Raw genomic sequence first — 57,671 nt, forward strand, 5'->3', positions numbered from 1 at the left:
AAGCATTTAAAAACATGTCGGAATTTATGATGCGACGGAAACAGCAAAAAATTAACGATATCAACGAAAAAGGATCGAATTTACAGGCTTTCAGACTGCCTTTATGGAAAAGATTATTTGATATAGCTTTCTCGTCGACAGCCATACTCTGCTTATCTCCGATACTGTTAATCACAGCGTTAGCCATCCGGATGGAGAGTAAGGGTGCCGTAGTGTATAAATCCAAACGGGTAGGAAGCAACTACAAAATATTCGATTTCCTGAAATTCCGTTCCATGTATACCGATGCGGACAAACATCTGAGAGACTTCAACCAGCTTAACCAATATCAGGCCGAGGAGGAGGAACAGAACCCGGTGGAAGAAGAACTGCTGATCAGCGATGATATGGAGCTGAATGAGGAAGAAATCATGCTTATTTCAGATGATTTCGTCATATCCGAACAAAGCTATACAAATAAAAAGTCCGTAGAAAAGAAAAATGCGTTCGTTAAACTGGAGAATGATCCCCGCATCACCAAAGTGGGACGCATCATCCGTAAGTACAGCATCGACGAACTGCCGCAACTTATCAATATCCTGAAAGGAGATATGTCCATCGTGGGCAACCGCCCTCTCCCGCTTTACGAAGCCGAACTGCTGACAAGCGATGAATATATCGACCGCTTCATGGGACCAGCCGGACTAACGGGACTTTGGCAGGTAGAAAAACGCGGAAGCAGTGGGAAGATGTCCGCTGATGAACGTAAGCAACTGGATATAAAATATGCCAAAACGTTCTCCTTCCAACTGGATATGAAAATTATCCTGAGAACTTTCACGGCGTTTATACAAAAAGAGAACGTATAACCGTACATATGAAACTATGGATACTTTTATTCAAATAACAGATTTTATTCTGTTTCTGTGCTTCAGCCTGTTTACCATCTATTTGGGAATACCGGCAGTAGCAGCTTCTTTAAAGAATGCCATGCGATACCCGAAGACAGGAAAGAAACATAGATTTGCCATTCTGTTCCCTACGGATACTCCTTTCTCTTTTTCGCCCGACTATCCGGAAGAGCTGTATAAAGTATTCACTTACGAAGACCTGACAAAAACCGTAGGTACGCTGGATGAAAAGGACTTTGATGCCGTAATCATCCTCGGGAAAACAACCCGGATTGAACCTGCGTTTCTGAATGAAATAAATAAAGCATTCGATGGAGGAGCCAGAGCTATCCAACTTCATCCTATCACAGAAAACCGTTCTACCCGGAAGCAATACTTTCAGGCATTGAACGAAGAAATCAATCACTCTTTCTTCCGGAAAGGAGCCATCCGCCTGGGAGTATCATCGGCCTTATGTGGTACGGATATGGTGTTAGATCTGGCATGGCTGAAGAAGAACCAAAAGAGCTGTAAGAGCAATCTGGAAAGAAGATTAGTCCGGCAGGGCATCTTCGTCGAATATCTGGAAACGGTAAAAGTCTACAGCAATGACATACGTATCCCACAATATAAAGTAAGATTCTCCAAGGCTCTCTCAGCACTTCCGGAAGCAATGCTCACGGCACACTGGGATTATTGCAACAAGATTTTCAGATGGGTTCTGCCTTCCTGGAGAACAGGCTTAACCGCCATTTTTTTCATCGCAATACTGTTGCTTTGCTACAACTGGACTCTGTCTTTAAAGTGGTGGGCCTTACTTTACGTCCTGATATTCATCGTATGTCTGGCTATCCCGGATTATCTGGTAGGACAGAAAACCAAGAAATAACCAACTCTCCCCGACTATGGCACTGAAAGAGACAATCAAACAGAACCCTGCACTTAAACAAGCCGTACACCGATTCATCATGCATCCGGTGAAAACACGTCCCAACTGGTGGATACGCATATTCTCTTTTCTCTACCTGAAGCGGGGAAAAGGTTCCGTGATATACCGAAGCGTACGCCTCGACCTCCCTCCGTTCAACCTTTTCTCTCTTGGAAAATACTCGGTAGTAGAAGATTTTTCGTGTCTGAACAATGCGGTGGGTGACCTGATTATCGGTGATTATACCCGGATCGGACTGGGAAACACAATTATCGGCCCTGCAACCATCGGTCACCATGTAAATCTGGCACAGAACGTAACGGTGACCGGTCTTAACCATAACTATCAGGATGCAGACAAACGTATAGATGAACAAGGAGTGAGCACTCGGCCCGTCACGATTGAAGATGACGTGTGGGTAGGCGCCAATGCAGTCATCTTGCCCGGCGTGACACTGGGAAAGCACTCGGTGGTAGCCGCAGGAAGTGTTGTCAGCCGTTCTGTTCCCCCCTACTCCGTATGTGCAGGCAGTCCGGCCAAAGTGATCAAGCAGTTCAATCCGCAAAGCAAAATCTGGGAAAAAATAAGCCCGAATGGGCGAAAGTAACTACATATAGTGAGATATCTTACGTAATATACCCTAAAAAGGGGATTGTGGCAACTGCGAAAACACGCTATCTTTGCAGTATCAGAATTTAATTAATTAGTCATAATTTTATTACGTAGCCACATTTGAGTAAAAGGAACAATCCCGCCGAAGTGATTTCGTCGGGATTTTGTTATTTATATGGTTACCGGACAGATCAACCGGATATGAAACAGTGAAGAGAAAACAGTAAAATCCGGGCATAAAAAAACGAGTAAATTCTTCAGTAGAATTACCCGCCCCACATCAGAAAAGCCATAAAGGCTTTTCTTTAATACCTCAAAATTCCTAAAAACACAATCTTCTTTTTACCTAAAAAACTCTCAATACCTATTATTCTTTTACCTTTAAAAATCTTTACCTAATTGAAAATCACTTGAAACTTTTAATACCTTAAATCTTTATCTAATACCTAATATTCTATTTTACCTTAAAAAGCAATTTCCCAACTGCACTGCAAAGATACGGCTTTTTTCTAACCCGACAAGCGGTTTTATGTTTTATAACATTCTTTTAGAGCTATAAATCCTTTACGTCACTTAACTCAACCAGCTTATTTACAATAGCATAGATGGTCAGACCGGCCGCACTGTGTATTTGCAGCTTCTTGCTGATATTTCTGCGATGTGTGATCACCGTATGGATAGAAAGAAAGAGTTTTTCGGCAATTTCCTTATTGGTCATTCCCTTCACCACACAAATCACGATCTCTTTCTCACGTTGACTCAGAGCCTCCTGGCTATCCTCCTCTTCTTCGGGTTCTATATTCTGCAAGAGATTGATTTTATTGGCCAACGCCTCCAAGTCATCGAAAATAGAAATGGACGCATCATACTTACTGAGCAGCGAAGCATCGATAAACGAACTGACCAATGCCACTACCCTGATTCCCTTGCCGGCAGTCTCTTCACGGAAACGCGCCACATCGAAAAAGTCGCCAAATGTAGGGTTGACCACCAATATATCGGGGAACTGTGTACGCAGGCAATCGTTGAGTGCCTCTACCGACAGCAGTTCTACCGGTTGAATTTTCAAATTGGGTAAACGCTTCAAAGCCAGCGTCAGACCACTGCGAATAATCACCGACGTCTCGGCTACAGCTATACGGATCGATTCGTTATTTTTCATTTTCTCGCATCCTCCTTTCCAGTTTCAGAATGGCAGGAACAAACAAATAGTCTTCTACTTTACAGTGCGATTCAAGTCCTTCCTCACAAGCATAAATATCAAACAAGGCTGCATTCAGCACATTGGTATTTGCCTTGGCCGGACAATATTTAATAATAATGTTTTTCAGCTCCGTAAGCCGCTCTCCTACCTGATCGTGATGTTTTGAGAAAGTGCTGATCTGATAATTCTTAGGCGCATTGCCATGAATCAGCGTATCCACATACTTAAACACTGTTTTTTCTTCATACTCCATATGTTTGCGTACCTCCCGCATATATCCGTCGAAGAACTTCAGAATAAGGAATGAAACATCGTCCTGCGAACAGTCAATGGCTTCAATCAACTTCCTCCGAATAGCCGGCAGACAGTAATCGAGAAAATAGATATGCGCTTGTCTCAGATAATCGACCAAAGCCGGTATGGAAATATCATCGGCACTGCCGTCCATACGTGAGAACCCTTCAGCCATGAAATTCACAACAACCAAAAATGTATGGCAATCTACATTGTTCATCTCACAGACCTCTTTCACTGTCTTGTCACCAAACCCTAATGAAAGCCCAAAGCGGCTCATAACTTGTAAAAGAGAATAATTATCACCGATAAGGTCGATCATTTTATCGGTTGGTTTATATTTTTGTAGTTTATCCATCAACACCTTAATTATATTACGGGTGCAAAGAAACACAATATTTAGATGGTACGCAATCACTATAAATAGGTATTTTCACGATAAATAAACTAAAAAAACACAAGAAATGACGAAACAGGACGGCATGTAAACAACAAAATCATGGATTATCCTTCATCGTTCACCACTATTTTTTACCTTTGCATCAATCAACTAAAACATAACAATATGACAAACGAACTGGAGCTGAAATATGGTTGTAACCCCAACCAAAAACCCGCGCGTATCTTTATTAAGGAAGGCGAACTGCCCATCGAGGTTCTGAACGGCAGACCCGGATATATCAATTTGCTGGACGCCTTGAACAGTTGGCAGTTAGTGAAAGAACTGAAAGAAGCAACCGGACTTCCGGCTGCCGCTTCATTTAAGCACGTAAGTCCGGCAGGTGCTGCAGTAGCAGTGGAAATGAGCGAAACATTGAAGAAGATTTATTTCGTAGACGACATGGAACTTTCTCCGATGGCAACTGCGTACGCCCGTGCCCGGGGTGCCGACCGGATGTCATCTTACGGAGATTTCATCGCCCTTTCTGATGTTTGCGACGAACCGACAGCCCGCATCATCAACCGTGAAGTGTCGGATGGAGTCATTGCTCCCGGCTACACTCCGGAGGCACTCGAGATTCTGAGAAACAAACGGAAAGGTACTTATAATGTAATCAGGATAGATCCGGCATACCGTCCGGCCCCCATCGAACATAAAGACGTATTCGGCATTACATTTGAGCAGGGACGCAATGAACTGAAGATTGACGAAAGCCTGCTAAAAGAAATGCCTACCCGGAACCGGAACATTCCGGCTGATGCCAAACGTGACTTGATTATCGCCCTGATCACTTTGAAGTATACACAGTCCAACTCCGTATGCTATGCCAAAGACGGGCAAGCCATCGGCATTGGTGCAGGACAGCAATCACGCATCCATTGTACCCGCCTGGCCGGAAACAAAGCCGACATCTGGTATTTGCGCCAACATCCGAAAGTGATGAATCTGCCCTGGAAAGAAAAGATACGCCGTGCCGACCGTGACAACACGATCGACGTATATATCTCGGACGACTATATGGATGTGCTGGCCGACGGTGTATGGGAACAGTTCTTCACCCGGAAACCGGAAGTGCTGACCCGTGAAGAAAAGCGTGCATGGCTCGATACGCAATCGGGCGTAGCTTTAGGCTCGGATGCCTTCTTTCCTTTTGGAGACAACATTGAACGTGCGCACAAAAGCGGCGTGAGCTACATTGCCCAGCCCGGTGGCTCGGTTCGTGACGACCATGTGATAGATACCTGTGACAAATACGACATAGCAATGGCCTTTACAGGCATCCGGCTATTCCATCATTAATAATAATCGCCCCCCTCACTCCCCATTTATAGTGATAACTACCCTGTTATTTCCACTATAAATGGGGATTTTCTGTTTCTTCCGAACCTCTTATCTTTGCCACATCATTTAAAAACAAGATCAGAAAATGAATAAAATTGGAGTATTTTACGGTTCCACAACGGGGACTACCGAAGATGTAGCCCGCCGGATTGCAGAAAAACTGAACGTTCCTAAAGGTGACATCCACGATGCCTCAAAACTGAACGACGAGTTAGTGAAAGAGTATGATGTATTAGTGCTGGGCACCTCTACATGGGGAGCAGGCGAACTTCAGGATGATTGGTATGATGGCATTAAAGTGCTGAAGAAGGCCGACCTGTCTCACAAATTTGTAGCGCTCTTCGGTTGCGGCGACTCAGATTCATACGGCGATACCTTCTGCGACGGCATCGGCATCCTGTACGAAGAGCTGAAAGACACCCATTGCACCTTCTGCGGAGCAACCGACCCGTCCGGCTACACATTCGACTCTTCTGTCGCAGTAGTCAACGGTAAATTCGTGGGACTTCCTTTGGATGAAGTTAACGAAGACAACAAGACCGACGAGCGTATTGCCCAATGGACTGAATCTTTAAAAAAAGAATGTATCAACTAATTTAAAATTCCAACGAACGTTATGGCTATCGAACGAAAGGTTCCGGGTGAAATACGAATTTTCCTGAACCATGTATACGAATTCAAGAAAGGGATACGCAACATGGTGCTCTACACCATGAATAAGGAGCACGAAGCGTTTGCCATACAACGTCTGGAAAAACAGAATATCAGTTACCTGATACAAGAAGTAAACACCAATAAGATAAATCTGTTCTTTGGTAAGGCCGAATGTATGGAAGCCATACGGCATATCATTATTCGGCCTTTGAACCATCTCACTCCGGAAGAAGATTTCATATTAGGCGCCATGCTCGGATACGATATCTGCCAACAATGTAAACGATATTGCAGTAAAAAAGAAAATATAAAGATTGCCGGCTAAGTTTCAGATTGTTTTCAGTACAAGGACACGGTTCATCCGGCAGAAGGATACAGCCACGCCGGAATGAACCAACAGGATGACACAGAGTTTCGCAGAGGGAAAATAACAGCCAGCCCTGCGGAACTCTGTGTCACATTGTAGCGAGCCCACTTGCCCCCCCATACAACCACACAGTCGCCTGATAAACCGCACCGGTTTCGCCTACCTCTATTTCATAAAGAATGTTATCCCCGTAGTACTTTCCGCAGGAAATTTGTTTTATAAGAAAACAATTAATTAAAAATACCCGAAAACAAGATGATTAAAGCATTCTTCAAAAAGAACCTGCTCACATTTGTCGGACTGGCAATAGGAGCTGTAGGAGGATTCCTGTATTGGAAATACGTAGGCTGCACCGGCGGCACTTGTCCCATTACCTCCTCGCCGGTCAACAGCACCCTTTGGGGAGCTGTGATGGGCGGATTACTACTGAACCTGTTTAAGACAGGCAGTACCCCGAAAAGAACCGACTAATCCCCACATCTTATGGCAACCGCAAACGAACAAGAACAATCAAGAGCCTACTTACTTGCAGGCATGTTTACGCTTTCACTGCGCCTCGTAGTGGGATGGACTTACTTTTCAGCCTTCTGGCGACGCCTTGTACTCGAAAATAAACTGATACCGGACAGTGCCGGATACATCGGAGAAAAGTTCAACCATTTCCTTCCGAACTCGATAGGTATCCGTCCAGTAATCGAATATCTGGTATCCACCCCCGATATGTTGTGGTGGGCAATGGTGATCTTCACCCTTGTCGAAGGGGTAGTCGGGTTACTCTATATGTTAGGGTTCTTCACCCGCCTGATGAGTATCGGTGTATTCAGTCTGGCCGCCGGTATCCTCTTAGGGTCCGGATGGTTAGGAACAACCTGCCTGGACGAATGGCAGATCGGTATTCTGGGAGTAGCTGCCGGATTCACTATCTTCCTTTCCGGTGGTGGAAGATACTCGGTCGATTATCTGACAGAGCGAAAATTCGCCTTACGGAAGAAAGCAGGCTGGCTGGTATGGCTGACCTCTGGAGAATTACCTTTAAAGACCAAACGCTTTGCCAATATCAGTGTGGCAGGTGCCATCGTCATCTTCGTACTGACCCTGTACACCAACCAAGAGTTTCACAACGGTGTCTGGGGACCACTGCACAATAAGTCCGTCAAACCGAAGATTGAAATATCCGACGCACAAATAGAGAACAACTCTTTGTCATTCAGTGTTTATCGTGTTGAAGGTGCCGATGTATACGGCTCTTTCCTGATCGGTATCAGCCTGAAAGACGCCAACGGACACGTTGTGTTAGAAAAGAAAGGAGAAGAACTGGCTGACTTCCCAATCGGAAATATCGATAACAAATACATTGCCCGGGTAGCTCCGGGTAAGCATAGCCTGGTGATTCCGCTCGGAAGCAAAGCAACCCTTACAGTCAATGATCCGGCTATGGGAACTTTGCCCAAAGGAAAATACGAATTGGTACTGACCGATATCAGTGGCATCACCTGGAAAAAAGAGATCGTCCATTAATAACCATTAAAAAGCAGAAAAATGAAAAAGAGCATTCTTATCCCCTTCCTATTTATAGGATTGCTGGCCTTTGCATCTTGCAAAGGGACATCCGAGAACAAGACAACTGCCGGCGCAGATACGGTACAAACGGAAAAACCGCAACCGGGAACCATCCACCTGACTCGTGCAGAGTTTCTAAAGAAGGTAGCCGACTATGAAAACCATTCGAAGGAATGGAAATACCTGGGTGACAAACCGGCTATCGTAGACTTTTATGCCGACTGGTGCGGTCCCTGCAAAATGGTTGCTCCGATCCTTGAAGAATTATCCAAAGAGTATGCCGGAAAGATTTATATCTATAAAGTAGATGTAGACAAAGAACCGGAACTGGCAAAGGCTTTCGGCATACAGAGTATTCCCACCCTCTGGTTTGTACCGATGAAGGGAGAGCCCCAAGTAAGCATGGGGGCTCTATCCAAAGAGCAACTAAAAGGGTATATCGATAAAGTTCTGTTGAAACCATAAACGATGATGCGGCCTCACCCGGCAAACCGGTACTGAGGCCGTTTTTGGGGATTTATCGTTTTTCTGATCTATGAACTTTCATGTAGCCATCGGTCAGCGTTTTCATAAAGGCCACGATGTCAGCTTCTTCTTCCTGTGTCAGTCCGAGATTTCCCAATTCATCCTTGTTCACGGTAGCAGGATACTCGGCAGGTGGAAATTCATCACTCACGTCCCGCACATTATAGAAATGCACAATCTCCTCAAGTGTCTTAAAATAACCGTTATGTCCATATGGAGCCGTGAGTTCCACATTGCGCAACGTAGGCACACGATACTTGCCATTCTCACTTTCAGCATTGACAATAGCCCCCAACCCCAAATCCACCGAATCGGCAGTTAGCAGGAAATATTCTGCCGGCACCTTATAATGCGGATGATCCGGCAACTTCGGTATACCCAGATTATCATAAGTATGATCGGTAAACAACGTGCGGTGTGCCCGCTTGTCACGATCCAGGACATGGCATTCGGCACATTGCCCTTTCTCCTTGAAAAGCTCCTTTCCACGCGCTTCCTGTGCGGTCAGCTGATAATTTCCTTTTTTATAGGCATCGTATTTGGATGTAAAAGGATTGATTTCTTTGGATGACTGATAAGCCGCCAATGCGTCCGTAACGTAAGCAAACAGCGAATCGGCATTACCCGTTTCGCCATATATCCGTATCAAACGGTCATAATACGGAGTACGTCTCACCTTTTCGGCCACCATTTGTTTGTCCTTATTCCCCATTTCCACCGGATTCAGCAAAGGAACACCCGCCTGATCCCGCAAAGAAGGAGAACGGCCGTCCCAAAACAGACCTCCCACATAGCTTTCATCTTCATCATCATAATGTAACTCAGGCACAAAAGCGGCATAACATACCGACATGGAATTGCGCTGAGAAAAGAGTCCCTGCACTGCGCCTTCGGATATGGCACGCGACTGTTCATCGGCAAATCCCCGAGAGACGGCATGGCAAGTGGCACACGACTGTCCAGATGGTTCAGAGAGCGAAGTATCATGGAAGAGGAGTTTACCCAACGCTTCTTTTTCGCTTCCGCCTTTGTGAGGCGGATGTCCGCACGAGATGCAGACAGAACCCATCAGTGCGGCTAATAGTAGTTTATGTGTCATCATAGTTGTAAAAACAGGGATATAGTTGTTTCAGGGTTCAAAGATACATCATTTTCTGAAAAAGGTATAAAAAAGCCCGGTCGAAATCACATCGCCCGGGCCCCTCTAAACAGGCTCTTACGAATCTGTTCCACGAAAATATACTATAGTTATAAAGAAGTTCTATTCCTCTTCGGGCCAAAGTTCTCCCGCAACCATTTCAGCCATTTTCAGCGTATGCCATTGCTTCTCCTCAGCCTCTTCATAAGATTCCGAAGGTAGTACCTCAGCATTGGGAATGCAGAGTGAGAAGCGGTGCGAGGGAATATAACGTACAATCTGGTCGATCTTAGCCCTTAGTTCTTCCAACTCTTCCTCTACGGGATAATGGGAAAGGACGAAACCAAAAACCGATTGCCTTTCCCGTATGAACCACAGCAAACGGTTTTTGCCACAACATTCCGAATCATAGTCGAGGAAAAAAGCATTGATGCCCTGTAGTGAGAAAAGCATTTCGGTAGGCGAGTGAAAAGCGATGTAAAGGTCGGCAGGCAGATTTTCCAAAGCCATGTTGTTGACACGAATAGCATTATCTGTCACCGTGCGCGTTGCGTCATCGAGTTGCAGATAACGGCAACCCGATTTATACAATTCCATAATCAGCTTCTGATACACCTGTGCAATATCCACCAGCAATGTCTCGAGTTCGGGATAAATCAGATCCAGCTGCGTCCGGTTTGCATCCTTCATCAATTCGGCCAGCAGGCGCGAAGGCGCCGGAAGCACCTGCTTAGCTATTACATCTCCGCCGGTTACCCCGGTAAGAAAAACAAAATCATCGAGCACCGGATGACGATGCACATCGATCCTGCCGGTCAGTTCGACAGAAGTCTTTCTGTCATCCCGGAATCGGATGCCATCCAATCCGCACATAAAGTCGAGCGGCCACGCATCACTGCGGAAACGGCCGTCGGTGACCACCTTCAGCCCTTCTGCCTTCAGTCTGTCTACCAGATTCCGTATTTCGGCATCTTCGACAGCACGCAAAGTAAGCAGGCTGATTTGTTCGTTTCGATATTGCTCACGAGCTTCTCTCAATGCAGGAGGCAGAAGAAAAGTACCGGCAACGTCTACTTTGAACGGAGGAACTACTTTTTCCATACGCTCTACGTTTTTAATATTGATTGTTACTATTGTGCTTTGCTCCTAACCCACGAGGAACCAAGACTTATCAGCGAGAGTGGCAGGTCTTCTGACTTAGCTTCCATTCCGAACGCCTTCCCGGCTTACACGAGCCAGTGGCAAAAGAGTATCCGATCGGAATGTTTGTATTAAAGCCTCACAGCAGCGGGACTGTCCGGGAGTCACACCCGGTTCCCTTTTAATCGCCAGAAGCAGGAAAGCTTTGGCGAACCAATCTGCCGACAAATATAAAAACAATAAATCAGATATTTGTGTTCAGAGAGATACTTTTTTCAATCGGAGCCTCTGCCGAAGTAAAACAGAGGCTCTGTCCGGACAGAACAAAGGCTCCGTCCGACCGGGACAGAGCCTTCGTTTCAACCAAGCAGAGGCTCGGTTTCCAGACTAATTGCAACGGGCTTAATAGCTGATCTTTACTCCGGCAAAATAGCTTCGCGGAGCAGCCGGCCCATAGATATATCCGGAGTCACGTTCCACTCCCTGATCAAAGTCATTCTGATAAGCGTTGAACACATTTTGTACACCGGCGCTCAACTGGAGGTCTATCGTCTTATAAAGTTTGAAATCATAGGCCAACTTAACTCCCATATCGAAGAAATCGCGCGTATTGACCGCTATGTCATTCTTAATATAACCTGCCATATGCTGCACCAGCATCGAACCGGTATAGGTTCCCGACAAGGAAACGGAGAGCGGTTTGACAGGGGTATAGGTTGCCGTGAAATATCCATAGGTATTCGGAGTACGGAAAATCTTCTTCTGAGCCGGTGCCGTTTCACTCCATTTTTCGGGTTCGTCATAACGGCTTTGCTGCAAGGTGACTCCCGCCTGCAACTGGAACAAAGAGAGGTAAGCCATTTTTCCTTCCATCGACAGTCCCAGCACTTTCGCTCCCGAACCATTGCGACGTTCTTTAATCAGAATCCCGTCCCGCTCTCCGATGTTCTCGAGAACAAACACATCCGACAACTTAGTATAGAAACCTTCTACCAGGAAGTTCACCTGAAAAGCACCGAAGCGGTGATACATATCCGCCGAAGCACTGAAACTCTGCGACTTCTCTTCTTTGAGATTCTTGGCGCGCTCAATCATAGACACCGTTCCGCCCACATTCTCAATATGCAGGTCTTCATCAAAAGCCTGGGGGGCACGGAATCCGGAAGAATAGCTCAGACGGAGGTTGACGTCTTGTGTAGGATTGAAACGCAAATTGGCACGGGGACTGAAGATGACATGGTTGATCAGATTATGCTTGTCCAGACGTCCGCCCAGCAAGATACTCCACTTTTCATTTTTCCATTCGTTCTGGAAGAAAGCGCTACCAATATTCACCGTCTGCCTGGTATAGCGATTGTATCCCCACATATCATCCTTCAGATTGTCCCGGTTATATTCCAGCCCGGCAGTCAGATCGGCAGGCATAAAGAGGCATTTATCGAAACTGTACACATACTGGGAACCGCCGATAAAGGTCAGGTCCGTCGTCTTTCCATAGGCATTCAGGTCCTTTTTACTACCGTAATAGCTGTCGCGGTCCGTATGCTGTGCCGATGTATACAGTGTCAGGCGGTGCTTTTCGTTCGGAGCAAAATAGTCGAACTTCAATCCCCCACCATTGATGGAATGCTGAATCTGCTCGGCAATATCGGCTTCGTGAGGCGGACGGTTCAGCATGTTGCCGCCACGGCGGAACTCCTGCAAGTGATGATACTCAAACGTTAGTTTGGAGTATGTACTTGTTTTCAGGAACGAACGGAAACCTACTGTCTGGTTTTTGAGTTTAGGCATTTCGGAATAACCGTCCCCGTCGTGATCATACGCATCGCGATGCCGGTTCTGACCGAACACATAGAGTCCTGCCCGGTGATCGTCGGTCACCAGCGAAGCATTCAGCGAGGTATTATTGTCGAAAGACGAGCTGCCGCCAATAGAAGTAATGGTGTGTGCCAACTGCCCCGAATTGCGTAACGGCTCTTTAGTGATGATATTGATGGTTCCGGCAATGGCAGACGAACCAAACAGCGCAGAACCTCCACCACGCATCACCTCTACCCGCTCAATCATGTTGGCAGGAATCTGCTCCAAACCATAAACACCGGAAAGGGCACTGAAGATGGGACGCGAATCGATAAGAATCTGCGTATAGGGGCCGTCCAGACCATTGATGCGCACCTGCTGGAACCCGCAGTTCTGGCAATTCGTCTCCACACGCACACCGGGCTGAAAGTTCAGTCCTTGCGAGAGTGTAGGCGAGTTCGTATTCTCGAACATCTTCATATCCACCACATTGACCAGCGTAGGTGCCAGCCTCCGTTTGGTCACACTTCGATTGGCAGACACCACCACTCCGTCGAGGGCTACGGCATCCTCTTCCAGCTCGAAGTTTTCTTCAAGCGTCTTCCCCTTTTTAAGCGTGACGTTGCGGCTGATGGTTTTATAACCAACCGAACTGGCTTCGAGGACGAAATCCCCTTCGGGAAGGTTTTTAAGGAAATAGTGTCCGGTAGCATCCGTCACGGTGCCAATCGTGGTTCCTTTCAGAGCAATCGTTATATAAGAGAGGTGTTCACCCGTTTTTTTATCGAGTACATGTCCGATGATATTCGCATCGGAAGCTTTCAGTTCCGGGTGTTCCGGTTGGTCGGCCATAGCCGGCAACAAGGCACAGCACAGGCTAACGAGGAAAAATATATATTTCTTCATTTTCGTTTCTGGATAGTAAAATTACTAAATAAGTTTCTCTAAATAAAGCAGTAAGAGTGAGAGAGATGCTTTATACGGCTGAAGGCGGCGCTCTCAACGATACCACGCCTGTAACAGACGAATGGTATCCTGCCCTCTCCGGACGCCACGAAAGCGTATAGAGCAGACAAGCAATAAACTGAAGGGATAGAAAGAAGAGACCGGCTCCGGTAGTCACCACATGGTTCAGCAAATGAATCAATTGAAATTCGACTGTGGTGTGACTATGGGGAGAATCTTTCTTAAACGGGTGCGAATGGACAATGGTCACCCCGTTCACTACATGTGAGTGGGTGAAGAGCGTGATACCTGCCATGTACGATATAAAGAGTACAGGCAAAAACCATCGCATTATGTTCTGACAGCATTGTTTCATCCGTTTAGTTTTGTGGCAAAGATAAGAAGTATTCCCTTACGGAACAATCCCTATTTATGGGGATAATAAGTGTAACACCGCTTCAAGGTAGATTGTTCACACATTTTCATCATTATTAGGTATTTCAGATTCAGAAAATGGTCACCACCTTTGTGAAACACATTTAACGTCATCTCTAAATTTAATTGATATAGGACATGAAAAAGAAAAAAGGACTGCCCCGCCTGTTTGAGATAGCGGGTGAGAAGAAAGGCCTGCTGATACTGGCAGGTGTATTATCGGCACTCAGTGCCTGTTGCATGCTGATTCCTTACCTGGCAGTCTACCAGGTACTGAATAATTTACTGGAAAATGCGGGCGAGATAAACAACGTCAACAAAGAGTATCTGACCGATTGGGGCTGGATAGCTTTTGCCGGACTCATCGGCGGATTGCTGCTTCTGTACGGCGCACTGATGTCCTCACACATGGCCGCTTTCCGTATCCTCTATGGACTGCGGGTCAGGCTGTCCGAACATATCGGAAGACTGCCTCTCGGCTATCTGAACAACAGTTCTACCGGAGCGATCAAAAAAGCGCTTGAACAGAATGTAGAGAAGATCGAATTGTTTATTGCGCACACCATCCCCGACCTGGTGAATGCGGCCGCCACGGTAGCAGTGATGTTCGTCCTCTTTTTCAGCCTCAACGGATGGATGGCAGCAGCCTGCCTGCTGGCCATTGTCATCAGCATACTCGTTCAATTCTCACTGATGTTCGGCCGGAAGTCAAAAGATTTTTTCCGCCAATACTTTGACACATCGGAACAGATGAGTGCCTCTGCCGTGCAATACGTACGATGCATGCCGGTCGTAAAGATATTCGGGCAAACAGTCGCGTCTTTCCGTCAGTTCAGCCAATCTATTTATGCATTCAAAAAATACGCACTGCACGTATGCGACACCTACCAACCGGGTATGGTGTGGTTCACCGTACTGCTCAACTCCATCGTGACGTTCATCCTCCCGGTGGGCTTACTGCTGCTGAGCCGCGAACCGGGCAATGTGGTACTGGCCGGAGTATATCTGTTCTTCATTATATTAGGGCCGGGTGTAGCCGCCCCGTTTCACAAGCTCACTTTTCTCGCATCGAACACTCGGGAGATTGATGAAGGAGTCAGCCGCCTGGATGCCATCTTTGAAGAAAAACCAGTGCCGGAACCCGTCATACCGCAATCACCCCATAAGCACAATATCCGCTTTGAGCATGTCAGTTTCTCGTACGAAAACACCAAGGAAACCACACGTACAGAAGCATTGAAAGACATCAGTTTCACCGCACATGCCGGCGAAATAACCGCACTTGTAGGTCCTTCCGGTTCCGGTAAATCGACCATCGCCAACCTGATCCCCCGCTTCTGGGATGTCACACAAGGAGCCATTAAAATAGGCGGAATCAATATCCGGGAGATTGCGACCGAGCAACTGATGGACCGGGTCTCGTTCGTATTCCAGGATTCATTTCTCTTCTTCGACACTCTCTACGAAAACATACGCGTGGGCAAGCCCGACGCTACGGAAGAGGAAGTGCATGCGGCAGCTCGTGCGGCACAATGTGACGAATTTATCGGACGGCTGCCCCAAGGTTACCAAACGCTGATAGGAGAAGGCGGTGTATATCTTTCCGGAGGAGAAGAACAGAGAGTGTCTGTCGCCCGTGCCATCCTGAAGAACTCTCCCATCCTGGTACTGGATGAAGCCACCGCCTTTGCCGACCCCGAAAACGAATACAAAATGCAACTGGCTCTGCAGGAACTGATCAAAGATAAAACGGTGATTATCATCGCCCACCGCCTGTCGTCCATCATCTCTGCCAATCAAATCATCGTCCTGAAAGAAGGAGAGATCGTACAGAAAGGCGTACACGCCGAACTGAGCCGGAAGGAAGGAGTATATAAAAAGATGTGGGATGCCTACACCGACGCCTTCCAATGGACTCTGAAAACCGAATGCCCATCCTGACTGATGTATCTTCCAAAATATAAATAAATCAATGAATGCAATTAAAAATATCACCATCGGCCACACGGAACGCCTGCGTAAACCTGTCGGCTACACTGTACTCGCTAATTTAGTGAACATTATTCCGTTTATGCTGTCTATCGAAGTGGTCAATATTCTTTTTCGCACTTTTGACGGCAGCGGGCAGGGACCGGACATGCAACGGTTGTGGATCATCTTCGGTATCCTTGTCGCCTATATGTTCGTCATGGCTATGGCCGAAAGACAGGCATACAGATATAACTTCCGCGGAGCCTACGAAATGAGTGCCCAAGGAAGGATCGAACTCGCAGAGCATTTGCGTAAACTTCCCCTTGGCAGCCTGTTCCGTCATGATCCGGGCGACCTGGCAAGCATGATGATCAGCGACTTTACCCTTGCCGAGACAGGCATATCCCACCATCTGCCTCAATTGATGGGGGCTCTTGTGATGCCTCTCCTCGCCTTCTTCTCTCTACTATGGATTGACTGGCGCATGTCTGTAGCCATGTTCATTGCCCTCCCTCTGGCCGTACTGGTTTTGCTGGGCAGCAACCGGTTGCAGATGCGTCTCGGTAAAAAGCATATCCGGGCAAAAATCAATGCCGGCAGCCGCCTTGAAGAATACTTGCAGGGAATACGCATCATCAAAGCCTACAACCTGTTAGGAGGAAAATTCGAACGTCTGCGCCATGCCTTCGCAGAATTACGTCGTGCCAGCATGCGTCAGGAAGCGTTAATGGGTCCCTTTGTGCTATTGTCCATCACGCTTATCCGGGCAGGACTGACACTGATGATCCTCTGCGGTGCCTATCTGCTGATAGGCGGCGAACTTTCCCTGCTGACTTTCGTCATGTTTCTGATCGTCGGTTCGCGTGTGTTCGATCCATTGACTTCGGCACTGACCAACTTTGCGGAGTTCCGCTACTTCTCTATCGCAGGCGGACGTATCCTGAGCCTGATGCGCGAACCAGAAATGCAAGGGAACAAACAGAGTCCCCAAAGCGGTGACATCCGTTTTGAGCACGTCACCTTCGGCTACGGAGAAACGGAAGTGCTGCATGACATTTCCGTCACTTTGAAACAAGGATGTCTTACTGCGCTGGTCGGCCCTTCCGGCAGCGGAAAGAGCACGCTGCTCAAACTATGCGCCCGCTTCTACGACCCGCAACAGGGAAAAGTTACCTTCAACAACACCGACATGTCGGAGATAGAACCGGAAGCCCTCATGAAGCAGATCTCCATGGTTTTCCAGAATGTTTATCTGTTTCAGGATACCATAAAGAACAACATCCGCTTCGGAAAAGCAGACGCTACGGATGAAGAGATCGAAGATGCCGCCCGGAAAGCCTGCTGCCACGAATTCATCATGAAACTCCCCAATGGGTACGACACGATGGTGGGCGAAGGAGGTTGTACGCTTTCGGGAGGAGAAAAACAACGCGTCTCCATCGCACGTGCCATCTTGAAAGAAGCTCCCGTTGTATTGCTGGATGAAGCAACGGCCTCCCTCGATCCGGAGAATGAAGTAGATGTACAGAAAGCAATCAATACGCTGATTGCCGGACGGACGGTGATTGTCATCGCACACCGCCTGAAGACCATCAAGAACGCGGATAAGATTATCGTGCTTGAAAACGGATGCGTCACGGAACAAGGTACACACCGAGAACTGATCGGACGGGAAGGACTCTATTACAAGCTATGGTCCATACAAGAGAAAACAATGGGCTGGCAAGTATAACGGTGTCATATACAGAAGCGGGGCTGTGTCGAAACTCTTTTCACCACAGAGTAACACAGAGTAGCACAGAGTCTTTTTATTAATAATCAACAACTTAAAATCTCCTCTGTGTTACTCTGTGTCCTCTGTGGTGAGTTTTGACACAGCCGCTTTGTGTACGAACAGCCGATGGATTCACTCCACCCGTTTATTCCGAACGAAGCCAGGTCAGTTTGTGCCAAAGGCTTTCCAACGGTCCCTGCTTATGTCCTTTCAACCACCATTTGCAGAAGCGAACCTGCAAGAGGAAGAACAGAAAACCGATCAGCAAACTGACGGCATACCCGCAATAAGGCGCCAGATAGAGCGCAAACGGGAAATAGATAATAGCTCCGGCAATGGACTGGGAGATGTAGTTCGTCAGACTCATCTTACCGTAAAAGCGCAAGTCGGCAGTCAGCTTCCTGAACTTTTCCGTTTGGTATAACAATACGAACGAAGCAACCAGCACTACTGTGAAAGCAAACTTTTGCCACATATCCATCACCACACCCACCGTCTGGCGTATCATGTCCGGCTGGCCGGCATCCGTCAATTGTACTTTCAACTGATAGAGAGGACCGAATAACACAGCACACCAGATCAGTGCTTTTACCCAGAAACGGGTCGTGCTCTCCGAGGTGACAAATAATTGTTTCCGTCCGATCAGCATTCCCAGCAAAAACAGTCCGGCCGTTTGCAGGAAACGCCCTGCACCTATCGCCCAAAACAGGCTCGCCTTCTGCCCCAAGGTCACATTCCCCCAAATGAACTTCCAGAAATCTCCCTCTTTGGTATAGTCCGCCACTTCAGCATACATCTGCCCTACTCCCAGATCGGGTAAGGAATGGGACGGATTAACAAGGTTCATCACGTAGTGGTACCACTCCACGGGCTGCAACAGCAGGAAGACAGCCAGGATAAATACTGCCCGGTCACTCCATTTGCGGACAATAAACAGAAAGATACCGACCACACAAAACAACAGCAGGACATCTCCCGCCGGAAAGAACGCTGCATTCAAGGTGGCAAAACCACCCAGCAGGAGCAGACGCCAGAGAAAACGGTAACCGAAATCTTTCCCTTTCTTCTGTTGATTGGCATATTGTATGTAGAACGTTAATCCGAAGAGCAGAGCGAAGATGGCATAGGCTTTTCCTGCGAACAGGGAAAACGTGACACTGAACACTCCTTCGTTGAGAATATTGAGCCACTCCGGCTGGGAAGCAGCATCGGGATACACAGGAAAAATAAAATGTTCAAGGTTGTGAACCAGCAGGATCGCCATTACGGCAAAGCCGCGCAATGCATCTACAACCTCGATACGGGGAGTTTTTGAAGCAATTGTTTGTCGCATGTTTTTTGTTGTTTTTAAGATACGGTTATTGAATAAGTGGCAAAAGTAATAAAATGAAGTGATAAATCATTCACTTCATACCTATATGTAAGTACGAAACTACATACATTATCTTTTTTTCGTCCTGAGAAACAGTACCGGAACAACGCACAGCAACGTGACAATAAAGGCAATGAAGAAATCGTCGTTGATGGCACTGATATATCCCTCCAGATCGATACGCTTCAGTACCAGCATTTCTGCCACTTCCTTGGCGGTATCGGGTGTGTTGCCTCCCGTATGTTCTATGAAGCGGCTTAAAGAGTGAATAGTCTGGCGGTATACGTCTCCCGTATAGTTCAGGGCTTCGCTGTATCGCTGTGTATGAAAAGCCGTACGCTGCGTCAGCAGATGGCTGAAGATGGCCACCCCAAAACTTCCTCCCATCTGCCGGACAATATTGGTGATACTGGAGGCTTGTGCCATATCGCTGTTACGGATATTCACCAACGACAGAGTCAGCAACGGAGTGAAAAGCAAGCCCATACCCAACCCGCGCAAATAGAGACTCAGCATAATATACCACTTTTCGGTCAGGAAAGAGAGGTAATAGTTCATATAGAAACTGACGGCCATCAACAGAATGCCCGACACAATAAAGACTTTGGGATTGATGCGCTGCATCAGTTTACCCGATAAAGGGGAAGCGACTCCCTGGATAATGCCCACAGGCATAAAAAACATACCGGCCTGCAAAGCAGAGTACCCCAGATTGTCCTGCAAATAAAGAGGAATGAGGAACGTACTGCCGAACATACCGATACCAAAGACAAACAGGATCAGGTTGGATAACGCAAAGTCCTTGTCAACAAACAGGCGCAGATTGATAAGCGGTGTCCTGACAGTGAACTCAAAGTAGAGAAACAAAATAAAGGTGACCACCGCAATCCACATAGCTCCGAGCACTACGGGGCTGTTCCATCCCATGGAGTTGGTGGACGAATTGACTTCGGAAAGCCCATACATAAAGACAGGCAGGAAAATGGCAGAAGTGATGAAACCGGGAATATCGAAGGGAACTTTGGTTCCTTTCACATGTTCCTTCTGTACAATGGCAGTTACGATCAAAGCGAGAATCCCTATCGGGATATTGACGTAAAAGATATAGTTCCAGTCCATGTAATCAACCAGGTATCCACCAATGGTAGGACCAAAAGAGACCGAAGCGGCGGAAGCGATAGACCAGAATCCCAATGCCGTCCCCCGTTGTTCGGGCGGAAATACATCGCTCACAATAGCCATACCGACGGGAAGGAGCATGCCACATCCAAAGCCTTCGATCACCCGCCAGAAAATAAGTTCTTCGATAGTGGACGAACTTCCACACATGAATGAGCCGGCTGTAAAGACAAGCAAGGATAAGAAATAGATCTTTTTATAACCGAAGCGTTCGGACAGCCATCCGGCGGCAGGCAGAATACTTGCCATCGAAAGCATGTATCCCGTCAGTACCCATTCGGCCACATTGATGTCCGCACCGAGCGTACCCATTATCACAGGCAGTCCGGTGTTGACAACAGTAGAGTCGAGCACCGCCATAAAGGTGCCTATCATAATGTTGCCCAGTACGATCCACTTATAAGAAGAACCTTCTTTCATTCTTTGATAATCTTCACGTTAGCAGACATCCCCGAAAGCAGGCGGAGATTTGCTTTCAATTTCTCTTTCCCTTCCACCCGGTCGATCGAGATTCTCAATGGAATCCTTTGGGCTACCTTCGTATAATTGCCGGAAGCATTATCGGGAGGAATCAGGGAAAACTCGGATGCAGCGTTGGCACCGATGTAGAAAATCTTTCCATAAAACGTCAGTCCGGGATAGGCGTCGAGGGTGAAAAGGGCCGATTGTCCCATACGGATCTCGTTAAATTTAGTCTCCTGCAAATAGACAGCCACCCAGAGTTCTTTACCTTCGTTCAGAGTGAAGATGTTTTCGCCCGGCTGCAACAAATCGCCGGGAACCACCCACTGTTTGGCTATCAGGCCATCTACCGGCGAAACGATCCGGTAATTCTCAGTCGCCGTACTGTCCAGCATGGCCAGTAACTCACCTCTCTTCACGCTGTCTCCTTCGTGTTTGAAGACCGCAGACAGCGGAGCCATCACACGGGCGGAAACGTTGACACGGCCGCCATCGAGATTTGCGTCTATCGTAGAGACGTATTTCCGATAGTTCCACCACCATACAATGGCAACAACAAAAGCGATGATAAGCAATATCACCAGCCAGATAAACTTTTTCTTATCAGAAGTATTCGATGTATTTGCAGCGTCCATAATTCTTGGGATTAGAGTTACAAGGATGGAAACAAAATCCGCAAGAAAAGGTTTGGAAAGGGAAGAAAAAGGAATCGGATTCCACTGAAAAACTCACCACAGAAGGCGCAGAGTAACACAGAGTGATTTTTAAGTCATGGAGGTGCGTCGAAAGTCTTTTCACCACGGAGTAGCACAGAGTATTTACTATAGTAATCAACAACTTAGAATTATCTCTGTGTCACTCTGTGTCCTCTGTGGTAAAATTTGACATGCCCCCGGAACTCTCCGGTGGAATAACTTAGTATACTACCGTTGCTATCACCTGTATAAACAGGATCAGGAATACCATTGCAATCGGGTATACCGTTGCATAAGCTACACTCGGGATATTGCTGTCTACCATGGAATCGGCAGCGGCAAGCCCCGGTGTACTGGTCATGCCACCGGTTATGGTACCCAGCAAATCGAGCAGACTGATTTTAAACACCAGACGCCCAACGAACGCAGCGATCAACATCGGTACGAGGGTGATGGCTGCACCTACTCCGAACAGCAACAAACCGCTCTCCTGGAAAGTAGCAACCAGATTCTTACCGGCCGATGTGCCTACTTCGGCCAGGAAAAGCAACAATCCCAACTGACGGAGCAACTGGTTGGCAGGGCCTGACATAGACCAGAGGATAGGACCTGTTTTACCTACCGCGCTCAGCAGCAAAGCCACCATCAGCACACCACCAGTCAATCCCGGTGAGAAAGATAATCCTCCCGGGAACGAGATATTAAGCTTACCGAAAATTACTCCCAGCACAATACCCATGGCAATAGGGAAGAAATCGGTGTCGGACAGCTTCTTGGCATTGTTTCCCAGTAAACGGGCTACTCCTTTGATACCTTCCTTCTCGCCCACCACCATCAGTTTATCACCAAACTTCAGTGCCAGATCGGGTGACGGTGAAAGGTCGATACCACTTCGGCGAACACGGGTCACGGTACAGCCGAAATTCTTCATCAGGTTCAAGTCGCCCAGCTGTTTATTTATCATGTCCTTTTTGGTCAACAGCAACGATTCGATCTCCTGCGTGTTTTCCAATGGAAGTTCACCTTCTTCACGTTCACCCACCAGTACGGCCAGTTGGGTCAATGCTTCCTCGCTACCCACTGCCTGGATGTAGTCTCCTTCACGAAGCACTGTATGGGCTGTCGGGATGGATATCTGTTCCTGATGTTTCAGACGTGAAATAACGGCTCCTGTCATGGCACGTGCATTGATCTGCATCAGGCTGCGGCCAAATACGCTCGGATTCGTGATGCGGTAGATACAGGTCCCCAACTCCGGGAATTGTCCCCGGCGTTCTATCTCGAGGCGACGGGCCTCCTTGTCAAGATCAATACGCATAATCTTAGGCAACAGCTTCACGAACAGGATGACACCAATCACACCGAACGGATAGGCAATACCATAAGCGATAGACGCCAATGGAGAATTGGTGCTGTCGATGGCAACAGCCAGACCCGGCGTACTGGTCAGCGCTCCGGCAACCAGACCTACCACACTGGGAGTATCTATATCGAAAGCATACTTCAGACCGATAGCCGTAAAGCAGGCCGAAGCAATGATAAGAAGTGTAATGATGATCAGCGTCTTCCCTTTACTACGGAAAGAATCGAAAAATCCCGGACCTGCCTGGATACCGATCGTAAAAATGAAAAGTACCAATCCGAAATTACCCAGTTCCTTTGGGATAATTACACCAAAATGCCCAAAAAGAAGGGCAATGAAGATGACCGCCGACACATCGAGCGATAGCCCCTTGATCTTGATTCTTCCCAACATGAAGCCTAACGCTACGATAAGGAAGAGCGAGAAATAAGAGGAGTGCAATAAGTCAGTAAACATAAATAAAAAGGTTAATTTTAGTTGTTAGTGGTGCAAAGGTACGTAAAAAACTGTTTTCGGTTATAGTAAAAGAAGAAGTAATTTCCAAGGTCTGCAAAGTATTTATAAACATAAAGATAGACATATGGGGTAGATCATTAACAAAAAGATACAAAAGAAAAGAATTCACTAACACGTACAACCGCAATAAGAGAGCAAACAGAAGAAAATTCGGCAGAAGCGAACGGATTCCCCCCTTCCCAGGGCAGTATAAGCAGGGTGAATTTACGGACTTCCGGGAAAAAACGGGTAAGGATAAACACAAAAGGGTTACGCCATCCGGCCGGGATGGCGTAACCCTCCGGCTAATATGCCATAATGATACGGAGTGGAAGGTATTATCCAAGTGAGGAAAAGACATTGGAAAGATCTTTTCCTTCTATTTCACCTACTGTCCAAGTTATAGACAAATGATCAAATAGAAAGTAGAAATATAAAAGAAGACCCTTATTTACCAAAATGGATTCCAATTGCTATCGGATGGCAACCGGACGGATGTAATATCTGCCAATACAAAAAAGAGTGAAGCGATTTCCCTGCGTTTTTTTCCAAGGCCTCCGGACAGGAAGCCAAAGAGGGGATTCTGACACGTTTTAAATATCAGATTGACAAATTGCTTTTCAAGAAGAACTGATTTTCTCAACACATACAATCTTCCCCTTCACAACAAGCCCCTTTATACTCAAACTCTAAAGTGACATGGCTGACACCGGCATGTGCCAGTTCGTTCTTGATCTTGTGCTTCACCTCTTCCATGCGGCGTAAATCGTTTATCACAATATGGGCAGTCAAGGCTGTCTCGGTAGTGCTCAACGCCCAGATGTGTAGATGATGGTATCCCTCTACCCCAGATTGTTCCAATATAACCTGTCCGATCCTCCCACTATCGATGCCTACAGGGACTCCATCAAGTGAGAGGCGAAGGCTGTCATGCAGCAAGCCCCAGGTTGATATAACAATTATAACAGCAATCACCAGACCGATAATCGGATCGACAATCGTCCAGCCGGTGTACATGATGACAATACCCGAAATGACTACTCCCACTGATACCAACGTATCGGCAGCCATGTGCAGATAAGCTCCCTTCACATTAAGATCCTTTTCTTTGTCCTTCATAAAGAGCCAGGCTGTGATGGCGTTGATGACTACCCCTACCCCGGCTGTCCAAGCAATGGCAGCACCTTCAACGGGAACAGGATGAAATAATTTCTCCACACTTTCAGTGACGATAATACCGACAGCAACCAGAAGGATGACAGCATTGAGCAAAGATACCAATACCGTACTTTTTTTATAACCATACGTATAACGGCTGTTAGGGTGCACTTTTGCCAACCGGAAAGCGAGCATAGCCAACACAAGACTTGCCACATCGCCCAAATTGTGTCCGGCATCGGAGAGTAAACCCAAAGAATCATAATAAAAACCGATGCCGAACTCAACGAGGACAAACAAAATGTTCAGCGTAATGCCAATTATAAAAGACTTATTGAGCGACGTCAACTCATGGACGTGCTCATGATGATGTTCGTGAGAATGTACCATTATCGATAAGATATTTATCTACTTTTAAAACAGTCCGGCAGACAAATTAGTTCAATGAAATATCATACATAAAAGAGATCAGGTTGTCTGCCTCTTCACCGGCCGGTGCCTGTAGTAACACCAGAGACTTCAGTTCTTCAAGTTCAGCCTGGCAGACACAGAAATAAACATTCTGTGCCGGCAACTTCAGAAAGATCTTCCGGTTAGCATTCATTTTCCGGTTTGCCTTCTCACAATAAGATCCGTTGATTGATACAATATAATTGCGGAGACATTCAAGACCAGCCTCGGACAGACGAAAGAAGAGGTTGCCAAATTCCAGATGATACACTTTACAGTGGGCACAGTAGGTTATCATTCCATTACGGGTTTTGCTGATTAATTCCATCATAACTTCGAAATTTTAGTAATGGCACAAAAGTACGCAGAGCACTGTGGGAAGACAATACCTATTAATGCCTAATTATCAGGCAACCGGTAATCACATATAGGGAGTCGGACCAATGATATTATCCGACAATACAAAAATGAATGTGCTGTAACGGGGCTGTTTCTCAGCATTTTGCTTCCCATAAGCGCGACAAAAACACTATAAATCCGGCAGGATAAACGGATAATATCCTCAAAAGAGCTTACTTATTTATGGGTATCCGCCAAGTTCTTTTTCACACTATTTAGGTATTGTAAGCCCTTTTTATTGAGCCTACCTTTGCATCCGAATTCAAAAATAATTCAATACTTATATAATAGTAAGACATACACATTTATCAGAATACTAACATTAAAAATAAGAAAACAAATGAGAATTAAGAATTTACTGACTATGATGTTTGTGTTGTGCGCCTGCGCAGCCTGCAATGACGACAAGAATGAAGAAACACCCCTCAACCAAGTGGTAGCCGGAAAATACGACGGATATACCAAAGCTGTAGCGCAATATTTCCCTGCCGGACAATATGCCGACAAGCAAAGCATCACACTGACCGCTAACGAAGACGGGACTGTGAACGTGACATACACTTCCGACTCCTTCGGTGAGTTCACCATCAACAATGCGACCGTAAAATCAGAAAGCAATACATACACCCTTAGCGGAAAAGGAGAGACCGTAATGGCCATGGCAGGAAAAGATCCCAAAACGTATGATTGCACCTTGAAAGGAACCATCGACGCGGCGAAAGCGGCTCCTTCTTTTGAAATATCCGTACCGGCCGTGATGGGCGGGCTGACTATCACTTTCACTCAGGGAGAGGCTCCGGCGGCGGCAATGGTTGCAGGCTCTTACGCGGGTTATACCAAAGCCGTAGCGCAATATTTCCCTAACGGAGAATATGCGGCAGACCAGACGATCAAAGTGACTGCTAATGAAGACGGGACCGTGAACGTGACATACACTTCCGACTCCTTCGGTGAGTTCACCATCAACAATGCGATCGTAAAATCAGAAAGCAATGCGTACACCCTTAGCGGAGAAGGAGAGACCGTAATGGCCATGGCAGGAAAAGATCCCAAAACATATGATTGCACCCTGAAAGGAACCATCGACGCGGCGAAAGCGGCTCCTTCTTTTGAAATATCTGTGCCGGCCGTGATGGGAGGACTGACTATCACTTTCGCCAAAGGTGACGTACCGGCAAATAAATAAGTTAAGAACAGAATAGACCTGATAACAGAACAATCTCACTTACATGAAAATAAATTCTCTGTTAATGAACTTTACTCTGCTGGGAACGATACTCGTATCGTTCTCAGCTTGTAATGGGATATTGAGTAACATCTATGACGAACCGGAAACTGCAAAGGATTTCGGTTTCATTGCAATAGACCGTGCCAATCACAGCGGTACAGTCCGGGTGGACGCAACCCAATATACAAAGTGGAACTACATCAACCTGCACACCCTGCGGATTGACTCGGCCAAGATTACCTCCGAAGGCGCAGAAGATCCGGCTGCATGGGACCTCGCCATTCATCGGTATGATGTAAAGACGAATGGCGGTGAAGTGCTTGAAACCGACTTCCAGAGCCTGAATGCACTGAAGAATGCGGGCAGCATGCCGCAAGGAACATTCGTGGCAGACGAATGGACGACGAACAAAATTGCCATCGATGTCTCACACATGATGGAGGATGACGGATACCTGATCTACGCCCCGTCGGACTACAATCCGGAGCTCTCAAAATGGCTCGATGTAGACACCCGAGAGATGCCTCCCATTTACACTCCGTCCAATAAGGTATATCTGCTCAGGATGGAGGACGGCACCATGGCTGCCATTCGTCTGACGAGTTATATGAACGCCAAAGGAGCCAAAGGGTACATGACTTTTGATTACCTGTATCCATACGAACCGTAATCACCCTCTGATAAAGATAAAAACAAATAAAATAAATATGCAAAGACTACTTAAACAGGCATGTTGCCTCTTCGCAAGCCTCTTGCTGACAAGTGTAACTGCCGCACAACATAAAATATCCGGTAAGGTGATCGATACCGACAAAGAAGCACTGGTCGGCGCTACCATCACTTTGAAAGAAAAGCCATCCGTCGGTACCACCACCGACACGGAAGGGCACTACACCCTGACACTTCCGGACCAGAAGGAGTACACCATTCAGGTCTCATTCGTCGGCTATGTAACGACTTCAAAGAAAACAACGGCTGCTCGGCAAGGCCGTCTCGATTTCGTCCTGAAAGAAGACCTGATGGATCTGGGTACAATAGTCGTCACCGGAACACGTACCCCGAAACTGCTGAAAGATGCTCCCATCATCACCCGGGTAATCACAGCGGGCGATCTGAAAAAGGTGGATGCCACGAATATCGGACAATTGCTTCAGGTAGAACTACCAGGCATCGAATTCTCTTACTCGATGGACCAACAGGTGCAACTCAACATGCAAGGATTCGGCGGTAACGCCGTCCTCTTCCTGGTAGACGGCGAACGCCTGGCGGGAGAGACACTGAACAATGTAGATTATAACCGCCTCAACCTGGACAACGTGGAGCGGGTGGAGATCGTGAAAGGGGCAGCTTCTACGCTGTATGGCTCGAATGCCATCGGCGGCGTAATCAATATTATCACCAAGGCTTCGGATGATCCGTGGAACCTGAACCTCAATACCCGTTTTGGAGTACACAACGACCAGCGACACGGCGGTACGGTGGGGTTCAATGCCGGTAAGTTCTACAGCCAAACCAACGTGCAATATACCAACATAGACTCCTACGACGTGAAACAGGGAGACTATACAACCATCAATGGCAACAAGACCTGGAATGTGAAGGAACGACTGATGTTCACCCCGAACGAACAGCTACGGCTGACGGCACGTGCCGGTTATTATTTCCGTGAACGGGATGCATCACCGGAGACCAAGAACCGCTATCGCGGATTCAGCGGCGGACTGAAAGGGAACTATGACTTAAATACCCAAAGCAACCTGGAAGTTGCCTATACATTCGACCAGTACGACAAGAGTGACTATCTGGTATCGTACAAGAATGACATCCGCGACTACAGCAACGTGCAACACAGCGTACGCGCCCTTTACAACTACACGTTCGACGATAAAAACATGTTGACCGTCGGAGCGGATTACTTGAGAGATTACCTGATGTCGTACCAATTTGAAGATAACGGTGATTACACGATGCACTCTGCCGACGCTTTCGGACAATTCGACTGGAACCCGACGGAACACTTCAACGTGATTGCCGGATTGCGGTTCGATTACTTCTCCGAATCGAACGTGCGCCACTTCTCACCCCATCTGGGATTGATGTACAAGATAGGAAACTGCTCCCTGAGAGGATCATATGCGCAAGGATTCCGTTCGCCCACCCTGAAGGAGATGCACATGGACTTCTACATGGCAAGCACCATGATGATTTATGGTAACCCGGATCTGAACCCGGAAACCAGCCACAACTTCTCACTCTCGGGAGAATACACCAAGAATCGTTACAACTTCACGCTGACGGGTTATTATAACCTGGTACACGACCGCATTGATTATAGCTCTTTCAGAGATACCGACGGAACAATTGCTCAAATATATACCAATACTCCACGGGTGGACATCGCCGGAATCGATGCCAATGTTTCTGCCAAATATCCCTGCGGCATAGGCGCACGCATCTCGTACACGTACATCCATGAGTTCATGCGCGAGGGACAGGCGAAGACCACTTCTACCCGCCCCCACTCGGCTACAGTACGACTGGAATACGGCAAAACGTGGGACCACTATGACTTCAACCTGTCACTCGATGGACGTGCTTTGTCGCAAGTGAAAACAAACCAGTATACCTCCAACGATCCGAATGCCGGAACGGAAAAGGTTACTTATCCGGGTTATACCATGTGGAATCTGACTCTCACGCAACGAGTATGGAGAGGAATCAATGTGAATATGGCCGTCAACAACCTGTTCAACTATCGTCCTGATTATTATTACGCCAATTCGCCCTATACAACGGGAACCAATTTTTCCGTAGGGCTTTCGTTAGACGTTGACCGGATATTCAGAAAATAACAAACAAGATTAGGAGAGTCGTATTCTCTGGGTACATCAGCATACGAATGAGTTCAATTCGTTTTAAAATCGCTGATAATCAAAGCGTTGAACAATTCATTCAAACAGTCTGATATATCAATAAACAGATCATTGAACCAGCAATTAAAACAGATAAGATAAACCAAAGAACAAGAAGCAATATGAAAAAGAAACAAATCATCACAGCCTGTTGCGTGGCCGCGGCAATACTCGTCGGAGTATTTGTCTGGCGGACCTGTTTCAGCGCCACGAAGATTGCCTTTGTCAATTTCCAGACCATCAATCTGGGAAATATTTCAAAGGCAAACGACAACTCGTTTGTCAAACTAAGAGAAGTCTCTACGGATCACCTGGACGAACTGACGAACTACGATATGGTGTTCGTCAACGGTATGGGATTGCGCATCGTCGAAGAGCAGCGCCAACTGATACAACGGGCAGCCGACAAAGGCGTACCGGTGTACACCTCCATGGCAACCAACCCCGCAAACAATATCTGCAACCTCGATTCGGTACAGATGAAACAGATACGCCAATATCTTACCCATGCCGGAAAGGTAAACTACCGGAATCTGCTTTCGTATGTCCGCAAAGAGATTGACGGCAAGTTGATCTCGGCACCTGCACCGGAAGCACCGGTAGAGAAACCGACCGATCTTCTCTACCACGCCGGAGTGAAAAATCCGGATGACGAAATGGAATTCCTAAACGTGTCCGATTATGAAAAGTTTCTCCGCGAAAACGGACTCTATAAAGAGGGGGCACGCAAGATTGTGATCACCGGACAGATGGCGGATGCCACGGAACTGATTAAAGCACTCGAAGAGGCGGGACACAACGTGTATCCGGTCTCTTCTTTCACCCGGTTCATGGAGTTCGTCCGTGAAATCGGACCGGATGCCGTTATCAACATGGCACACGGACGCATGGGCGACGCCATGGTGGAATATCTGAAAGAGCACAACATTCCTCTCTTCGCCCCGCTCACCATCAACAGTCTGGTGGAAGACTGGGAAAACGACCCGATGGGTATGTCCGGCGGGTTTCTTTCGCAAAGCGTAGTGACACCGGAAATTGACGGTGCCATCCGCCCGTTCGCCCTCTTTGCCCAATACAAAGATGACGAAGGATTGCAACATTCATTTGCTGTTCCCGAACGGTTGGAAACGTTCGTAAGCACAGTGAACAACTACCTCTCCCTGAAAACAAAACCCAACAGCGAGAAGCACATAGCCATCGTCTACTATAAAGGTCCCGGACAGAATGCGCTGACAGCAAGCGGAATGGAAGTAGGCCCCTCGCTTTACAACCTGCTGTTGAGGATGAAGAAAGAAGGTTACCGGGTGGAAAACCTCCCTGCCAATGCCAAGGACCTGGAGAATATGATCCAGGCACAGGGAGCCGTATTCGGCATGTATGCAGAGGGAGCTTTTGATGAATTTATGAAAACCGGTAACCCCGAACTGGTGACCAAAGAGCAATACGAAAGCTGGGTGAAAGCATCGCTCCGTCCCGAAAAATACGCTGAAGTGGTAGCTGCCAACGGTGAGTTCCCCGGCCAATACATGACTACGTCCGACGGACGTCTGGGCATCGCACGATTGCAGTTCGGCAACGTAGTACTGATGCCGCAGGTGGCAGCCGGCAGCGGAGACAATGCCTTCCAGGTGGTGCATGGCACCAATGCCGCACCTCCCCACACTTACATCGCTTCGTACCTCTGGATGCAGCACGGGTTCAAGGCAGATGCGATGATTCACTTCGGTACGCACGGAAGCCTTGAATTCACTCCACGGAAACAGGTGGCGCTGTGCAGCAACGACTGGCCCGACCGCCTTGTGGGAACTCTTCCGCACCTTTACATTTATTCCATCGGCAACGTGGGAGAAGGCATGATAGCCAAACGCCGTTCGTATGCCACCCTGCAATCTTACCTCACGCCTCCTTTCCTCGAAAGTAGCGTACGGGGTATCTACCGTGACCTGATGGAGAAAATCAAGATTTACAATAATACCACCGGATCGAAAGAGAAGCAGTCGCTTGCCGTGAAAGCACTCACCGTAAAACTGGGCATTCACCGTGAACTGGGACTGGATAGCTTACTGACCCGCCCATACAGCGAGGATGAAGTGGCACGTGTGGAGAACTTCGCCGAAGAACTGGCCACGGAAAAAATCACCGGACAGCTTTATACAATGGGTATACCCTATGAACCGGAGCGTATCACTTCTTCCGTACTTGCCATGGCAACCGAGCCGATAGCTTACAGCCTCCTGTCACTCGACAAACAACGTGGCAAAGCGACAGCCGATGTAGAGAAGCACCGCTCCCTCTTTACGCAGCGTTACCTGAATCCGGCCCGTGCTTTGGTAGAAAAACTGATAAGCAACCCTGCACTGGCAACAGACGAACTGATCTGCCGTACAGCCGGTGTCAGCCCCGAAGAACTGGCGAAAGCACGCGAAATAGAAGCTTCACGCAATGCTCCGAAAGGAATGATGGCGATGATGATGGCTGCCGCTGCCAAAAACAAGGCAGAGGACAAGACCGGAAAGGCAACACATAAGATGCCGGAAGCCATGAAGGAGAAAATGAAAGAGATGGGTGCTCACATGGATTCGTCCAAGGCCATGGAAATGGCAAAGAAAATGGGTGCCAGTCCGGAAGCCCTGAAGAAGATGGAAGCAAAGATGAATCCTCAAAAAGTGGGAAAGAAACCTGCCCAAAAAGAATACAGCAAAGAGGAAATCAACTTCGCCCTTGCCTTGACGGAGGTGGAACGCACCATCCGAAACGTGGGTAACTATAAGACAGAGTTGGCCGACAGCCCCGAGAAAGAGCTCGCCAGCCTGGTCAATGCCCTGAATGGCGGATACACTGCGCCTTCACCCGGTGGTGATCCGATTGCGAACCCCAACACTCTGCCTACAGGACGCAACATGTACGCCATCAATGCAGAAGCCACTCCTTCGGAGTCGGCCTGGGAAAAAGGAGTGGCACTGGCCAAACAGACCATCGAAACTTACCGAAGCCGTCATAACGACAGCATTCCCCGTAAAGTCAGCTACACACTCTGGTCTGCCGAGTTCATTGAAACGGGAGGAGCTACCATCGCACAGGTATTGTATATGCTCGGTGTAGAGCCGGTTCGTGACGCCTTCGGGCGTGTCAGTGACTTGAAGCTGATTCCATCAGCCGAATTGGGGCGCCCCCGTATCGACGTAGTGGTACAGACATCGGGACAGCTCCGTGATATTGCAGCATCCCGCCTTTTCCTGATCAACCGTGCGGTAGAGATGGCCGCGGCTGCCAAAGACGACAAATATGAAAACCAGGTAGCGGCAAGTGTGGTAGAAGCCGAACGGGCACTGACCGAGAAAGGGGTAAGCCCGAAGGATGCCCGTGAGATGGCTGCTTTCCGTGTGTTCGGCGGTGCCAACGGAATGTACGGCACAGGTATCCAGGAGATGGTCGAATCCGGTGACCGCTGGGAAAATGAATCAGAAATAGCCGCCACTTACCTTAATAATATGGGTGCTTACTACGGTAGCGAAAAGAACTGGGAGGCCTTCCGGAAATATGCTTTTGAAGCCGCACTGACCCGTACGGATGTAGTGGTTCAGCCTCGTCAGAGCAATACATGGGGGGCACTGAGTCTCGACCACGTATACGAGTTTATGGGAGGCATGAACCTTGCCGTACGCAACGTGACCGGCAAGGACCCCGACGCTTACCTGAGCGATTATCGCAACCGTAACCACATGCGCATGCAAGAAGTCAAAGAGGCTGTCGGTGTAGAAAGCCGCACCACCATCCTCAACCCCGCTTACATCAAAGAGAAGATGAAAGGCGGTTCTTCCTCTGCCGCCGAATTTGCCGAGACTGTAACCAATACATATGGCTGGAACGTGATGAAACCTGCCGCCATCGACAAAGAACTTTGGGACAACATTTACAATGTATACGTAAAAGACGAATACAATCTGAACGTGAAAGAGTTCTTCGAAACACAAAGTCCCGCCGCCCTTGAAGAGATGACTGCCGTCATGCTCGAAAGTGCCCGCAAAGGTCTGTGGAAAGCAAGCGCCGAGCAGGTTGCCGAACTGGCAAAACTCCATACCGAAACGGTAAACAAGTATCGTCCGTCGTGCTCGGGTTTTGTATGCGACAATGCCAAACTGCGCGAATACATCGCTTCCAAGTCGGATGCTCCGGCTGCCGCACAGTACAAGGAAAACATCACCAGGATACGTGAAGCAAAAGCTTCGGGCGATGCCAAAGGAATGGTGATGAAGAAAGAAGAGATAAACCAGACACCGGAAGAACAAAAGACAACCCTGAGCAACATTGCCGTGGGTGCAGCCGTAGTAGTGGTGATACTGGCACTCGTACTCTTTGTCCGCAAACGTCGTAAAACATCAGAATAATCAGGAGTATGGATACAGTCGTACTTGTATTAATGCTGTTAATAGCATTCAACTTTCTGCTGAAACAGACTTTCTGGAAAGCAGTGGCGGTAGGCATCATCGCTGCCGTTGCCGCCCTGTTTGCGGGACTGATGTGGCCGTATGCCATCGAGCAGTCGAAAACACAGATTGCCGACTGGCTGGGCAACACCGCCCTGATGCTGGACACTTCCGTTTTACTGACTATCGAGGTCAGCCTCCAGATGGCCTATGCCATGCTGGCGGTACACGTTGCCAGTGCCTATCCGGTAAAGCCCCGCACGCTGCTCACCTACCGATTCCTGAGATGGTTTCCGGGACTGCTTATCTTCCCGGTATTATTCAGCGGGCTGGTCTATCTTATCTTTGCTTTCCCGGGGACACCATTCACCACCGTGGCGTGGGGGTATGCCGCTTGTGTGTTAATAGCCATCCCCGTGGGACGCCGGGTGCTGCTCTATCTCCTTCCGGAGAAAGAACTGCGGTTGGAACTCTTCTTCCTCACTAACGCATTGGTAGCCATCCTGGGGATTGTCGCTACCGTGAACGGACAGACTTCCGTAGCCGGAGTCAGTGAAGTGAACTGGGGAGCACTGACCGGCGTCGGAGGAATAACCGTCATCGGCAGCGCCATCGGACTCGGATGGTGGAGACTGAAGAAAAAAAGTAATCAATCATAAAAACAACAGGTAAATCAACTTTTTAAAACTGATCGACAATGAATATCATATCAGACATTTTATATTGGATTTCTACAGGACTGCTCGTTCCTGTTATCGTATTGCTTATCGTATTATTCGGCCGTGCACTTCTGTTGGTCGGCAGTTTCTACGGACAGTATCTTTCGATACGCAAGACAGAGGCACTGCTCCGCAACGAACTGAACGCACTCACTCCTGCCACTGTTACTGAACTGGCAGCCAAATTGCCGGAGAAATCATCATCCCTCGTCATATCCTATATCCGCCAGGTACTCGAAGCACACGATAGTCCGGCACAGGTACAACGCCTGCTCGCCAACTTCGAGATTGCAGCCGACAAAGACCTCGCCATTTCTAAAACATTGACCAAGCTCGGGCCTATCCTCGGACTGATGGGCACACTTATTCCGATGGGTCCCGCCCTTGCCGGACTGGCAAGCGGTGACATCGCTTCGATGGCCTATAACATGCAGATCGCTTTTGCCACTACCGTTGTCGGACTGGTAGCTGGAGCCGTAGGGTTCCTCACTCAACAGGTGAAACAGCGCTGGTATCTTCAGGATATGACCAATCTGGAGTTTCTTTCCGAATTGTTGAACGAAAAACGTGCGGCCCGATGAAACGAAACCTGCTCAGAAAAGAAGAAGATGCCGACCCGATCAGCGTCGTATCGAACCTGTTCGATGTAGCCATGGTATTTGCCGTAGCCTTGATGGTAGCTCTTGTCAGCCGCTACAACATGACCGAAGTGTTCTCTCAGGAAGACTACACCATGGTGAAAAACCCCGGAAAAGAGAATATGGAAATCATCACCAAAGAAGGACAGAAGATCAACCGTTATACTCCTTCGGAAGACCAGCAGAAAAGCGGCAAGAAGGGAAAGAAGGTAGGTATTGCCTATGAATTAGATAACGGGGAAATCATCTACGTCCCGGAAGAATAAGTACTCTCGACAGGACTGTCCCCCGAAAGTTGGCAAACAGCGTATGGAAGGGCATGTCAAAAGTCTGTTTCACCACAGATCAGCAAATCACACAGAGATGCAGTTTACAGATAATCCAAGCAATTATCTTCTCTGTGTAGCCTGCTGTTCTGTGGTGAACTGCTGATATACCCATCCGGCGCTCTGCAGACGGGAATTTCAGTATCCGGTTGTCGGCCGGCAAACAAAAGACCTGAACCTTTTTGCCCTCAAACATTTAAGTCTTTTCAGTGAAACACTTAAGCATTCTCAGCGAAACGTTTAAGTCTTTTCAGAAAACGTTTAAGTCTTTTTCGGAAACTCTTAAATCTTTTTCTCCCCCCACGAATCAAAAGCCCAATGCTGTCTCACGGCTCTGAATAACAACCGGAAACAAACTTTCCGGGAATTCCGCCTTTATGCAAATATCATTTCCTTTCAATTGAAACAGATCAACAACTCTCCAAAAAGAAACCGGCTTCTCCTTTTGCCTGCAATTTTTTTGATTACCTTTGTCCCCCGAAAAGACGCAATTCACCCGTTAAAAAGGGTATCCCCCATCTAAGACCTAAACCGGAATCGAAGCACTATACAGACACATCAACCGCATTCCCTTCACCGGAAATGTAGAAAAGCAACATGTATGTATCACTGATTTAAGAAAGAGTAAAAAGAAATGTTAGCAACCTATTCCACGGAAGCCACTACTTCCACCACCGCTTACACAGCCACAACACCGGCCATGCACCGGAAATCATTCAAAGAACAGGAAACGGCCATCTTTTCCATTATCGGATTTGCCGTTGCCTATATTGCTGCCCTGATAATCCACCGCATCATCAAGACAAGAAAAGCTCATAATTAATCAAAACCTTATGGACATCCACCAAGAATTAAAAGAACTATCTAAATTCCTGTCTGAATATTCCACCAGCCTGATGGCCGTAGGTGTACAGACATCACGCATCGTACGAAACACATCGCGAATTGCCGAGTCTTTCGGCTTTTTCTGTGACATGACCATCTTTCAGAAAACCATCATCATGACGTTACGCGACGCCGATAACTCACACTCGTACAGCACAGTAAACAAAATCAAACCCATGGGGCTGAATTTCGCCATCAACTCCGCCCTCAGCACCCTGAGCTGGGAAGCGTATGACGAGCATCTGTCTCTCACTGAACTCCAGCGACGTTATCACGAAATAGTCAGCAAGCCGCGCGAAAGCAAATGGCTCGTACTGATCCTCGTTGCTTTTGCCAATGCGTCATTCTGCCGCCTGTTCCAAGGTGACTTTATTTCTATGGGGATCGTATTCGCCGCCACCCTGGCAGGTTTCTTCGTCCGTACCGAACTAATGGGACGTCACTGGAATCATCTGGCAGTATTCATCATCTCTTCGTTCATCGCCTCGATGATCGGCAGCACAGGCTACCTGATGCACTGGGGAACCACTCCGGATATGGCTTTGGGTACCAGCGTCCTCTACCTGATCCCGGGTGTACCACTGATCAACTCCATCATGGACATCATCGACGGACATGTACTAGCGGGAACATCGAGATTTATTAATGCCTGTCTGCTTATCATTTGTATAGCAATCGGCCTTTCAATGACCCTTTTAATCACCGGAATCAGCACTTTATGATGAATATAGAATTTATAACCGCCATTATACTCGACGGCGCATTCGCCGCCATTGCTGCCATCGGATTTGCCATCATCTCCAATCCACCCCGGAAAGCCATATTGATCTCTGCTTTTCTGGCGGCCGTTGGGCACGGATTACGCTACTTCCTGATGCATACGCATCTGTTCACGATGGACATCGCCACAGCCTCTTTCTTTGCTGCCGTCTCCATCGGTTTGTTAGCCATCCCCTTTGCCAAGGCAATCCATTGTCCGGCGGAGGTATTCTCGTTCCCGTCTCTCCTGCCGATGATTCCGGGAATGTTCGCTTATAAAAGTATCCTGGCACTGACAAAGTTTATGCAGACCAAGGATGAAACTGCCTCCTTGCAATATCTGGTAGATTTCTTCCACAATGGCAGTACCACTATCTTTGTGTTGTTTGCCCTGGTTGTAGGAGCTGCCGTACCGGTATTTATCTTCCACCGCCAGTCATTCACAGCTACACGTTTACTGAAGAAGCTGGTAAAGAAGGGCTGACAGAAAGGCTCACCACAGATTACACAGATTCCCACAGATTAATGATTTATCTTATGGATAAGAACAATCAAAAATCTGTGGGAATCTGTGTAATCTGTGGTGAAAAAAACACCGGAAAACTTCACCTATTTCCTTGCTTCGGCAATGTAAGCCAAGGCTTCGGCACATTTCCCGGTGACATATCCCCAGTCTCCGGCCGTTACTTTATCTTTCGGGAACAATTTGGACCCCATGCCTACGCAGAATGCGCCTGCCTTGAACCAAGATGTCAGATTCTCCCTCGTAGGTTCCACCCCACCGGTCACCATCAACTTGGACCATGGCATCGGAGCCATCAGGCCTTTTACAAAATTCGGACCATATACATCTCCCGGAAATATCTTGCAAAGATCACAGCCGGCCTCCTGCGCAAAGCCCACTTCCGAAACCGAACCGCATCCCGGTGTATATGCAATCAGCCGGCGATTGCATATCTTAGCAATCGCCGGATTGAATAGCGGCCCTACCACGAAGTCAGCCCCCAACTGTATATATAAAGCCGCAGTAGCCGGATCGACCACAGAACCGATACCCATAGCCATTTCCGGACACTCACGGGCTGCAAACTTCACGATTCCGGCAAATACTTCCTGGGCAAAATCCCCCCGGTTTGTAAATTCAAAAGCACGGACGCCACCTTCATAACAGGCCTTTAGCACTTTCTTCGCCACTTCCACATCTTCGTGATAGAATACAGGAATCATGCCCGTTGTCCCCATCTTAGTCAAGACAGCCATTTTATCAAATTTAGCCATATCTATTTATTTACAATTGAATTTATCTTTGTACACGTCCACTCGCATTGCCTCCGGCCAGCACCTCGACTTCTGCCACAGAAACCAGATTGAAGTCTCCGCTGACGGTATGCTTCAATGCCGATGCCGCCACGGCAAATTCAAGCGCTTCACCCTGTGTAGGCTTCGTAAGCAGACCATGGATAATGCCTCCGGAGAACGAATCCCCACCACCTACCCGGTCGACAATCGGATCGATGTCATAGTGCTTGGAAACGTAGAATTCCTTACCATTATAAATCATGGCCTTCCAGCCATTGTGGGACGCGGAGAAAGATTCACGCAGTGTCGAGATAACATAGCTGAATTCAAACTCTTCCGACATACGCCGGAAAATCTCCTTATACCCCTCGGCATCCGTATGTCCTCTTTCCACATCCGCGTCGGGCTTGAATCCCAGACAAAGCTCCGCATCTTCTTCATTACCGATGCAGACATCTACATATTTCATCAAAGGTTTCATCACGGATTGTGCCTTCTCCTTTGTCCACAGCTTCTTACGGAAATTCAGATCGACCGACACGGTCACCCCGTGACGCTTGGCAGCCTCACATGCCAAACGGGTCAATTCGGCTGCTTTGTCCGAAATGGCGGGAGTAATACCCGACCAATGAAACCAGTCGGCTCCCTCCATAATCCTGTCAAAATCAAAATCCGCCGTATCGGCTTCGGCAATGGCGGAATGCGCACGATCGTAAATCACCTTACTGGGACGCATGGCAACACCGGTTTCCAAATAATAGATGCCGACACGGTCGCCTCCCCTGGCAATATAATCTGTCATCACACCATATTTGCGGAGTGCATTTACAGCCGACTGCCCTATTTCATGTTCAGGCAGCTTGGTTACAAAATAAGCATCATGGCCATAATTAGCGCAGCTCACAGCTACGTTAGCCTCACCCCCACCGTACACCACATCGAAAGAGTCCGATTGAACAAAACGAGTATTTCCCGGAGGAGATAACCTGAGCATGATTTCGCCTAACGTAACGACTTTCTTTCTCATAATTCTATATTTAGTTAGTTTTGAGTTTAATTTGTTTCTATTCTAAAACGATCGATCTTAATTGTTCAGTTACAATTTATTATTCACCCCCCCAATCTTCTCAATAACATACTGGATATATGAACAATAGCAATGTATAAAATAGACACCGGCAAAGTCCGTGTGCGGACACAAAGATACACAGATTTTCATGATTACAAAAATTATTATATATTTGTGTCCATAGAAATAAAACTATTATTGTGTCCGGGCACAAAACCCCGCATAAATAAAGAAGACGCATGAATAAATTGCCAGAAAGAATCAGAATCAAGGATATTGCCCGTTTGGCGAACGTATCTGTAGGAACTGTCGACCGCGTGCTCCACGGCCGTAGCGGAGTATCGGAAGCAAGCCGGAAACGGGTGGAAGAAATCCTGAAGCAACTGGACTACCAGCCCAATATGTATGCCAGTGCACTGGCCTCCAACAAGAAATACACTTTTGCCTGCCTGTTACCCAAGCATCTGGAAGGTGAATACTGGACAGACGTGCAGAAAGGTATCCGTGAAGCGGTTAGCACATATTCCGATTTCAATATCTCAGTGGACATCACTCACTACGATCCTTATGATTACAATTCGTTTGCAGCAACCAGCCGGGCTGTCATTGAAGAACGCCCGGACGGAGTGATGTTTGCTCCTACCATACCGCAATACACAAAAGAATTCACCGATGCACTGAACGGGTTGGGTATACCTTATATATACATCGATTCACAAATAAAAGATGTCCCTCCCCTCGCCTTCTTCGGTCAGAACTCCCACCAAAGCGGATACTTTGCGGCACGTATGCTGATGCTGCTTGCCGGAAACGACCGGGAGATCGTGATTTTCCGTAAGATACACGAAGGGGTGATCGGATCGAACCAGCAGGAAAACCGTGAAATCGGTTTCCGCCAATATATGCGGGAGCATCATCCCGACTGCAATATCCTTGAACTCGACCTGCACGCCGACCCGAATATTGAAGACAACCGTATGCTGGACGATTTCTTCAGCGAACATCCGGAAGTGAAGAACGGGATCACGTTCAATTCGAAAGTATACATCATCGGTGAATACTTGAAAATGCGTCGGAAAAATGATATCAACCTGATCGGTTACGACCTGCTCGAACGGAACGTGGCTTGCCTGAAGGAGGGCACCGTCTCTTTCCTGATTGCCCAGCAACCGGAGTTGCAAGGATTCAACAGTATCAGGACTCTATGTGACCACCTGATATTCAAAAAGGAGGTGACATGCACCAACTACATGCCAATTGACCTTCTGACCAAAGAAAACATCGACTATTATAACTTTTCCCTCTTCAGATAAACCATATCCCGGAGCAAAATTCCATCTTCACAGATGGGATGATCATAATGGTCGGTAAAGAAATTCTCAACGCGGTGGGAAGGGACAAATCCGCAAGACTGATAGAACGAAAGTGAGTGTGGAGTATCGCCCGTCCCCACAAACATAACCGAGCATCTGTCCGAATAGTGACGGAACAGGAATTCAACCAGATATCTGCCGTAGCCCTTGCGCTGGCTCTCCGGATAAGTCGCGATATTCTTCAGTTCGTAAATACCTTCCCCCTCGTTGGTCACCACACAAGCCGCTCTGAGCTCTCCCCCGTCGTACAAGGTAAACATCTCCCCACGTTCCAGATAGCGGTCCACCATATCCTCCTGTTCGTCTGCCAGCAGGAGCAAATCGAGGAAACGCTTCTTGTCAGAAAACACTTGCTCTACCTTCATTTCCTTTCTCCTTCCCTGTGTTCAAGAATCACTGTCATGTGATCCAGTGCCCAGCCTACCAACGCCTCTACATGCGGAATCAGACTGCGTCCCGTCTCCGTCAGGCAATACTCCACTCGTGGGGGCACCTCCGCATACACCTTTCGTTGTACCAATCCGTCGGTTTCCAGTGTTCGAAGCGTGACAGTCAGCATCCGTTGCGAAATGTCATCAATCGTTTTATGAATGTCACTGAAGCGCATCGTTCCATTCGCGTTCAGCGTCACCAATACCAGCATCGACCACTTGTCGCCCAGCCGGCACAGTACGTCCCTGATAGGACATGTCCCTGTAGGATGAAAATTTTTCATTTTTTAATCTTTTCTATTCCATTGAGTTCCAGCAATAGTTATCTCTATGTAAGTTCCTTATTCTGAAGTTCGTTCTTGTTTATCCGCACAGAGAAACATACATTTGCAAGCACAAAAGTAATAAACTTACGAAAGAGAACTATTGTTTCACTTAATAATTTATGTTATGGCAAAGAAAGTTGCAGTATTAGCAGTCAATCCGGTCAACGGATTCGGTTTGTTCCAGTATCTGGAAAGTTTTTTCGAGAATGGTATTCCGTACAAAGTATTCGCGGTGTCAGATACCCGGGAGATCAAGACCAATTCCGGCATCACCCTGTTTGCCGATGACGTGATAGCCAATCTCAAAGGGCATGAAGACGAATTTGACGCACTTGTATTCGCTTGTGGCGACGCAGTGCCGGTATTCAAAGACAATGCAGGAAAGGCCTACAATGTAGACCTGGTGGAAGTAATCAAAGTATTTGGTGAAAAAGGCAAACTTATGATCGGCCATTGTGCCGCTGCCATGATGTTTAATTTCACCGGAATCACCGCCGGAAAGAGGCTGGCCGTCCACCCGCTTGCCAAACCCGCTATACAGACGGGACAGGCGACTGACGGGAAATCGGAAATTGACGGTAACTTCTATACCGCACAAGATGAAAACACCCTTTGGACAATGATGCCTCAGCTGATTGAGGCTCTGAAGAAGTAACGCTGGACACATCCGTTACAGCACTTATCACGACAGTGTGCCGGAAGCTATTCATAACGCCCCGTCTGCTTCCCGGCACACTTTGTGTTTTCCACCCTCACTCGATCTTCTGCCTCAACCTTTTCATATAATCAAGTAAAAACAGGTCATAATTCATTTATTATTAATACTTTTACAGTCGAATAAACAAAACATCGCCATCATTCAATAGAATTTTATGACTACTTCCTTTGGAGTAACATCCATTTTCTGTACCCCATTGCTGAGAAAACTGTTGGTTCTTTTCACATGTTTCCTATCAGTAATCCCTGTATCCGCCCAAAAAGAGGCAATGAATACCAAAGACTATATTCTGGTCATTAACACTTATACGGAAGCCTTCGCATGGAGCAACCGCCTGATCTTTACAGCAACCGAATTTGTCAAGGATGATCCTCACTTAGCCATTTATGCCGAACACATGAATCTCTTGATGATGGATAATGACAGTACACTGTGTGAATTCAAGACCAACCTGTTCGAGAAGTATGGTTCCCATTCTCCGCGCGCACTATTATTGCTGGGTAATTCCACCTTGATGTTGCGGGACGACTTCAGAAAGGTATGGGGTGATGTCCCGATCATACTCTGCTCCGAAAAAGACTACATCGGTCCCAGAGAATATTATTTGAAGAAACACCCCGTCCCTCCGTCCGAACGAATCCCGCTGACCGAACTGGCCCAACCCTATAACCTCGTCCTTCTTTACTCCAACCAATACATTCGTGAGAACCTGGAGTTAATGTTTCATATCCTTCCCGGTATGAAAAAGCTGATTTATGTAGGCGATCAGAGATTCGTCAATCAAACAAACAGTATAGAAATACAGGAAGTATTACAATCCAGCCATCCCGGAGTCCAATATACTTTTTTATCTCCTGAGAATATTCTGGAAACCAACCAACTGATCGACTCTCTCAACTTTGTCGATCCCCGGACCACCGGCATCCTGTTTTCTTCCTGGTTCTATAAGCGGAAGTTTGCGGGCAACACTTCACTGTCTATCGTATCACCCAAAATTGTTTCTACTGTTTCACCTCCACTGTTTGCCCTCAGCACCATTGACGTAAAAGACAAAAGCAGCGGGATGACCGGAGGATATTCTTACAATCAGACAGAATTCGACAAGCGGCTTCTCGGTATATTTTCCGATGTACTGAATGGCAGGCAACCCCGCACCCTCCCTTACTATTATCCTCTGGACGGTATGCCCATCATCAATTATGAGACACTGATCCATAAAGGATTTTCTCCCGACTTATGTCCGGCCAACACGTATTTCATCAACAAACCGCGCACCTTCTGGGAACAATACAGCTACTTCCTTATAGGTACATGCATCTCCATCGTCCTACTCGTCCTGTTTTTCCAGTACCGCATCCGCACACTGAACAGACTTAAGAAAACACAGTTGAAAGAGATAGAGACCATGACCAGCTATAAAAACCTGATCAACAACATGCCCATCCTCTATATGCAGGAGAAGCTGATAACAAACGAACAAGGTATAGGCATAGATTTGATCTACCTGAACGTAAACCCCCATTTCGAACAGAATTTTTTCCGCAGAGAAGATGCAGTAGGCAAGAAAGCAAGTGAAATGTTTCCCGAATCCCTCCCCGAGTTCCTGCACTTCATCCAGATGTCACTCAAGGAAAACCGGGTTGTTACTTTCCCATACTATTTCAGGAAAATCAATAAATTCTATGATATTGTCCTCAAAGGTACCCATCAGAATAACGTGGTTGATATTTTTTGTCTGGACAGCACCGAATTACACCTGGCACAACAAAAACTGACCGCCACCAACCACAAGCTGTCGATGGCATTGGATGTGGCAAATATCATTCCATGGAAATGGGATCTGCTCAGCAAAACCATCCTGTGTGACATCAACAAACCCATCGAACTCAGTTCACCCGGCAACAACGTGAACGACGAGCAACTGGCCGTGCCGGACACGCAATACTTCTCAAAGATATTCAAAGAAGACCGCAAACGGGTGGAACAGGCATACAAAGACCTGATTGAAGGTCGCACGGACAAGGTAAAGGAGGAATACCGGGTTATCAACGTACAGAACCACACCCACAAAGTGGAATGGGTAGAAGCTCAGGCCGCCGTAGAATCCCGCGACGAAAACGGAAATCCTACCACGCTGGTAGGCTCTTCACTGGTCATTACCAAACGAAAAAAGATGGAGATGGAACTTACCACGGCCAAAGACCGCGCCGAAGAATCCAACCGCCTGAAATCAGCTTTCCTTGCCAACATGAGCCATGAAATCCGTACTCCGCTGAATGCCATCGTAGGCTTTTCGGGTATCTTGGCATCTACCGATGAGGAAGAAGAAAAACGGGAATACGTCAACATCATCGAAAATAACAACACCCTGCTCTTACAACTGATCAGCGACATCCTCGACCTGTCGAAAATAGAAGCCGGCACCCTTGAGTTCCAATACTCCAACGTCGAGCTGAATGCCGTAATGAAAGAGCTGGAAAGCACGTTGCAGCTCAAGATGAAATCCGAAGCTGTGAAATTGGAATTCGTACCTCCGGCAGACCGCTGCCTGGTTCATCTGGAAAAGAACCGTGTTTCCCAGCTGATCATCAATCTGGTGACCAATGCCATCAAGTTCACCGAGAAAGGGAGTATCCGCTTTGGCTACGAGCTTCGCGGAAAAGAGCTTTATTTCTACGTTGCCGACACCGGTTGCGGCATTGCCAAGGACGAGCAGGAAAGCATATTCGGCCGATTCGTCAAACTGAACAGTTTCGCACAAGGCACAGGGCTCGGACTATCCATCTGCCAGACACTGGTCAACCACATGGGCGGACACATCGGTGTGGAGTCTGAGAAAGGTAAAGGTTCCACATTCTGGTTTACCCTCCCTTACGAAGCTGCATCGACAGCCGAACCTGTCCGGAAAGCAGTTATACAGCCCATTGCGGTAGAGAAAGACAAACTGACCATCCTGATTGCCGAAGACAACGAAAGCAACTTCAGGTTATTTGAGTCCATCCTCCGCCAGGATTACCGCCTGCTTCATGCCTGGGACGGCCGCGAAGCCGTAGAAATATTCCGCAAAGAAGATCCGCAGATTATCCTGATGGACATCAACATGCCGGTCATGGACGGATATGAAGCCACTAAAGAGATCCGTAAATATTCGGCCAAAGTCCCTATCATCGCAGTTACGGCCTTTGCCTACGCTTCGGACGAACAGCGGGTGATGGAAAGCGGTTTCGACGGATACATGCCCAAACCCATCAATGCGCGCCAGTTACAGGCACAGCTCAAAGAGATTATGCAGAAACGGATCATCCTGCTATAACAACAGGATGACCCGTTTTTAAGGTCTTTATTCGTGTTTACAGCCACTTCGTAAACCGCTTCACATACCATTGTTTAATAAGCTGCGTCAACACACAATAGCTCAGCAGGATGCCTGCCAACCAGGGGAAATAACTGAGCGGCAACGGCATCAACCCGATGGAAGCCCCAAACTGCGTGAAGGGAATGACGATTCCCAGAACCATGATGACGGACGTTAGTCCTAATACCGGCCAGGATGCCGTACTCTGAATAAACGGGATCTTGCGGGTACGGATCATATGTACAATCAACGTTTGCGACAGCAAGCCCTCTACAAACCAACCGGACTGAAAGAGAGTCTGATGTTCGGGAGAGTTGCAACCGAACACATACCACATGACCAGAAATAAGGCTATGTCGAAAATAGAACTGACCGGACCGATAAAAATCATAAAACGGCTCAGGTCGGATGCATCCCATTTGCGCGGCTTCATCAGGTACTCCGGGTCCATCCGGTCGAACGGAATGGTGGACTGCGACGTATCGTACAGCAGATTCTGAACAAGCAGATGGACAGGCAGCATAGGCAGGAAAGGCAGAAAGGCACTGGCAGCCAGCACGCTGAACATATTGCCAAAGTTAGAACTGGCAGTCATCTTGATGTACTTCATAATGTTGCCAAACGTTCTGCGTCCCTCTATCACTCCATCTTCAAGCACCATCAGATCCTTCTCCAGCAGAATGATGTCGGCACTCTCCTTGGCGATGTCCACAGCCGTATCCACAGATATACCCACATCGGACTGGCGCAGGGCGGAAGCGTCATTGATGCCGTCACCCAGGAAGCCCACCGTATGTCCCAATTCCTGCAGCAAGGTGATGATACGGGTCTTCTGCATGGGAGCCAGCTTCGCAAACACGGTAGTCTGCCGTATTTTCAACTTCAGTTCTTCATCCGTCAGCCGCTCTATCTCCGTACCGTTCAGCGTACAGGCCGTATCGACTCCCACCTGACGGCAGATGGTACGTACAACCGCTTCGTTATCACCGGACAGCACTTTCACATCGACTCCATGGCTATGGAGCTGCCGGATGGCATTGGCTGCCGAAGGTTTGGGAGGGTCGAGAAAAGCGAGATAACCGATCAGCACCATTCCGGATTCGTCTTCGACAGAAAAATCATGTTCTTTTTCTACCCAACTCTTCTGTGCCACCGCCAGCACACGCATACCTTCTTTGTTCATCTGCTCACTGATGACAAAGGCTTTCCGCCGCAGCTCATCGGTCAACTCGTGAACGGTTTTACCGAACTCTGCATGAGTGCAGATTGCAAGCATCTCCTCTACCGCTCCCTTGGTGATGATCTGACGCTTCCTCTGTTCGTCTTCCACCACCACGGACATACGTCGGCGGGTAAAGTCGAATGGGATTTCGTCTACCTTGGTATAAGCATCCCTGAGATAATCCAACTGTAACTCACGAACATGTGAAAGGATGGCACGATCCATCAGATTCTTCAGCCCCGTCTGGAAATAACTGTTGAAATAGGCATGACGGAGTACGCGGCACTCGTGATCCTCGCTCCCGTCAGCATTGATAAACTTTTCCAGCACAATGTGGTCGCGGGTCAGTGTCCCGGTCTTATCGGTGCAAAGAATGTCCATCGCCCCGAAATTCTGGATGGCGTTGAGGTTCTTGACAATGGTCTTTTTCTTAGCCATAGAGACAGCTCCTTTGCTCAGGTTAGCGGTGACAATCATCGGAAGCATCTCAGGAGTCAGTCCCACGGCTACGGAAATGGCAAAAATAAAGGCTTCGAACCAGTCGCCTTTCGTCACTCCGTTGATGAGAAACACCAGAGGCACCATCACCAGCATGAAACGGATCAGCAAAAGACTGACATTGCTGATTCCTTTATCGAATGCCGTCTGCGCACGTACGCCGACGATACTCCGGGCGATGGTGCCCAGATAGGTATCTCGCCCTGTACCGAAAACAATGGCACGTGCCGAACCGCTCACTACATTGGAGCCCATGAAGCAAATGTCATCAAGCTCGACCACACTGCCGGAACGGTGACGATCCTCCGCCAATACGGCACACTTCTCTATGGCATCGGATTCTCCGGTCAACGAGGACTGGCTGACGAACAGGTCTTTCGACTCGATGACGCGGACATCGGCCGGAATCATATCTCCGGCAGCCAGACAGATGATGTCTCCCGGCACCAAGTCTGTAATGTTGATCTCGTACGGCTCCGGGGCACCGCTACGAATGACGGATGCGGTATTTTTCACCATCTTTTGCAAAGCATCCGAAGCCCTGCCGGAACGCCACTCCTGCGAGAAGCGCAACACGACACTCAGCATCACCATACTTCCGATGACAAGGATACTGGTCCACTCCCGTTCTTCGGGCCGGGCCATCCAGACGTCGAGCACCAACGACACAAGCACAAGTGCCATCAGTACACCGATAAAGGGGTTGATAAAGGTTTTGCAAAACATCAGAAGCGGATTGGGGTGCGTCTCTTGCACGATTTTATTCTCACCGCAGCTTTTAAGCCGCTCTTCCGCATCCTCCTCCGAGAGTCCGTGGGGGGTAGTACAAAAATAGCCATACACCAACTTCAGCGGTTGGGTTGCTGCCAGAAATACCTTCTCGGTATTGAACTGCACAGTCTTGTCTGTTTGTTTCTTTCTAAAAATCATCATAGTACATTTTTTTTAGAGATACGGGGCCGCTCCCTATTGGAAGAATCCCATTCATTCATTTGCCTTTACAGTACAAAAGTAGGGAACTCCCCGCAAAAGGGGCGTTAGAGAACGATTAGAGTACTATTAGAGTTTTATTAGAGTTTTATTAGAGTTTCTTCAGATATGAGGAATTTCCACCGTATAGACCGTACCTTCACTCGGCTGGCTATTGACGGCGATTTCACCCTTATGGGTATGTATGATCTTTTGAGTCAGCATCATCCCGATGCCGTTTCCACGGGCATAGTCTTTATTGCTTCCCCGATAGAAAGGAGAAAACAGGTGTTGCATGTCATCGGCATTCATACCGATACCCGTGTCCGAAAAGCGGATAACAGACTTTTGCTCCCAAAAGCTGATCTGGACGAAAGAAGTGTGATTGGCGGAGAACTTGCAATTGTTCTCCATCAGATTGACAAAAGCTGTTTTCAACAGATAGCCGTTGCCCAACACCGTGAGGACGGAGTCGTCATCGGCTTCTTCGCCGAATATCAATTCGATGGTATAGTCGGGGTTGGCTTTCATCACCATCTCACGGGCATCGAGCAGAAGCTCGTCCAGACGGATCTCTTCCAATTTGATCTGCTCGGGCAGATAATCGGCCTTGGCCAGATTGAGCAACCCTTCGGAAAGTTTCACCAACTTACGCGAATCGTCGAGCGCATTACCGATGGCACGGCGATATTCTTCGGAAGAACGCTCTTTCAGCAGAGCCAGTTCAAGTTCGGCAATCAGGGCAGCCATGGGAGTACGCAGTTCATGGGACACATTGCTGACGAACATTTTCTGAGAATCGAAAGACTGTTCCAGCCTTTCCAACATCCGATTGAAGGTGGTGGCAAGTTCGCCCAATTCATCTTTTTCGTCCTTCACCGGCACACGCAGGTCGAGACGGGAAGCAGAAATAGCTTCCACCTCCCCGAGAATATCGGACACAGGAGCCAGGGCACTCCGCGAAAGCAGGTAACCGACTCCCGCCAAAAGAGCGATACCTAAAAAGAAAAGAACAATCAGCATGGTCTGCAAAGAGTGTTGCTTGGCATATCCGTAACCATCGAAAGCAGCCGCTGTGATGACATAAGGTTTACCATGGAACGTGTAAAGGAGCCCGATGACCTGATAACCGTCTTGATAAAACTCGATAGATTTATTCTGCAAAATTCGGTCGATCATCTCAGGGGTCTCTTTCACCAGGTCGATCTGCTTGGCATCATGATAAAGCAAATGGAAAGTAGTATCGTAGATGGCTACCTCCACTTCATTGATAAATTCGCGGTTGTTGAGGTAAATGGACTGCATGGTCTTGGCATCCACCCGGTTGTCGAGGAAAAGGTTGGCTTTGGTGATGCCTTCCTTTTTCAGGTCACGGAAGAATTCATTGCTCCGGTTCCGCTCCGAAAACAGATAGATAGCAGCTACCAGCAACAGAAAAACGGCTGCCGTGAAACCGGTATAGCGGAGAGTGAGCCGGGTACCTATCTTCATAACTCCTGCCTGAATATAAAGCCCATACCGGGTTTGGTATGGATCAGTTTCACATCATAGTCCCGGTCTATCTTTTTGCGGAGATAGTTGATGTACACATCGATAAAGTTGGTGCCCGTATCGAAATGGGTATTCCACACCTTGTCGGCTATTTCAACACGGGTAAGTAACCGTTCGGGGTTCTCGGCCATATAAAGCAACAGGTTGTACTCTTTGGGAGAGAGTTTGATCTCCCTCTCCTGCCGATAGACGGTTTTTGTCTGCCGGTCGATGCGCAAGTCCGCATAGACGAGTTCCGTAAGTTGTGTTTCGGGTATACCGGGAAGTCGTCGTTTCAGCAATACCTTGATACGGGCATCGAGTTCGCGGAAATCGAAAGGTTTCACCATATAGTCGTCAGCCCCGGCATCGAAACCGTCGAGCTTATCATCCGTTGTGCCCAACGCTGTCAGCATCAGTACCGGAACCCGGTTATTGATGTTCCGTATCTCTTTACAGAGTTCGAAACCACTCATCTTCGGCAAGATTACATCGGAAATGACCATCTGAAACTCTCCGGCACGGAACAGGCGCAACCCCCAAGCTCCGTCGTAGGCAAGTTCCACCTGATAACCGGACTCTTCGAGACCGCGCTTCAGCAGTTCCGCCACACGCTGTTCATCTTCCACAACCAGTATCTTTATCATGATGCAATCCCTCCTTACCGTTAGTTATCAATTCACCGGGCACAAAGATAAACACATAATGATAAATCCTCAACAGTATCGGTGTTTATTTGCCCCTTCTCGTTCCGGCCGCATCTGATGCTTGGTTCATGCCTACAGTGAACTACTGGCTAACGGGGAGAATGACTTAACGGGTATTGCTGTCGATAATGGGTATTGTGACCTAAATCATTTCATCAAGAGTTTCAAACGCTTTACCGGAAAAACGCCGTTACAATATTACAAACAAAATACAGACACCGCCGGAAAATAAACAGGGTGTAGCCATCCGGTCCGGATGGCTACACCCCAAGGTACCTAAGGCTACACCCTCCCCCCGGTTGGGTGTAGCCCTATTGTTCCTGCACGGCATAAACCACTTCGTGCGCTTCTGTCAACCGGGGAACCTCCAGTTTATCCAACATCACATCCAGAACCGGCTCCGGCACTTTATATTCGCGTATGCCGTTTTGTCGCCGCCAGACGGAGTAAGGTTTCTCTATATAGACTATTTTCACCCGTGCCCCATAGGTGATGAACAAATCGACCAACTGGGCACGTCTTTGGCGGGTCACGTTGGTGGCATTCCAAATAAAGTCCTGTCCCTTCCGGAGGTAGCCCCGTGCCTGCTCTTTGGCCGTTTGTGCCACCCAGCCGTTAGCCGCTTTATCCGTGGGGCTGAGTTTATGTTCACGTCGGATAGCATCCAGACTGACAACCGGCATATCGGCACATCGAGACTCTATATAATAGTCTTTCCCCATACCGGGCAGACCTGCAAGCAAAGTAACCTCACATCTGAAATCATCGTGGGGGACATAATCGATATAAGCCTGATTCGTATGAAAATAATGGAAGCGGGCCGTATCACCGGCAAATGCCCGGGCTTTCCCCCAGCATTGCTGTTCACGGCAAAACATTTCAAAGAATTCAGTAGCTTCCAGCAGTATTTCCCTGTCCGTGCAGATACGCCCGCAAATATCGGCCACAGCCAACTGTTTCAGTAACGAAGTGTCCAGCCTCAGCGAAGCTTCACAAGCACGTTTCAAGGGATCTTCCCGTTCCATCAGCCAGATAGGCAAACCATGATGGCGTACCAGAGAGGCAATATGCTCGCGGATACCGAAAGGCGTAGAAATATCCCTGTAAAGGAGGGTGCGTACAGTAGCTTCCCCCCGCTTCGCATGATTTTTGGAGGTGATCTGCCCATTGCCTTCATCGACCGAAGTCGAACGCTTTTCTACATCGTGAAGCAAAGCGGCTGCCCAAAGGATCTCCCGGTCCTGCTCCGCAAGCCTCAGATAGGAAGGCTGTTGCTGCAATGCCTCGAGTACCATGCGGGTATGTACGGCCACACTTCCCTCGGCATGATGCAAAGCGTGCTGGGGAACCAGATCCATATCCCGCACCCAACTGAACTGCTGTACCAGTGAATCCCAATCTTTCCGTTCTGTCAATCTCCAAATCATTCGTTACCTCCTTTCTCTTGTTTCGACTCCCACACCAGGCGGGCACGCTTCCAATGCCGTGTCCAATGCTCGTCTGTCTGCACATGCCCCTGACGGACATACTTAAACACATTACGGGCAAAGTCTGCGGTAAGATACTCGCCGGCATTGCGGGTTACTACCCCTTCACGGGTACAGTCCATCCCTGTCAGCGCATCACGCGATCCGAAGACACTTGGTTCCCCGGCCAGGCAGATGACATGCTGTTTCAGGGTTTCGGCTGTTAGTCCGTTTACCTGCTCCGTACACAATTCGGGTACAGTAGGCAAATCGAACAAAGCAGCATAAAACTTCACCTCTTCCCACGACAGCCATTTGTCGAGACAGCGGACTGCGAACACATAAAAATGGGTTTCCAGCCGCTTGTACTCGATGGAATGAACAGCATACAGATTCTCGCCGAAGAGTTCAATATCTCCCAAGTCATTCTTCAACAACTCCCAACGCTGACGCAACTGGCTCGTCCATGGTGAAGTGGTAGGAGCAGCATGCGAACGGGCAAAAACCCCGTATCTGCTTAAACAATTATTCTCCCCATCCAGTTTTTCGGTATGGACCAGCGTGTTTATCTCCCGGATATCCTCCCAATAGGTATGATTGATTCGGTCGTCACTCGTCGTCCCGGGAGAGAACGGATAGTGGTAGGTACGACCATATTTTTCTGATAACATAGCTTTTTCTTTTAATCGTTAATACTCAAAACCGGAGTTCTTCTTGAATGACCTTCACCGGGTTTCCCCTTTGAAGGCTGTTGTGGTTACTCCAGTTGGCCTGTGCCTGAATCATTGCCTGCTCTACATTCCAAGCAGTCAGCTTGACCAGCAATCGTTCGGTGGCCAGTTTTTTATTCTGCCATTGTGAACGTTGGTCGGATGCCACTACACTGATTCCGCTGGGAATATGGACAGCCCTTACAGCAGATTCCGTCTTATTGACATGCTGTCCGCCGGGTCCGGAAGCCCGTAAAGTTTCATAACGGATTTCATTTTCGGTCGCCTCACGGCTTTCGGACAGCAAGAAGGTCTGCACACCGACAAACCAATTTTTGCGTCTGTAATGAATCCGGTACGGGCTACGGGCAATCCACAACACGGTTCCCTCCCACTCTTCCACCAGTGTATCGCAACCTGCACCTTCAAATGCAATGACTGCCGACAGCAATGTACGGTTGGCAGGACCGGCTTCTTTTTCCACTATTTCCACTTTCAGTTTCCGGGTCTGGGCTTGTTTTAATATTCTCTCAAGCACTAATGCCACTATACGGCAACACTCCACGGGACCACGTCCCGAAGTGATTTGTAAATACGTCTTTTCCATCATTCTACTCTTTATTCATTCGTACGATACAGGGCATAAAGGTACCCTGAATTTCCACCAATGCCTCCTGAGTTTGCATCACCCGGTCAATGTCTTTGTAAGCCAACGGCATTTCTTCGACACTACCGCCAATCAGTGTCACGCCGGCCTGCGAAAGATACTTCTTCAGTGCTGACTGGGTAAAACTGTCTTTCGCTTTTTGGCGGGACATGGCGCGTCCTGCTCCATGAGAAGCGGAACAAAGGGCTTCACCCACTCCTTTTCCACATACCAGATAACCGGGGGTGGCCATACTTCTGGGAATCAGTCCCGGAAGGCCCTTCTGAGCCGGAGTTGCTCCTTTACGGTGTACAATGGCAGTTTGTCCGGAAGCAAGTTCCTCCTTCCATGCAAAGTTATGATGGTTGTTCACATTGGCCAGAGGTTTCAGTCCCAGAGCTTTGGCCAGATTCAGATGAATCCGTTCATGGCAAGCACGGGCATAATCGCCTGCCAGATTCATACTAAGCCAGTATTCCTGCCCCTCTTCCGTATCCAATCCCAACCAGGCAAAGTGCTGAGCCTCGCGGGGCAAGCGACAGATGTCACGGGCCAGCAGACTGTAATGTTTGGCAATGGCAGCACCCAGTCCCCGTGAACCGGAATGGGAAAGCAAAGCCGCATAACTACCCTCCGGAACTCCTAAGACATTGTCCGCCTGCAAGCTGATCCTGCCAAACTCCACAAAATGATTTCCACCACCGGAACTTCCCAGTTGTCGCACCGCTTTGCCATGCAGCCCTCTCAGCAATTCAGTCATTCGGAACTCTTCCCGATCAAGTACCTCGTGTTCCTGTACAAAAGGCAACCCGCCATCCATGCCGAAATGAGTGAATTCTTTTAGCGCTTCTTTCATCTGATGCGAATAACGCCTTAGAAAGTCTTCCCCGGCATCAAACAGGGTAAGACTCATCCGGCAACCTATATCAACTCCCACCGCATACGGAATGACTGCATTATCCGTAGCCAATACTCCTCCTATGGGTAATCCGTAACCGGCATGTGCATCGGACATCAACGCTCCGGCAAGAGTGACCGGAAGGCGCATAGCCAGATTCATCTGTTGTTTGGCCAATGTTTCAATATGCTTGCTTCCGTATGTTTTATAAGCCAAAGGCTCGTCGAGCAAATCATACGACGTAAAACTTTTTTCTACTAAAGTAGGAGAAAGTTGTTCGGCCAGTTTACTCCATACTTCGTTGTTTTTATATATTTCGGGATTTCCGAGTACATCGCCCAGAATAGCTAATATCCGCTCTCTTGTCTCGTGTTTACAATACTTGTTGACGAGGGCAACGGCCAGACTACGGGCCACGTTGTCTCTATATCCCAGTTTGCTTAAATCTTTCAAACGTATTCCCATACTGTTTTTCTTTCGCATACAATACCGGCTACCTGCCATGGGCAGGCAACAGACAATATGCGGGATACCAATACTTTAGAAAAGGATATAACACATCCTGTTCACAGCATTGAAGTGAATAATAAATAAATTAAACGTGATTGTGGAACTAATCAACCTGCATCGCCAGCAGCAGAATTGCGATGCGTATAAAAAAACAAAGTTGCAAAGCCCCATCCTCCCGACGGGTCAACTCAGTTCCAATTTTGAAGATATTATTTCTCTGACATAATTAAAACCCTTTCTGATTATTTAAAGGGTGAATACTCTGTTTATCGGCGGCAAAAGTAATAGTTCTTTTTATTCCCGCAAAACAAAAAGACATTTTTTTTCAGGAACAGTACCCATATTCATGAAAAAGCGGCACGAATCACTTCGCACCGCCCCTGTTGCTAACTCGCACCAAAGCTTCCCGCCTCACAGCGTTCTTCTCCGGAAATTTTTAAATGCATGAAGCGGTTAGCGTTAATCTTTATATTGTCGGTGCAAAATTACCGTTTTTCTCCCTATCATTCACTATCTTTGCACCTCAAAATTTTAAGAATCATTCAATGATAAACGAAGAAAAGATACATAAAAGCACTTCAGGCTGGTGGGCACTCAGCCCTTTATTCGTATTCTTGTGCCTCTATCTGGTCACCTCCATCCTGGTGAACGATTTCTACAAAGTTCCTATAACGGTGGCCTTCCTCATCTCGTCGTGCTATGCCATCGCCATCACACGGGGACTGAATCTGGAACAACGCGTCTATCAGTTCTCGGTAGGAGCTTCCAATAAAAATATCATGCTGATGGTGTGGATATTCATTCTGGCAGGAGCCTTTGCGCAGAGTGCCAAGCAGATGGGAGCCATCGATGCCACTGTAAACCTCACACTCCATATTCTGCCGGATAACCTTTTATTGGCAGGCATTTTTCTGGCTTCTTGCTTCATCTCCTTATCTATCGGTACCAGCGTGGGAACCATCGTGGCACTGACTCCCGTTGCCATCGGACTGGCGGAAAAAACCGGCATAGACCTGCCGTTTATGGTAGCGGTGGTAGTGGGCGGATCATTCTTCGGAGATAATCTTTCGTTCATCTCCGACACAACCATTGCCTCGACCAAGACACAGGAATGCGTGATGCGTGATAAGTTCCGGGTAAACTCCATGATCGTAGTGCCTGCCGCACTGGTGGTACTGGGTATCTATATCTTTCAGGGACTTTCGGTAGCTGCTCCGCCACAGGTACAGGAGATCGAATGGGTGAAAGTGATTCCTTACCTTATCGTATTGGGAACGGCCATAGCCGGAATGAACGTAATGTTGGTCTTGATAATAGGCATCTTCACCAGTGGTGTAATCGGTATCACTACAGGCAGCCTCGGATTCTTCGATTGGTTCGGAGCTATGGGAACGGGCATTACCGGAATGGGTGAACTGATCATCATCACTCTGCTGGCGGGTGGAATGCTTGAAACCATCCGCTACAACGGAGGAATAGATTTCATTATTAACAAACTGACCCGGCATGTAAACGGAAAACGGGGAGCGGAACTCAGCATTGCCGCACTGGTGAGCATTGCCAACCTCTGCACGGCTAACAATACGATCGCTATCATCACTACCGGACCGATTGCTAAAGATATCGCGAAGAAGTTTCATCTGGACCGAAGAAAGACAGCGAGTATCCTCGATACTTTCTCGTGCCTGATACAGGGGATCATCCCTTACGGAGCACAAATGCTGATTGCTGCCGGACTGGCACAGATCTCCCCGCTCAGTATCATCGGAAACCTGTATTATCCGTTTACAATGGGTATCTGTGCGCTGCTGGCCATTCTATTCCGTTATCCGAGGAGGTATTCCTGAATAGCGGACGGCTTACTTCCGGATATTCTGTAAATAGGCTTCGAGCGATTCATCTTTGCCCAATCCTAACTTCTTGCGGATACGGCTTCGTCCGGAATTGACACTGGCACGCGAAATGCCTAAAGCAAGGGCTATCTCGTCAGTGCTCTGATTCAGCAAAATCAGCATACAAAGCAGTTCGTCGTTACGGGTCAGTTCGGGGCATTGGCAGCGCAAAGCGGGCAAATAATGGGGATAGAGTGCGGCAAACGACTGACGGAACCGTATCTCGTCATCTCCGCTCAACAGCATCGGATTCAATTTCTGCCGTACGTTATCAATCACATCGGCATGTGCTACCTTCTCTAATTCGTCATTGAGAGATTCATAGCGGCGGTTCAGTTCCTGATGAATGGAAATCAACCGGGAGAGCCGCTCACGATGAAGCTGGGTTTCGCGCCGATAATGACGCCGGCGCTGCAACATATATATCACGGCAAGCCCCAAAAGCATCAGAAGCAAAACAACTACGATCCCAATATAGGTCAGTGTACGCTCCTTCAATTCGACTTCGGCCATCAACGTACGATACTCCTGCTCTTTTCGTCCCGTCTCGTAACGGACATTGGCAGCAGCGGTATAGCGTAATTTA

At 47.9% G+C, this 57,671-nt stretch carries 50 protein-coding genes and 1 riboswitch (2 of these 51 only partly in view); of the genes, 26 read left to right on the forward strand and 24 right to left on the reverse strand.

What is annotated here, in order from left to right; all coding sequences use genetic code 11:
* The 3 genes in view from JZY04_RS10585 to JZY04_RS10595 are tightly spaced (at most 16 nt apart) and all read left to right on the forward strand, a layout consistent with a single transcriptional unit that may run on beyond the window.
* Positions 1 to 848, forward strand: partial view of a sugar transferase gene (locus JZY04_RS10585; protein WP_122143184.1) — the 3' portion only. It extends 316 nt beyond the left edge of the window; 848 of the gene's 1,164 nt are visible here — the last part of the coding sequence; the start codon falls outside the window, past its left edge; it ends in the stop codon at positions 846 to 848.
* 16 nt (positions 849 to 864) lie between these two features.
* Positions 865 to 1,758, forward strand: a complete 894-nt coding sequence (locus tag JZY04_RS10590) for a hypothetical protein (protein WP_122143185.1) — start codon at positions 865 to 867, stop codon at positions 1,756 to 1,758.
* A gap of 16 nt (positions 1,759 to 1,774) precedes the next feature.
* Positions 1,775 to 2,404: a DapH/DapD/GlmU-related protein gene (locus JZY04_RS10595; protein WP_005778352.1), complete on the forward strand. Its 630-nt coding sequence runs from the start codon at positions 1,775 to 1,777 to the stop codon at positions 2,402 to 2,404.
* A gap of 558 nt (positions 2,405 to 2,962) precedes the next feature.
* Here JZY04_RS10595 and JZY04_RS10600 read toward each other — a convergent pair.
* Complete coding sequence (locus JZY04_RS10600; protein WP_005806654.1) at positions 2,963 to 3,571, reverse strand: response regulator transcription factor; 609 nt, start codon at positions 3,569 to 3,571, stop codon at positions 2,963 to 2,965.
* Positions 3,561 to 4,265, reverse strand: a complete 705-nt coding sequence (locus tag JZY04_RS10605; RefSeq protein ID WP_032537418.1) for a hemerythrin domain-containing protein — start codon at positions 4,263 to 4,265, stop codon at positions 3,561 to 3,563. Before JZY04_RS10605 ends, JZY04_RS10600 begins: the two co-directional genes overlap by 11 nt.
* Positions 4,266 to 4,472: 207 nt before the next feature.
* Between JZY04_RS10605 and JZY04_RS10610 the strand changes: the two genes are divergently transcribed.
* The 6 genes from JZY04_RS10610 to trxA all read left to right on the forward strand — a co-directional run bounded on the left by JZY04_RS10610 (position 4,473) and on the right by trxA (position 8,736).
* Complete coding sequence (locus tag JZY04_RS10610; RefSeq protein WP_005806659.1) at positions 4,473 to 5,648, forward strand: phosphoribosylaminoimidazolecarboxamide formyltransferase; 1,176 nt, start codon at positions 4,473 to 4,475, stop codon at positions 5,646 to 5,648.
* Between the two features lie 127 nt (positions 5,649 to 5,775).
* Positions 5,776 to 6,285: a flavodoxin FldA gene (fldA, locus tag JZY04_RS10615; protein ID WP_005820601.1), complete on the forward strand. Its 510-nt coding sequence runs from the start codon at positions 5,776 to 5,778 to the stop codon at positions 6,283 to 6,285.
* A gap of 21 nt (positions 6,286 to 6,306) precedes the next feature.
* Positions 6,307 to 6,669, forward strand: coding sequence for a DUF2023 family protein (locus JZY04_RS10620; protein WP_005778362.1), 363 nt, complete (start codon positions 6,307 to 6,309; stop codon positions 6,667 to 6,669).
* Positions 6,670 to 6,966: 297 nt separating this feature from the next.
* Positions 6,967 to 7,182 (forward strand): DUF6132 family protein, encoded by a 216-nt coding sequence (locus tag JZY04_RS10625; protein WP_005778363.1) that lies wholly within the window; start codon positions 6,967 to 6,969, stop codon positions 7,180 to 7,182.
* 12 nt (positions 7,183 to 7,194) lie between these two features.
* Positions 7,195 to 8,229 (forward strand): TQO small subunit DoxD, encoded by a 1,035-nt coding sequence (locus JZY04_RS10630; RefSeq protein WP_122143186.1) that lies wholly within the window; start codon positions 7,195 to 7,197, stop codon positions 8,227 to 8,229.
* A gap of 21 nt (positions 8,230 to 8,250) precedes the next feature.
* Positions 8,251 to 8,736, forward strand: a complete 486-nt coding sequence (gene trxA, locus JZY04_RS10635; RefSeq protein WP_005778368.1) for a thioredoxin — start codon at positions 8,251 to 8,253, stop codon at positions 8,734 to 8,736.
* Positions 8,737 to 8,788: 52 nt separating this feature from the next.
* Here trxA and JZY04_RS10640 read toward each other — a convergent pair whose 3' ends face one another.
* The 4 genes from JZY04_RS10640 to JZY04_RS10655 all read right to left on the reverse strand — a co-directional run bounded on the left by JZY04_RS10640 (position 8,789) and on the right by JZY04_RS10655 (position 14,171).
* Positions 8,789 to 9,898, reverse strand: coding sequence for a cytochrome-c peroxidase (locus JZY04_RS10640; protein ID WP_122143187.1), 1,110 nt, complete (start codon positions 9,896 to 9,898; stop codon positions 8,789 to 8,791).
* Positions 9,899 to 10,057: 159 nt separating this feature from the next.
* Complete coding sequence (locus tag JZY04_RS10645; protein WP_122143188.1) at positions 10,058 to 11,035, reverse strand: methionine synthase; 978 nt, start codon at positions 11,033 to 11,035, stop codon at positions 10,058 to 10,060.
* A 63-nt stretch (positions 11,036 to 11,098) separates the two neighbouring features.
* A riboswitch (cobalamin riboswitch) is annotated at positions 11,099 to 11,307 on the reverse strand.
* A gap of 169 nt (positions 11,308 to 11,476) precedes the next feature.
* Positions 11,477 to 13,780 (reverse strand): TonB-dependent receptor, encoded by a 2,304-nt coding sequence (locus JZY04_RS10650; protein WP_005806669.1) that lies wholly within the window; start codon positions 13,778 to 13,780, stop codon positions 11,477 to 11,479.
* Between the two features lie 70 nt (positions 13,781 to 13,850).
* Positions 13,851 to 14,171 carry a hypothetical protein gene (locus tag JZY04_RS10655; RefSeq protein ID WP_005820610.1) on the reverse strand — a complete coding sequence of 107 codons (321 nt, stop codon included), beginning with the start codon at positions 14,169 to 14,171 and terminating at the stop codon, positions 13,851 to 13,853.
* Between the two features lie 221 nt (positions 14,172 to 14,392).
* On the opposite strand from JZY04_RS10655, the gene JZY04_RS10660 reads away from it, so the two are divergent.
* Positions 14,393 to 16,195 (forward strand): ABC transporter ATP-binding protein, encoded by a 1,803-nt coding sequence (locus tag JZY04_RS10660; protein WP_122143482.1) that lies wholly within the window; start codon positions 14,393 to 14,395, stop codon positions 16,193 to 16,195.
* 31 nt (positions 16,196 to 16,226) lie between these two features.
* The gene (locus tag JZY04_RS10665; protein WP_122143483.1) at positions 16,227 to 17,957 is read left to right on the forward strand and encodes an ABC transporter ATP-binding protein; all 1,731 of its coding nucleotides are present in this window, start codon (positions 16,227 to 16,229) and stop codon (positions 17,955 to 17,957) included.
* 187 nt (positions 17,958 to 18,144) lie between these two features.
* Here the strand turns inward: JZY04_RS10665 and JZY04_RS10670 are convergent, their stop codons facing one another.
* From JZY04_RS10670 to JZY04_RS10695, 6 genes are all read right to left on the reverse strand, one after another.
* Positions 18,145 to 19,332 (reverse strand): DUF418 domain-containing protein, encoded by a 1,188-nt coding sequence (locus tag JZY04_RS10670; RefSeq protein WP_005820617.1) that lies wholly within the window; start codon positions 19,330 to 19,332, stop codon positions 18,145 to 18,147.
* Positions 19,333 to 19,440: 108 nt separating this feature from the next.
* Positions 19,441 to 20,970, reverse strand: coding sequence for a DHA2 family efflux MFS transporter permease subunit (locus JZY04_RS10675; protein ID WP_005778382.1), 1,530 nt, complete (start codon positions 20,968 to 20,970; stop codon positions 19,441 to 19,443).
* Positions 20,967 to 21,647 (reverse strand): HlyD family secretion protein, encoded by a 681-nt coding sequence (locus tag JZY04_RS10680; RefSeq protein WP_005820619.1) that lies wholly within the window; start codon positions 21,645 to 21,647, stop codon positions 20,967 to 20,969. The genes JZY04_RS10675 and JZY04_RS10680 overlap by 4 nt, the downstream gene beginning before the upstream one ends.
* Before the next feature lie 280 nt (positions 21,648 to 21,927).
* Positions 21,928 to 23,526, reverse strand: coding sequence for an aspartate:alanine exchanger family transporter (locus JZY04_RS10685; RefSeq protein ID WP_005778385.1), 1,599 nt, complete (start codon positions 23,524 to 23,526; stop codon positions 21,928 to 21,930).
* Positions 23,527 to 24,204: 678 nt separating this feature from the next.
* Positions 24,205 to 25,113 carry a cation diffusion facilitator family transporter gene (locus JZY04_RS10690; RefSeq protein WP_005778390.1) on the reverse strand — a complete coding sequence of 303 codons (909 nt, stop codon included), beginning with the start codon at positions 25,111 to 25,113 and terminating at the stop codon, positions 24,205 to 24,207.
* Between the two features lie 46 nt (positions 25,114 to 25,159).
* Entirely contained in the window at positions 25,160 to 25,504 is a 345-nt protein-coding gene (locus JZY04_RS10695; protein ID WP_005806689.1) for a DUF6686 family protein, read from the reverse strand.
* A gap of 408 nt (positions 25,505 to 25,912) precedes the next feature.
* Between JZY04_RS10695 and JZY04_RS10700 the strand changes: the two genes are divergently transcribed.
* From JZY04_RS10700 to JZY04_RS10745, 10 genes are all read left to right on the forward strand, one after another.
* Entirely contained in the window at positions 25,913 to 26,758 is an 846-nt protein-coding gene (locus JZY04_RS10700; protein WP_032541472.1) for a calycin-like domain-containing protein, read from the forward strand.
* A 43-nt stretch (positions 26,759 to 26,801) separates the two neighbouring features.
* Positions 26,802 to 27,470: an HmuY family protein gene (locus JZY04_RS10705; protein ID WP_122143485.1), complete on the forward strand. Its 669-nt coding sequence runs from the start codon at positions 26,802 to 26,804 to the stop codon at positions 27,468 to 27,470.
* 37 nt (positions 27,471 to 27,507) lie between these two features.
* Complete coding sequence (locus tag JZY04_RS10710; protein WP_122143486.1) at positions 27,508 to 29,652, forward strand: TonB-dependent receptor; 2,145 nt, start codon at positions 27,508 to 27,510, stop codon at positions 29,650 to 29,652.
* A gap of 182 nt (positions 29,653 to 29,834) precedes the next feature.
* Positions 29,835 to 34,100, forward strand: a complete 4,266-nt coding sequence (locus JZY04_RS10715) for a cobaltochelatase subunit CobN (RefSeq protein WP_122143487.1) — start codon at positions 29,835 to 29,837, stop codon at positions 34,098 to 34,100.
* A gap of 8 nt (positions 34,101 to 34,108) precedes the next feature.
* Positions 34,109 to 34,798 carry a hypothetical protein gene (locus tag JZY04_RS10720; RefSeq protein ID WP_122143488.1) on the forward strand — a complete coding sequence of 230 codons (690 nt, stop codon included), beginning with the start codon at positions 34,109 to 34,111 and terminating at the stop codon, positions 34,796 to 34,798.
* A 38-nt stretch (positions 34,799 to 34,836) separates the two neighbouring features.
* Entirely contained in the window at positions 34,837 to 35,439 is a 603-nt protein-coding gene (locus JZY04_RS10725; RefSeq protein ID WP_005778404.1) for a MotA/TolQ/ExbB proton channel family protein, read from the forward strand.
* Positions 35,436 to 35,762: a DUF2149 domain-containing protein gene (locus JZY04_RS10730; RefSeq protein ID WP_005778408.1), complete on the forward strand. Its 327-nt coding sequence runs from the start codon at positions 35,436 to 35,438 to the stop codon at positions 35,760 to 35,762. Before JZY04_RS10725 ends, JZY04_RS10730 begins: the two co-directional genes overlap by 4 nt.
* A 694-nt stretch (positions 35,763 to 36,456) precedes the next feature.
* On the forward strand, positions 36,457 to 36,645 hold the full coding sequence (locus JZY04_RS10735; protein WP_022011527.1) for a hypothetical protein: 189 nt from the start codon (positions 36,457 to 36,459) through the stop codon (positions 36,643 to 36,645).
* A 10-nt stretch (positions 36,646 to 36,655) separates the two neighbouring features.
* On the forward strand, positions 36,656 to 37,429 hold the full coding sequence (locus JZY04_RS10740; RefSeq protein WP_005778412.1) for a threonine/serine exporter family protein: 774 nt from the start codon (positions 36,656 to 36,658) through the stop codon (positions 37,427 to 37,429).
* Entirely contained in the window at positions 37,426 to 37,950 is a 525-nt protein-coding gene (locus JZY04_RS10745) for a threonine/serine exporter family protein (RefSeq protein WP_005806704.1), read from the forward strand. The genes JZY04_RS10740 and JZY04_RS10745 overlap by 4 nt, the downstream gene beginning before the upstream one ends.
* Positions 37,951 to 38,075: 125 nt before the next feature.
* Here JZY04_RS10745 and JZY04_RS10750 read toward each other — a convergent pair whose 3' ends face one another.
* Both JZY04_RS10750 and JZY04_RS10755 read right to left on the reverse strand, forming a co-directional pair.
* Positions 38,076 to 38,744: a bifunctional 4-hydroxy-2-oxoglutarate aldolase/2-dehydro-3-deoxy-phosphogluconate aldolase gene (locus tag JZY04_RS10750; protein ID WP_122143489.1), complete on the reverse strand. Its 669-nt coding sequence runs from the start codon at positions 38,742 to 38,744 to the stop codon at positions 38,076 to 38,078.
* A gap of 22 nt (positions 38,745 to 38,766) precedes the next feature.
* Positions 38,767 to 39,792, reverse strand: coding sequence for a sugar kinase (locus JZY04_RS10755; protein ID WP_122143490.1), 1,026 nt, complete (start codon positions 39,790 to 39,792; stop codon positions 38,767 to 38,769).
* A 281-nt stretch (positions 39,793 to 40,073) separates the two neighbouring features.
* On the opposite strand from JZY04_RS10755, the gene JZY04_RS10760 reads away from it, so the two are divergent.
* On the forward strand, positions 40,074 to 41,147 hold the full coding sequence (locus JZY04_RS10760) for a substrate-binding domain-containing protein (protein ID WP_122143491.1): 1,074 nt from the start codon (positions 40,074 to 40,076) through the stop codon (positions 41,145 to 41,147).
* Here JZY04_RS10760 and JZY04_RS10765 read toward each other — a convergent pair.
* Positions 41,123 to 41,572 carry an N-acetyltransferase gene (locus tag JZY04_RS10765; protein WP_005806711.1) on the reverse strand — a complete coding sequence of 150 codons (450 nt, stop codon included), beginning with the start codon at positions 41,570 to 41,572 and terminating at the stop codon, positions 41,123 to 41,125. The genes JZY04_RS10760 and JZY04_RS10765 overlap by 25 nt on opposite strands.
* Positions 41,569 to 41,922 (reverse strand): helix-turn-helix domain-containing protein, encoded by a 354-nt coding sequence (locus tag JZY04_RS10770; protein WP_005778426.1) that lies wholly within the window; start codon positions 41,920 to 41,922, stop codon positions 41,569 to 41,571. Before JZY04_RS10770 ends, JZY04_RS10765 begins: the two co-directional genes overlap by 4 nt.
* 166 nt (positions 41,923 to 42,088) lie before the next feature.
* Between JZY04_RS10770 and JZY04_RS10775 the strand changes: the two genes are divergently transcribed.
* Together JZY04_RS10775 and JZY04_RS10780 are read left to right on the forward strand one after the other, a co-directional pair.
* Complete coding sequence (locus JZY04_RS10775) at positions 42,089 to 42,619, forward strand: DJ-1/PfpI family protein (protein WP_122143492.1); 531 nt, start codon at positions 42,089 to 42,091, stop codon at positions 42,617 to 42,619.
* Positions 42,620 to 42,950: 331 nt separating this feature from the next.
* Entirely contained in the window at positions 42,951 to 45,995 is a 3,045-nt protein-coding gene (locus JZY04_RS10780) for an ATP-binding protein (protein ID WP_250706936.1), read from the forward strand.
* Between the two features lie 37 nt (positions 45,996 to 46,032).
* Here the strand turns inward: JZY04_RS10780 and mgtA are convergent, their stop codons facing one another.
* The 3 genes from mgtA to JZY04_RS10795 form a co-directional block, all read right to left on the reverse strand.
* Positions 46,033 to 48,687, reverse strand: coding sequence for a magnesium-translocating P-type ATPase (gene mgtA / locus JZY04_RS10785; RefSeq protein ID WP_122143507.1), 2,655 nt, complete (start codon positions 48,685 to 48,687; stop codon positions 46,033 to 46,035).
* Between the two features lie 162 nt (positions 48,688 to 48,849).
* Positions 48,850 to 50,217, reverse strand: a complete 1,368-nt coding sequence (locus JZY04_RS10790; RefSeq protein ID WP_122143494.1) for a HAMP domain-containing sensor histidine kinase — start codon at positions 50,215 to 50,217, stop codon at positions 48,850 to 48,852.
* Entirely contained in the window at positions 50,214 to 50,903 is a 690-nt protein-coding gene (locus JZY04_RS10795) for a response regulator transcription factor (RefSeq protein WP_005806723.1), read from the reverse strand. Before JZY04_RS10795 ends, JZY04_RS10790 begins: the two co-directional genes overlap by 4 nt.
* Before the next feature lie 121 nt (positions 50,904 to 51,024).
* On the opposite strand from JZY04_RS10795, the gene JZY04_RS10800 reads away from it, so the two are divergent.
* Positions 51,025 to 51,195 carry an AraC family transcriptional regulator gene (locus JZY04_RS10800; protein WP_250706938.1) on the forward strand — a complete coding sequence of 57 codons (171 nt, stop codon included), beginning with the start codon at positions 51,025 to 51,027 and terminating at the stop codon, positions 51,193 to 51,195.
* Between the two features lie 79 nt (positions 51,196 to 51,274).
* Here the strand turns inward: JZY04_RS10800 and JZY04_RS10805 are convergent, their stop codons facing one another.
* From JZY04_RS10805 to JZY04_RS10820, 4 genes are read right to left on the reverse strand one after another with little or no spacing between them, the layout of a single operon-like run.
* A complete protein-coding gene (locus JZY04_RS10805) occupies positions 51,275 to 52,390 on the reverse strand; it encodes an AAA family ATPase (protein ID WP_122143495.1) in 1,116 nt (371 codons plus the stop codon).
* Positions 52,387 to 53,100 carry an RNA ligase family protein gene (locus tag JZY04_RS10810; RefSeq protein ID WP_122143496.1) on the reverse strand — a complete coding sequence of 238 codons (714 nt, stop codon included), beginning with the start codon at positions 53,098 to 53,100 and terminating at the stop codon, positions 52,387 to 52,389. Before JZY04_RS10810 ends, JZY04_RS10805 begins: the two co-directional genes overlap by 4 nt.
* A 25-nt stretch (positions 53,101 to 53,125) precedes the next feature.
* The gene (gene prfH, locus JZY04_RS10815) at positions 53,126 to 53,746 is read right to left on the reverse strand and encodes a peptide chain release factor H (RefSeq protein WP_122143508.1); all 621 of its coding nucleotides are present in this window, start codon (positions 53,744 to 53,746) and stop codon (positions 53,126 to 53,128) included.
* Between the two features lie 4 nt (positions 53,747 to 53,750).
* Positions 53,751 to 55,148: an RtcB family protein gene (locus JZY04_RS10820; RefSeq protein WP_122143497.1), complete on the reverse strand. Its 1,398-nt coding sequence runs from the start codon at positions 55,146 to 55,148 to the stop codon at positions 53,751 to 53,753.
* A gap of 590 nt (positions 55,149 to 55,738) precedes the next feature.
* Here JZY04_RS10820 and JZY04_RS10825 point away from each other — a divergent pair.
* Positions 55,739 to 57,040: a Na+/H+ antiporter NhaC family protein gene (locus JZY04_RS10825; RefSeq protein ID WP_122143498.1), complete on the forward strand. Its 1,302-nt coding sequence runs from the start codon at positions 55,739 to 55,741 to the stop codon at positions 57,038 to 57,040.
* A gap of 12 nt (positions 57,041 to 57,052) precedes the next feature.
* Here JZY04_RS10825 and JZY04_RS10830 read toward each other — a convergent pair whose 3' ends face one another.
* Positions 57,053 to 57,671: the 3' portion of a helix-turn-helix transcriptional regulator gene (locus JZY04_RS10830; protein ID WP_181996513.1), read on the reverse strand. It continues 1,238 nt past the right edge of the window; 619 of the gene's 1,857 nt are visible here — the last part of the coding sequence; its start codon lies off the right edge, out of view — the gene reads right to left on this strand; it ends in the stop codon at positions 57,053 to 57,055.

Source organism: Bacteroides sp. 11BF (assembly GCF_019633765.1).
Classification (GTDB): Bacteria; Bacteroidota; Bacteroidia; order Bacteroidales; family Bacteroidaceae; genus Bacteroides; species Bacteroides hominis.

Bases quoted from the DNA above. Each gene is read 5' to 3' on its own strand.
- JZY04_RS10645 (WP_122143188.1), bottom strand. From the start codon at position 11,035: ATGGAAAAAGTAGTTCCTCCGTTCAAAGTAGACGTTGCCGGTACTTTT.
- JZY04_RS10760 (WP_122143491.1), top strand. From the start codon at position 40,074: ATGAATAAATTGCCAGAAAGAATCAGAATCAAGGATATTGCCCGTTTG.
- JZY04_RS10740 (WP_005778412.1), top strand. From the start codon at position 36,656: ATGGACATCCACCAAGAATTAAAAGAACTATCTAAATTCCTGTCTGAA.
- JZY04_RS10820 (WP_122143497.1), bottom strand. From the start codon at position 55,148: ATGGGAATACGTTTGAAAGATTTAAGCAAACTGGGATATAGAGACAAC.
- fldA (WP_005820601.1), top strand. From the start codon at position 5,776: ATGAATAAAATTGGAGTATTTTACGGTTCCACAACGGGGACTACCGAA.
- JZY04_RS10605 (WP_032537418.1), bottom strand. From the start codon at position 4,265: ATGGATAAACTACAAAAATATAAACCAACCGATAAAATGATCGACCTT.
- JZY04_RS10685 (WP_005778385.1), bottom strand. From the start codon at position 23,526: ATGTTTACTGACTTATTGCACTCCTCTTATTTCTCGCTCTTCCTTATC.
- JZY04_RS10715 (WP_122143487.1), top strand. From the start codon at position 29,835: ATGAAAAAGAAACAAATCATCACAGCCTGTTGCGTGGCCGCGGCAATA.
- trxA (WP_005778368.1), top strand. From the start codon at position 8,251: ATGAAAAAGAGCATTCTTATCCCCTTCCTATTTATAGGATTGCTGGCC.
- JZY04_RS10725 (WP_005778404.1), top strand. From the start codon at position 34,837: ATGAATATCATATCAGACATTTTATATTGGATTTCTACAGGACTGCTC.
- JZY04_RS10775 (WP_122143492.1), top strand. From the start codon at position 42,089: ATGGCAAAGAAAGTTGCAGTATTAGCAGTCAATCCGGTCAACGGATTC.
- JZY04_RS10695 (WP_005806689.1), bottom strand. From the start codon at position 25,504: ATGATGGAATTAATCAGCAAAACCCGTAATGGAATGATAACCTACTGT.
- JZY04_RS10625 (WP_005778363.1), top strand. From the start codon at position 6,967: ATGATTAAAGCATTCTTCAAAAAGAACCTGCTCACATTTGTCGGACTG.
- JZY04_RS10680 (WP_005820619.1), bottom strand. From the start codon at position 21,647: ATGGACGCTGCAAATACATCGAATACTTCTGATAAGAAAAAGTTTATC.
- JZY04_RS10765 (WP_005806711.1), bottom strand. From the start codon at position 41,572: ATGAAGGTAGAGCAAGTGTTTTCTGACAAGAAGCGTTTCCTCGATTTG.
- JZY04_RS10795 (WP_005806723.1), bottom strand. From the start codon at position 50,903: ATGATAAAGATACTGGTTGTGGAAGATGAACAGCGTGTGGCGGAACTG.
- JZY04_RS10710 (WP_122143486.1), top strand. From the start codon at position 27,508: ATGCAAAGACTACTTAAACAGGCATGTTGCCTCTTCGCAAGCCTCTTG.
- JZY04_RS10745 (WP_005806704.1), top strand. From the start codon at position 37,426: ATGATGAATATAGAATTTATAACCGCCATTATACTCGACGGCGCATTC.
- JZY04_RS10755 (WP_122143490.1), bottom strand. From the start codon at position 39,792: ATGAGAAAGAAAGTCGTTACGTTAGGCGAAATCATGCTCAGGTTATCT.
- JZY04_RS10805 (WP_122143495.1), bottom strand. From the start codon at position 52,390: ATGATTTGGAGATTGACAGAACGGAAAGATTGGGATTCACTGGTACAG.
- JZY04_RS10700 (WP_032541472.1), top strand. From the start codon at position 25,913: ATGAGAATTAAGAATTTACTGACTATGATGTTTGTGTTGTGCGCCTGC.
- JZY04_RS10620 (WP_005778362.1), top strand. From the start codon at position 6,307: ATGGCTATCGAACGAAAGGTTCCGGGTGAAATACGAATTTTCCTGAAC.
- JZY04_RS10655 (WP_005820610.1), bottom strand. From the start codon at position 14,171: ATGCGATGGTTTTTGCCTGTACTCTTTATATCGTACATGGCAGGTATC.
- prfH (WP_122143508.1), bottom strand. From the start codon at position 53,746: ATGGAAAAGACGTATTTACAAATCACTTCGGGACGTGGTCCCGTGGAG.
- JZY04_RS10690 (WP_005778390.1), bottom strand. From the start codon at position 25,113: ATGGTACATTCTCACGAACATCATCATGAGCACGTCCATGAGTTGACG.
- mgtA (WP_122143507.1), bottom strand. From the start codon at position 48,687: ATGATTTTTAGAAAGAAACAAACAGACAAGACTGTGCAGTTCAATACC.
- JZY04_RS10730 (WP_005778408.1), top strand. From the start codon at position 35,436: ATGAAACGAAACCTGCTCAGAAAAGAAGAAGATGCCGACCCGATCAGC.
- JZY04_RS10660 (WP_122143482.1), top strand. From the start codon at position 14,393: ATGAAAAAGAAAAAAGGACTGCCCCGCCTGTTTGAGATAGCGGGTGAG.
- JZY04_RS10675 (WP_005778382.1), bottom strand. From the start codon at position 20,970: ATGAAAGAAGGTTCTTCTTATAAGTGGATCGTACTGGGCAACATTATG.
- JZY04_RS10595 (WP_005778352.1), top strand. From the start codon at position 1,775: ATGGCACTGAAAGAGACAATCAAACAGAACCCTGCACTTAAACAAGCC.
- JZY04_RS10780 (WP_250706936.1), top strand. From the start codon at position 42,951: ATGAATACCAAAGACTATATTCTGGTCATTAACACTTATACGGAAGCC.
- JZY04_RS10640 (WP_122143187.1), bottom strand. From the start codon at position 9,898: ATGATGACACATAAACTACTATTAGCCGCACTGATGGGTTCTGTCTGC.
- JZY04_RS10735 (WP_022011527.1), top strand. From the start codon at position 36,457: ATGTTAGCAACCTATTCCACGGAAGCCACTACTTCCACCACCGCTTAC.
- JZY04_RS10610 (WP_005806659.1), top strand. From the start codon at position 4,473: ATGACAAACGAACTGGAGCTGAAATATGGTTGTAACCCCAACCAAAAA.
- JZY04_RS10720 (WP_122143488.1), top strand. From the start codon at position 34,109: ATGGATACAGTCGTACTTGTATTAATGCTGTTAATAGCATTCAACTTT.
- JZY04_RS10650 (WP_005806669.1), bottom strand. From the start codon at position 13,780: ATGAAGAAATATATATTTTTCCTCGTTAGCCTGTGCTGTGCCTTGTTG.
- JZY04_RS10790 (WP_122143494.1), bottom strand. From the start codon at position 50,217: ATGAAGATAGGTACCCGGCTCACTCTCCGCTATACCGGTTTCACGGCA.
- JZY04_RS10825 (WP_122143498.1), top strand. From the start codon at position 55,739: ATGATAAACGAAGAAAAGATACATAAAAGCACTTCAGGCTGGTGGGCA.
- JZY04_RS10590 (WP_122143185.1), top strand. From the start codon at position 865: ATGGATACTTTTATTCAAATAACAGATTTTATTCTGTTTCTGTGCTTC.
- JZY04_RS10770 (WP_005778426.1), bottom strand. From the start codon at position 41,922: ATGAAAAATTTTCATCCTACAGGGACATGTCCTATCAGGGACGTACTG.
- JZY04_RS10750 (WP_122143489.1), bottom strand. From the start codon at position 38,744: ATGGCTAAATTTGATAAAATGGCTGTCTTGACTAAGATGGGGACAACG.
- JZY04_RS10665 (WP_122143483.1), top strand. From the start codon at position 16,227: ATGAATGCAATTAAAAATATCACCATCGGCCACACGGAACGCCTGCGT.
- JZY04_RS10630 (WP_122143186.1), top strand. From the start codon at position 7,195: ATGGCAACCGCAAACGAACAAGAACAATCAAGAGCCTACTTACTTGCA.
- JZY04_RS10810 (WP_122143496.1), bottom strand. From the start codon at position 53,100: ATGTTATCAGAAAAATATGGTCGTACCTACCACTATCCGTTCTCTCCC.
- JZY04_RS10670 (WP_005820617.1), bottom strand. From the start codon at position 19,332: ATGCGACAAACAATTGCTTCAAAAACTCCCCGTATCGAGGTTGTAGAT.
- JZY04_RS10705 (WP_122143485.1), top strand. From the start codon at position 26,802: ATGAAAATAAATTCTCTGTTAATGAACTTTACTCTGCTGGGAACGATA.
- JZY04_RS10600 (WP_005806654.1), bottom strand. From the start codon at position 3,571: ATGAAAAATAACGAATCGATCCGTATAGCTGTAGCCGAGACGTCGGTG.